Origin of the sequence: Acidovorax sp. SUPP950 (assembly GCF_030158935.1) — a bacterium.
Lineage (GTDB): Bacteria > Pseudomonadota > Gammaproteobacteria > Burkholderiales > Burkholderiaceae_C > Paracidovorax.
The window spans coordinates 1,012,455-1,069,882 of record NZ_BQXE01000001.1 but is presented as its reverse complement, the minus strand read 5'-3'; the positions used below and the strand labels follow the sequence as shown (position 1 = coordinate 1,069,882).

The window sequence follows — 57,428 nt, the reverse complement described above, 5'->3', positions numbered from 1 at the left end:
CGGCGGCCCGATGGCGAGGCGCTCTGGGCCGAGCCGCCCACACTCCACCTCGCCCCCGGCATCACCGGCCTGGTGGGCGACAACGGCGTGGGCAAGAGCGTGCTGCTCGCCATGGCGGCCGGCACGCTGGCGCCGGCCTCGGGCACGGTGGAGCGGCCGGGCCGCCTGCATGCGGTGGACCAGCACCGCGCGGGCGCCACCGTGGCGGCGCTGGCGGGCATCGACACCGTGCTGGGGGCGCTGGCCCGGCTGGAGGCCGGGCAGGGCGATGAAGCCGACCTGCTGCTCGCGGACGGGCAGTGGGACTGCGCGGCCCGCTGGCGGCGCGCGCTCGACGGCGTGGGGCTGGGCCACCTGTCCCCGGATCGCGAAGCGGCCTGCCTGAGCGGTGGCGAGCGGGCCCGCGTGGCGCTGGCGGGCGCTTTTCTTTCGGGTGCCGACGTGCTGCTGCTGGACGAGCCCACCAACCACCTCGATGCGCCCGCCCGGCGCTGGCTGCTGTCGGCCCTGGCGGACTGGCGGGGCGCGGTGCTGGTGGCCACGCACGACCGCGCGCTGCTGGAGGCGGTGGACCGCATCGCCGAGCTCACCCCGCAAGGCCTGCGCCACTACGGCGGTGCGTGGGATATCTATGCGGCGCAGCGCGATGCCGAGGCCCAGGCGGCCCAGGCCGCGCTGCACCATGCGCGCGCCGAACGCGATGCCGCGCAACGCGATTTGCGGCGGCAGCACGACGCGCAGATGCGGCGCGCCGCCCGGGGCCGCGCGGCAGGGCAAGACGCGAACCAGTCGCCCCTGCTGCTGGGCCTTCAAAAAAACCGTGCAGAGGCCTTCGCGGGCCGGGAGCATGTGCGCCGCGAAGAGGCGGGCGAGCGGCTGGATGCCGCCGTGCGCGAGGCCGCCGGCCGGGTGGCGCCCGCTGGGGCCCTGGCAATGCCGTTGCCGGACAGCGCCATTCCGCTGGCCAAGCCGGTGCTGCGGCTGGAGCGCGCCGTGCCACCCCTGCCGTGGTCGCCACGGCGCAGTAGCCCGCCCCCAGCGCTCGACGGGGTGTGGAGCGGGCCGGTGCGCATCGCCGTCACCGGCCCGAACGGCTGCGGCAAGACCACGCTGCTGCGCATGGTGGCGGGGCAGCTGCCGCCCGCCTCGGGCCGGGTGCAGTGCATGGTGCGCACGGCCTGGCTCGACCAGCACAGCGCGGCGCTGCTGCCGCCGGGGCTGAGCGTGCTGGAGCGGCTGGCGCAGACCGGCTCGCCTTTGCCGCCCTCCGCGCTGCGCACCCGGCTCGCGCAGCTGGGGCTGGACGCCGCCTGCGTGCAGCGGCCGGCGGGCACCTTGAGCGGCGGGGAGCGCATCAAGGCCGCGCTGGCCTGCGCGCTGTGGAGCGGCGATCCGGCGCAGATGCTGCTGCTGGACGAGCCCACGAACCACCTCGATGCGCGGGCCGTGGCGGCGCTGCAGTCCGCGCTGGCGTCGTTCACCGGCGCGCTGCTGGTGGTGTCGCACGACCGGCACTTTCTGCAGGCGATTGCGCCGCAGGTGGTGTGGGCGTGGGAGGAGGGCGGCTGGAATCTGGATGCGGCGCCGGCGGTCGCGCTGGCGTAACGCGGCCCACGGCCAAGAGCGGAGCGCGGCCTTCAGCGGCCGCAGAGAGGGCGCTGGGCGCAGGCCCCGGCACGGCGCCTGGGCCGGGCCTTGTGTCAGGACGCCAGGACCGCGTTCTTCCAGGCCGCGGCCGCCGCCGTGGCGTCGCCGCGCTGCTCGGCCAGTTCGGCCAGGTGGCGCCACGCGCTGCAGCGCAGGCTGGCATCGCCCAATTGCCCCGTGGACTGGGTGAACAGTTGCTGCGCCTTGCCCCACAGCTGGCGCCGCAGGCAGGCCATGGCGGCCAGGTACTGCAGGCGCGCATCGCGGGGGTTGGCCTGCTGGGCCGATTCGATGCGGGCGAGCCAGGCGGCGTCGAGCGCGTCCAGGTTGTTTTCCAGGGCGCGCACCAGCTTGAGCGCCTGGTGGTCGGGAATGGCGTGCGGCAGTTCCACCATGCGTTCCCACACGGGCAGCAGCCACTGGCGCACCTGGCCGGCGTCGCCGCCCAGGGTGCTCAGGCGCTGCGCCGCATGGATGGCCAGTTCGGGCATGGCGCGTTCAGCGGGCTCCAGCGACATCCAGACCTGTTGCAGCTGGGCCGGGTCATGCGCGCCGTTCAGCAGCTCCATGGCCAAGCCGCGCACGATGCTCTGCGCCGCGGCGGGCGAAAACGCCCGGTGCTTGCCCAGCAGCCGCGCGGTCTCCAGGGCTTCCTGCGTTTGATGGGCCAGGCGCGTGGCCTTCAGGCGCGCGCGCAGCGCCAGCGTGCGCCGGGCCGCGCCCTGGGGCAGGGCGGCCAGGCGTTCGAGCGCGGCGTTGGCATCGCGCTCGTCCAGCGACCAGCGGGCCGCGCGCAGGTGCGCGCCTTCGCGCAGCTCCAGTTCGGTGACCGGCGCGCGGTCGGGAATGTTGTTGAGCGCGTTCTGCAAATGCGCCTCGCGCGTGGCGCGGTCCTGCAGGGCGTGCGAGCTTTCGGCGGCCACCAGATGGGCCAGCGTGCGTAGCTGGCGGCCATGCGGCACGGCCTCGCCCGAGGCCTCCAGCGCGCTTTCCTGCGCGAGGGCGGCGGTCGCGGCCTTGCGCGAGCGGATGAAGCGCCCGGCCAGCAGCTGCGACAGCGCATCGAGCAGCGCCGCGTGCATGGAGCGCTCCTTTTGCTGGGCGCGCCAGCGCCGCGCCTGGCGGGGCAGCTCCAGCAGCGCGGCCAGGGCGCGCAGCGCCGCATACAGCGTGGCGAAGCCACCGACCAGCAGCAGCAGGACGAGGTTGAGCGACAGATCGACGCGGTAGGGCGGCCAGAACAGGGTCACCGTGCCCTGGTTGTTGCCCGCGAACAGCGCGGCCGCGACGGCCACGCCAAAAAGTGCCAGAAACCAGAGTGCGGCGCGCATGGGTGGGCGGTCTTCCGGCGGCTCAGCGGCCCGCCGCGGCCGTGGCCAGGGCGGACAGGGTTTCGTCCAGCGGCGGCAGCTCGGCCGTGCGGATGTGCGACTGGGCCTGCTGCAGCACCGTGGCGGCCATCTGCGTGCGGCGCGACGCGGGGTCGAAGTAGCGGTTGAGCGCGGCGCTGGCGGCGGCCAGGTCGGCGCGGGCCGAGTCGAGCTGGCGGGCCAGCACGCCCAGGCGGGCGTTCATGAGCTTGAGCTTCAGGTTCTCGCGCAGGAAGAATGCCTGGTCGGGCGACACCAAAATGGCCTCGGGCCGGTCGATGCGGCTCACGCGCAGCAGGCCGCGGGCCTCGTCGCGCACGACCTCCCACGCGCGCTGCAGCGCGGACTGCCACCAGGGGCTGGGTGCGGCGGGCGACGCGGCGGCGTCGCCCGCGGACACCTGGGCATTCATGCGGCGCGTGGCCGCGGCCTGGGCGACGGCGTTCTGCAGGGGCAGCTCGTCCACTTGCCGCACCAGATCGTCGAGCCGCGCGAGCAGGCCGGCGGTGTCGGTCACCTGGGCGGCGCCGATGCGCTCCAGGTCGCGGCCGATGGCGCGCGACAGGGGCGCGAGGCGAGGCTGGGCGGCGCGTTCGATGCGCTGGTTGGCGCTCTTGAGGGCGGCCACCAGCGGCTCCAGGCTGCCGGTCAACTGGGCCTGTTGCTGGGCCAGGCGGATGCCGGATTCGATGTCCACCACCAGGTTCTCGTCGCGCGAGCGCGACAGGCTCTGCATCAATTCTTCGAGCTGGGCGCGCTGCAGGGCCACTTCGCTCACGCGGGTTTCGTTCACGGTGAGCCGTGCGGCGGTTTCGCGCGAAACGTCCAGTGCCTGGTGGGCGAGGGTGCGGGCTTCGATGGCCTGGGTGCCGGAGTCGGCGGTCTGTCGCGCCAGCTGCTCCTGGATGGTGTTCAGGCGCTGCCACAGCAACACGCTGCCCAGCAGGCCGGCCGCGGCCACGAACCCCAGGGCCCAGAGCGCGTAGCGGTTGCCGCTGGCGCCTTTCGCGGGCGCTGCGGGCACGGCCGCACCGGAGGGCGGGGCGGCCAGCGGTGGGGCGGCGGGGGCGGAAGCGGGCTCAAAACTCATGGGTGCGATTCTATCGAGGCGACCACGTCGTCCAGGGCGGGCCGGCACTGGCGCACGGCCCCGAAGCCCAGGGCGTCGGCGGCCTGCGCGATGCGGGGGTGGGTGACCAGCGCACGGGCCTCGCGCCAGTCCTGGCCGGGCAGCGCGGCGGCGAGATGGGCGATGGCCTCGGAGCTGCTGAACAGCCAGAGCGAGCCGTCCGTGGCGGCCTGCGTGGCCAGGGCCTGCTGCGCGGGCGTGAGCTGCGGCGCGGCGCGCTCGTAGGCGGCGACGAACTCCACCTGCCCGCCGGCCGCGGCGATCTGCTGCGCCAGCCATTCGCGCCCGGTGCCGCCCTGGGCGGCGTCCGACGGGCCGTCGGCCTCGCCCTGCGCGCCGCGCACGATCAGGATGCGGTCGCCGGGCTGCACCTGCGGCTGCACGCGCTCCCACAGCGATTCGGAGTCGAACTGCCCGGCCGTGGCCGCGGGCTGGTCGATCCGCGCGGCGGGCATGCCGCTGTCCCGCAGCGCCTGGGCGGTGCCGGGGCCGGGGGACCATGCTCTTGTTTTTATAGCGGTATGCCCTAGTGGATCATGCGCTGGAGGCCGATTGGACTCGAAGAAATAGCGCACCGCATTGGCGCTCACGAACATCACCGCGCGGTAGTCGCCAAAGCCCTCGCGCGCCCGGCGCAGCGCGGCGACCGCGTCGGGGTGGCTGCAGCCGGCGATGGCGATCAGGGGCAGGGCCGTGGCCTCGATGCCGCGCGCGTGCAGGGCCACGACCCATTGCGCGGCATCGCGCTCGGGCCGCGTGACGATGGCGCGGCGGGCGGGGGGCGTGCGGGCGGCGAGGCTCAAGGGCGGCACCAGGGGCTGGCGGGCGTGAGGCTCAGCCCGCGGGCTGCGCGCCCTGCGCGCACAGCTGCGCCGCGGCGTCGCTGCCCAGCGCATCGGCCTGCGCCAGCGTCTGCACCGCACCGGAGACGGTGGCGCGCACCAGCGGCAGCACGCCGTGCGGGTCGCCCCAGGCGGCATCGAGCTGCAGCGTGCCGTCTGCCCGCCAGTGCGAGTGCGCGGCCAGCGGCATGGAGCAGCTGCCGCCCATGGCGCGGCTCACGGCGCGCTCGGCCGTCACGCCCAGCCAGCTGGGCAGGTGGGCCAGGGGCGCCAGCGCGGCGATCACGTCCTGCCGATGGCTGCGCACCTCCAGGCCCAGCGCGCCCTGGCCGGCGGCGGGCAGCATCTCGGCGGGCTCGAACGTGGCACGGATGCGGTCGTCCAGGCCCAGGCGCTTCAGGCCCGCGGCGGCGAGCACGATGGCGTCATACAGCCCCTCATCGAGCTTGCGCAGGCGGGTGTCGAGGTTGCCGCGCAGCGGCTCGATCTTCAGGTCGGGCCGCAGGGCCTGCAGCAGCACCTGGCGGCGCAGGCTGGAGGTGCCCACCACCGCGCCCTGGGGCAGGTCGGACAGGCGCGCGAAGCGGTTCGAGACGAAGGCATCGCGCGGGTCCTCGCGCTCCATCACGGCGGCCAGGTGAAAGCCGTCGGGCAGCTCCATCGGCACGTCTTTCAGCGAGTGCACGGCGATGTGCGCGCGGCCTTCCTCCAGCGCCACTTCCAGTTCCTTCACGAACAGGCCCTTGCCGCCCACCTTGCTGAGCGTGCGGTCCAGGATCTGGTCGCCCTTGGTGGTCATGCCGAGCAGCGTCACGGTGTGGCCGCGTGCCTGCAGCAGGGCGCGCACATGCTCGGCCTGCCACAGGGCCAGGCGGCTTTCGCGGGTGGCGATCACGAAGGGGAAATGGGTGGGGGTTTCGAAGGGGTTCATCGCGGTAGGAGGGCCGCCGGGCACGGGCGCAAGGCCGGGGGTGCGCGGGGCGGGTGCGCCGGGCGGCGCGGGCAGCGGGGATGCTAGCATGGGCCCGCAGCAGCCGCCGCCCTCTGTCCATGATGCGCCCGAGCGCGCAGGAGACCTTTTCCGCATGAACGCGACCCCCCGCAAGACCGACGCCGCGCCCGCACCGGCCGCCCCCCGCAGGACCGACAAGGACCTGCCGCTGATCCAGGACATCCGGCTGCTGGGCCGCATTCTGGGCGACGTGATCCGCGAGCAGGAAGGGGTCGCCGCCTACGACCTCGTGGAGCAGGTGCGCAAGCTGTCGGTGGCCTTTCGCCGCGATGCCGACCAGGAGGCCGACAAGGCGCTCAAGAAGCTGCTCAAGGGCCTGTCGGGCGACCAGACGGTCAGCGTGATCCGCGCGTTCACCTATTTCAGCCACCTGGCCAACCTGGCCGAGGACCGCCACCACATCCGCCGCCGCACCGTGCACGAGCGCGCGGGCAGCGCGCAGGAGGGCAGCATCGAGGTGGCGCTGGCGCGCATGCGCTGGGCGGGCATCGCGCCGCGCACCATCTCGCAGACGCTGGCCAGGAGCTACGTGGCGCCGGTGCTCACTGCCCACCCGACCGAGGTGCAGCGCAAGAGCATCCTGGATGCCGAGCGCGACATCGCCCAATTGCTGGCCGAGCGCGGCGACATCCAGGTGCGCGCGCAGCTGTACAACAGTGCCAAGGACGCGCTCACCCCGCGCGAGCTGGCGGCCAACGAGGCGCGGCTGCGCGCCCGCGTGGCCCAGCTGTGGCAGACGCGCCTGCTGCGCTACACCAAGCTCACCGTGGCCGACGAGATCGAGAACGCGCTGTCGTACTACGAATCGACCTTCCTGCGCGAGATCCCCAAGATCTATGCCGATCTGGAGCGCGAACTGGGCAACCAGCCCGTGGCGAGCTTCCTGCGCATGGGCCAGTGGATCGGCGGCGACCGCGACGGCAACCCCAACGTCAGCGCGGCCACGCTCTCGCTGGCGCTGGGCCGGCAGGCCGAGGTGGCGCTGCGCCACTACCTGACCGAGGTGCACTTTCTGGGCGGCGAGCTGTCGCTGTCGGCCCGGCTGGTGCAGGTCTCGCCCGACATGCAGGCCCTGGCCGAGCGCTCGCCCGACCACAGCGAGCACCGCCAGGACGAGCCGTACCGCCGCGCGCTCACCGGCATCTACGCCCGGCTGGCCGCCACGCTGCGCAACCTGACCGGCGGCGAGGCCGCGCGCCATGCCGTCGCGCCGCAGAACCCCTATCCCGATGCCGAGGCCTTCCTGGCCGACCTGCGCGTGATCGAGGCCTCGCTGCGCTCGCACCGCGGCGCGGCGCTGGCCGCCGAGCGCCTGCACCCGCTGGTGCGCGCGGTGGAGGTGTTCGGCTTTCACCTGGCCACCGTGGACCTGCGCCAAAGCTCCGACCAGCACGAGAAGGTGATCGCCGAGCTGCTGGCCACGGCGCGCGTGGAGCTCGATTACGCGGCCCTGCCCGAGGCCGACCGCCGCGCGCTGCTGCTGCGCCTGCTGGCCGATGCCCGGCCGCTGCGCGTGGTGGGCGCCACGTATTCCGAGCACACCACGGGCGAGATCGCCATCTTCGAGACGGCGCGGCAGATGCGCGAGCGCTTCGGCCCGCAGGCCATCCGCCACTACATCATCAGCCACACCGAAACCGTGAGCGACCTGCTCGAAGTGCTGCTGCTGCAAAAGGAAGTGGGGCTGATGCACGGCACGCTCGATGCCGTGCCGCCCGTGCCGGGCAGCGGCGCCCGCGCCGCCACCACCGACCTCATCGTGGTGCCGCTGTTCGAGACCATCGAAGACCTGCGCAACGCCGCGCCCATCATGCGCGAGCTGTACGCCGTGCCCGGCTTCGCCGCGATGGTGCAGGCCAGCGGCGCCGAGCAGGACATCATGCTGGGCTACAGCGACAGCAACAAGGACGGCGGCATCTTCACCAGCAGCTGGGAGCTGTACCGCGCCGAGATCGCACTGGTGGAGCTGTTCGACGAACTGGCGGCCAGCCACCGCATCCAGCTGCGCATGTTCCATGGCCGCGGCGGCACCGTGGGCCGCGGGGGCGGGCCGAGCTACCAGGCCATCCTGGCGCAGCCGCCCGGCACCGTGCGCGGGCAGATCCGCCTGACCGAGCAGGGCGAGGTCATCGCCTCCAAGTACGCCAATCCCGAGATCGGCCGGCGCAACCTGGAAACCCTGGTCGCCGCCACGCTGGAGGCCACGCTGCTGCAGCCCACCAAGCCGGCCACCAAGGACTTTCTGGAGGCGGCGGCGCAGCTGTCGGTGGCCAGCATGGGCGCCTACCGCGCGCTGGTGTACGACACCCCGGGCTTCACCGATTACTTCTTCAACTCCACGCCCATCCGCGAGATCGCCGAGCTGAACATCGGCTCTCGCCCGGCCTCGCGCAAGCCCAGCCAGCGCATCGAAGACCTGCGCGCCATTCCCTGGGGCTTCAGCTGGGGCCAGTGCCGGCTCACGCTGCCGGGCTGGTACGGCTTCGGCGCCGCGGTGGAAGCCTTTGTCAGGCAGCCCGGCCAGGACCCCAAGGCGCAGATGGCCCTGCTGCAGAAGATGTACCGCCAGTGGCCGTTCTTCGGCACGCTGCTGTCCAACATGGACATGGTGCTGGCCAAGAGCGACCTGGCCCTGGCCTCGCGCTACAGCGAACTGGTGGCCGACACGCGCCTGCGCAAGAAGGTCTTCGGCGCCATCGAGGCCGAGTGGCAGCGCACGGCCGATGCGCTCACCCGCATCACCGGCGACAAGCACCGCCTGACGCACAACACCGCCCTGGCCCGGTCGATCCGCCACCGCTTTCCGTACATCGACCCGCTGCACCACCTGCAGGTCGAACTGGTGCGCCGCTGGCGCGGCGGGCAGGGCGACGAGCGCGTGCAGACCGGCATCCACATCTCGATCAACGGCATCGCGGCGGGGCTGCGCAACACCGGCTGACGGCGGGGGATTGGGCGCGGCACGGGAGGGGCTGCGTGCCGTGGTATGGAATCTGCTTGGGTTCCGGCCATCCGGCGCGGGCCCGCGCCATGGTTTTTTCTTTCTCTCTCCAGGGTTGATGCGATCTTGAAAACGGCAATGGCAGGGTGGGCAAGGCGCCTGTGGGCGCAGGATGCGCTGGTGTACGGCGTGCGCGTGTTCATCGCGCTGAGCGGCGCCATGGCCGTGTGCTGGTGGCTGGACCGCGTGCCGCTGGTCACGCCGATCTTCCTGGGCATCATCGCCAGCGCGATCGCCGAGACCGACGACAACTGGCGCGGCCGGCTGCGGGCGCTGCTCGTCACGCTGGCCTGCTTCGCCACCGCTGCGTTCTCGGTCGAGGCCCTGATGCCGTGGCCCCTGTGGTTCGTGGCGGGCATGGCCGTCTCCACCTTCGGCTTCACCATGCTCGGCGCCGTGGGCGAGCGCTACCGCGCCATCGCGCTGGCCACCGTCATCCTGGCGCTCTACACTGCCATCAGCGTGGCGCCCGGCTCCCAGCGCGGGGGCGGCCCGGCCTTGGGCTTCAGCGTGCCCACCTGGCTGCTGGCCGGCGCCACCTGGTACGGCCTGCTGTCGCTGCTGTGGTGCGCGCTGTTCCCGCACCAGCCCGTGCGCCAGAACCTCGCCAAGCTCTACGGCGTGCTCGGCGCCTACCTGCGGCTCAAGGCCAGCCTGTTCGAGCCGGTGCGCGGCGTGGACGTGGAGCGCCGGCGCCTGGCGCTCGCCCAGACCAACGGCCGCGTGGTGTCCGCCCTCAACACCACCAAGGAAAGCATCTTCAGCCGCCTGGGCGCGCGCCGCGAGGCGCCGCCCCCCACCGGCCGGCTGCTGCGCCACCTGAACCTGTACTTCATCGCGCAGGACATCCACGAGCGCGCCAGCTCGTCGCACCACCACTACAACGACTGGGCCGACGTGCTGTTCCACAGCGACGTGCTCTACCGCTGCCAGCGCGTGCTGCAACTGCAGGGCGTGGACTGCACCCGCCTGGCCGAGGCCCTGCAGACGCACGAGCCCTTCGTGCGCGACCCCGCCGGCGAGCGCGCCATGGCCGACCTGCACGACTCCATCGCCCACCTGGAGAGCCAGCGCCAGAGCGCCTGGCAGCGGCCGCTGCGCAGCCTGCGCGCGCTGGCGCGCAACCTCGCCACGCTCTCCGGCCAGCTCGACGCCGCCACCCACCCCGATGGCGGCGAGCGCCTGGGCGACAGCAGTTTGCTGGACCGATCGCCCCGGTCGCTGGCCGATGCCTGGGGCCGCGTGCGCGCGCAGCTGCACCCGGGCACGCCGCTGTTTCGCCATGCCACGCGCCTGTCGCTGGCGCTCGCGGCCGGCTGCATCGCCATGCAGCTCATCGACCCCGTGCACGGCTACTGGATTCCGCTGGCCACGCTGTTCGTGTGCCAACCCACCTACGGCGCCACCGTCACGCGCGTGTCGCAGCGCGTTGCCGGCACCGCCATCGGCCTGGTGGTCGGCTGGGCGCTGCTCAAGCTCTTTCCCAGCCCGCCGCTGCAGGCGCTCTTCGCCGTGGCGGCGGGCGTGCTGTTCTTCGTCACCCGCACCACGCGCTACCTCACGGCCACCGCCGCCATCACGCTGCTGGTGCTCATGTGCTTCAACCAGGCCACCGGCGAGGCCCACGCGCTGATCCTGCCGCGCCTGCTCGACACCCTGATCGGCAGCGCCATCGCCACCGCCGCCATGATGGTCGTGCTGCCCGACTGGCAGGGCCGGCGCCTGGCCGCCGTGGCCGCGCAGGCCCTGCAGGCCAACGGGCAGTACCTGCGCGAGATCATGTCGCAGTACGCCACCGGCAAGGACGACGACCTCGATTACCGACTGGCTCGCCGCACCGCCCACAACGCCGACGCCGCCTTCTCCACCGCCCTGTCGCACATGCTGCGCGAGCCCCGTCACGTGCGCTCGCATTCGCAGGCCGGCATGCGCATGCTGGTGCTGTCGCACACCCTGCTCAACTACCTCTCGGCGCTGGGCGCGCACCGCGGCCAACTCGCCGAAGGCGTGGACGACCCACTAGTACAGGAGGGCGCCCGCTACGCCGTCGAGCGCCTCGAAGCCGTCGCCCGCGCCCTGCGCACCCGCGAGGCCCTGGAGGGTGACGCAGCCCACGGCGAAACGCTGGCCACCGCGCTGGAACAGGCCGCCGATGCCGCACCTGACACCTTGCGGCTGGTGCAGACGCAACTGGCCCTGGTGTGCCGGCAACTGGCCCTGCTGCAGGCCCTGGCCACGCAGCTGGCGGCGCGCGCTCCGGTGGCGCCGGCATAGAGGCACGGCGCGCCCCGCCTGACAAAACCGTGCCCCATGGGGTTCGAAACCGGTCACCGAAAGCCCTGGTGAAAGTGATTTGCTTTTGGGTTACGTAGCGTAACCAGAAAATCGGTTGGCATCGTGCCGAGCGCCTTCTTTGCTCCGAGAATCCGCAGTTCCAAAAAACAGGCGATCACGGACGAGGGAGGTTGCATGAAGGACATGGTCAAGATAGACCAGGAGCGGCTGCGTGCGCAGCTGGAGAAAAAGCTGCCGCCGAAGGTGCGGCTGTTTCAGCTCGACGATATTCCTGGCGTGATGCGCTCGCGCATGGGATGGCCGGTGGCGGCGGCATTGATGGAGCGGTGGTTTCGCGGGGCGGCTTTTGAGATGCCAGAACTGATGAAGCGTGGACGCGACCCCTTTGAGCTGTCCCAGTTGGGCTCCTTGCGCCTGGATGAGAGTAACGTCACCATGAATTGGGCTCTCGGCTTTGCACGGGTTCGCGCTGCGATGGTGAAGCTTCAGAAAGAATGGGCAACGCCGTCGGCATTGCTCTTGCTGAAAAAGCGCATCAATGACCAAACGGCAGGGGCCTCTCAGCCATCGAGGTTTGGCAACCTGGCGCAGCCTGCCAAAGTCATTGATGGCACGTGCCAAACCAACTATGTGCACTGTGGCCAACTCAGTGATCCGCTGGATGATTTCTATGGAGCCATGGGAGAAGCCACGCTCAAGATCGCGGTGTCAGGACTTGTCGCAAAGAATAGCTTCGGAAAAACCACTGTCGTTATCGATGAATTGGGTTTCTACCTTCGCGACAGCTATGACTTCAACGATGGTGAAACCCCTTTTCTTTCACAGCCTCTCGGCTTTTGGGGATTTCAAGGAGTGAGTCGTGTGAACGTAGGCCGAGGCATCCCCATCTCTGATCAATGGGTGAATCAAGAGGCGTCCAAGATCCATGGAGATGTTTACTTTGTGCAGAACGGAGATTTCCGCCGGTGGCGCATTCAACATGGCCGAGGTGCAGACTTCGTTGTGCTCTCAGACGTGCACCGTGTTCGCCTTCCGTTTCCCATCAAATTGGATTGGCAATGAAGCTGAATGATTTCAGGAAAGTCCCATGCATCGTCTGGTGCTTGGCATTGAATGCACTTGTTTTTCTGGCTTGGTACGCTGCGACGCCCACTTTTTTTGACAGTGAAAACAGCCCTCAGCGCGTCTATCGCCTTGAGTTTCACAAAGCGTCTCTTGTTCAGCGCATCATTCATCACGACTACAAGATGCCCTACGTGGTGCGTTTGTACCGCGTGAATTCCAGAACCCTCCTGGGTGAAAGTCAGGTCGTCGATCTTTGGATGAATGGAGAAATCCATTGGTGGTTGAGTCCGCCCAACAATGCGGTACAGGTCGGCAATGACGTGGCTTTCGAGAACATTCCTCCAGAATGCTCCGATCCATCGCCCCCTCCGGCCTGCGACGCAAAGCATTGATGAATGCTCTGCCCGCCCTGATGGATGGCCTCTTACCTCACCCTGGCCGCCGCGCCGTCAACGCCCAGACCCCCGCTGTCGCCAGCAGCGAGCCGCCCGCGACATGGAAGCGCCGCTGTGCCCGTGGCGATGCGAGCAGCTTGCGCGCGCTGCCAGCGAACACGGCATACAGCGTCGCATTGGTGGCGGCCAGCACCACGAAGGTGACGCCCAGTATTCCCATTTGCTGCGTCGCGCTGGCGGCGGGGCTGAGGAACTGGGGCAGGAAGGCCACGAAGAAAACGATGCCCTTCGGGTTCAACGCGGTCACCAGGTAGGTGTTCAGGAACAGGCGCCAGCGGGATGCCGGAGCGGCGGGTGCAGCGATTTCGGTGGCGGAGATTCCGGCACGCAGCAGGCGGATGCCCAGATACAGCAGGTACAGCCCGCCGACCTACTTCACCGCGGTGAACCAGAAGGCGGAGGTCTCCAGCAGCGCGCCCAGGCCCAGAAGCGACACCACCAGCGCGGTCGAATCGCCCAGCGCCACGGCCAGCACCAGCGGCACGTTCGCGCGGCGGCCGTGCGACATCGAGTAGCTGATCACGGTGAGGATGGTCGGGCCGGGGATGACCAGCATCACGGCCGAGGCCGCGACGAAGGCGAGCCAGAGTTCGATGGGCATGGTTTTTTGCTCCTGTGGGCTGGCGTGCGACACGCCTGCGGGGGAAGGCATCGATCGATGGGTCCGAGCGATGCGTGGATGTGCCGATGGCGCCATGCACACCGGCGCCCCCATCATGGAGATTCAGGCGGGCGGACGCAACCCCGGCGACAGGCGAATGGCCTGATCGAAAACGGGCCCGGCCCGGCTGCGGTGCTTGGGCCTTGGCCGGGCGCGTCAGGCCGTCCTTTCCTTCAATCCCCCAGCAGTTCCCCCACCGCCCGCAGATCCTCCACCCGGTCGCAGATCGCCTTCACGGCCATCATCACCGGAATGCCCAGCAGCAGGCCCCACAGCCCCCACAGCCAGCCCCACACCAGCACGCTGACGAACACGGCCACCGGGCTCATGCGGCTGGTCTTGCTGGTGAGCCAGGGGGTGAGCAGATTGCCCACCAGGGTGTGGATGACCAGCGATGCGCCGCCGATGGCCAGCGCCATGTCCACGGTGCCGAACTGCAGGAAGGCGACCAGCGCCGAGGCGCCCGTCACCACCACCGAGCCGATGTAGGGCGCGAGGTTGAGCACCCCGGCCACCACGCCCCAGACGGCGGGGTTTTCCAGCCCGAGCAGGGCGTACACCGCGCCGGTGGCCACGCCCACCAGCACGCTGGTGAGCAGTTGCACCAGCAGGTAGCGCTGGATCTGGCCGGTGATGTCGTCCAGCACCGCCATGGTCACCTTGCGCCGCTCCAGGCTGTGGCCGGCGATGCGCATGAGCTTGCGCCGGAACAGGTTGCCCGATGCGAGCGCGAAGAAGGTCAGGAAGATCACCACGGTGAGCTGGCCGGCGGCAGACGCCAGGCCCATGGTGCCGCTCCACACGTAGTCGCGGATGTTGAAGGGCGCGCGTTCGATCACCACGCGCTGCACGCCGCGGCGCGTCTGCGGCGGAATGCTTTCGGTGGCGGCCTGCTCGATCTGCGTGGCGGCCTTCTGCATGGTGTCCAGCGGGCTGGGCCCGCCCACGCGCTGGCGCATGGCATCGCGCACCTTGCGCGCGGCCACGGGCACCGAATCCACCAGCTCGGCCGCGCCGTCGCTGAGCGACCAGGCCGCGCCGCCCAGGCTGCCGACGATGCCCATCAGCAGCACCCCGGCCCCGAGCCAGCGCGGGATGTGCCAGCGGTGCAGGGCGGTGATTGCGGGGTGCAGCGCGGTGGTGAGCAGCACGCTCAGCATGAGGGGAATGAACACGGCGCTGGCCCAGTGCAGCAGTGCGACGGTGGCGAACAGGGCCAGCAGCGCGAGCGACATGTTGCGCACGTCGATCGGCATGTTCAGCATGAAGCCCGGCGCTCCAGGCAGGGCTGCGGCGGCAGCGGCCGCCGAGGGGCCGGTGGGCGACGGGGAAGGGGATGGTTCGGGGCGCGGTGATGCGGGCGAGGCCGGCAGCGCGGCGGGTGCGGAAGGGGCCGTGGAGGCGGGCGGCGTGGCCGATCCCTCCGGGGTCCCGGCGGCCAGGGGTTCGGGCGGCACATCGTCGCCGGGCTCGGGCGCGGCGGTGGGTGCGGATGCGGGGTTGGAGGGGGAGATGTCGGAGTGGTTGGGCGGGTCGCCGGCCGGAAGCTGCCCTGTCGTCGCGGAGGTGGGTGGAAGTTGGCGCGCCAGGGGCGGCGTGGGGGGCAGGGGGGCGGCGGGGCGGGACATGCGCGGATTTTGTCGCAACGCCGCTCGAACGCCGCGTAGGCGAGCACCGCAGCAGCGGGGCCGGCGCGTGCGGGAAACCCCGGGTGAAGAAGCCCCCAAGCCCCCTGGCAGCGGGGGAAAAGCCGCGCTGTTCGGCCGATGCCTTGCGCGGGTGGCCGCTAGCATTTGCGGTTATGGAATCTCTCGAAAAACGTGCACGCCCGGCCGCCCGGGCCCCGGCGCAGGGCCGCGAATCCGCTGGCGTGGGGCGTCTGGCACCTGCACGCCGGCTGGCGGGCGGGTGCCTGCTGTCCGCTGCCGCGCTGCTGGCCGGCTGCGCGGCGCCCGATCTGCCGCGCGACGAACTGCACGCGCCTTCCACGCAGAAAACCGCGCGCGCCGTGCAGCACTGGGACGTGCTGGCCCGCGACGTGGCGGAGCGCACGGCGGTGCGGCTGCGCGACTGGCCGCCGGGGGAGTACCCGATCTATCTGCTGCCCGCCCAGGGCGACGGCTTCGACGCGGGTTTTCGCTCGTTGCTGGTGACGCGCCTGGTGGACCGCGGCATCACCGTCTCGACCCAGCCGACCGGCGTGCGCATGGCGGTGTCCACGCAGGTGGTGCAGCACCAGGGCGGCGGTGTGTACGCGCCGCCGCGGGTGCGGCTGTCCGAGGGCGTGGCGGTGGTGCGCGATGCGTCGGGCGCCTACGTGCCGGCGCCGGACGTTCTGCTGGCCAGCGGCACGGCGCGCACCGAGATTTTGGTGACCACGTCCATCGAATCGGACGAGCGCGTGCTGGCGCGCACCAGCGACGTCTATTCCATCGACCAGGGCGACGTGGCGTTGTACCTGCCGCGCGTGCCGGCGGTGGCGGCCACGCCGGTCAAGACGTGGCGGGTGGTGCCATGAGGCGCCGCACCGTGCTGGCCGGCGCGCTGGCGGGCGCCGCGGCGGTGGCCCTGCCGGGCTGCGCGCGGTTCTACTACGGCAGCGCGGCCGCGGGCGGCGTGCAGACCGACCTGCTCGAATTCAATCAGAAGGCCGCGGACATGCTGCTGCAGGGCGCGCCGCTCGATCCGCGCCAGCCGGTGCTGGTCTCCACGCTGGTGCACCTGGACCGGCTGAACGAGTCGTCCCGGCTGGGCCGCCTGTGCTCCGAACAGATCGCCGGGCGGCTGGTGCAGCGCGGCGTGCGCGTGACCGAGCTGAAGCTGCGCGAGAACCTGGTCATGCGGCCCGGCGAGGGCGAACTGCTGCTCTCGCGCGAAGTGCGCGAGGTGAGCCGCGCCCAGGCGGCGCAGGCGGTGGTGGTGGGCACGTACGCGGCCACCCCGCAGACGGTGTACGTGAGCCTCAAGCTGGTGAGCCCCGAGGGCAACGCGGTCATGGCGGCCTACGACTATGCGCTGCCGGTGGACTCGGACATCCGCATCCTGCTGGCGATGCGCTGACGGGCCGGTGGGCGGATGGGGGCTGGGGGCGTTGGCGTGCCGACCGTCCCGCCGCGCCCACGAAAAAACCCGGCCAGGGCCGGGTTTTCGAATGGTTTGATTTGCTATTGATTTTGTAGCGATATGCCCTAGTGGAATATGCGCTGGAAGGCTTTTTGGCTCAAAGCCTGGTGGTGCAGGGGCTCAGTGCAGCATCAGCGCGCCGGCCGACTTGCTCTTGCCGGCACGGGCGGGCGGATTGCACAGGCCGCAGGTGTAGTTGCGGGCGTTTTCGTACAGCTCGGTGACGAACTGGCCGCTGCACTGCGAGCAGGCGGTGCGGGTCAGCATGCCGGCGTCCACGAACTTCACCAGGCGCCAGGCGCGGGTGAAGGACAGCAGGGGTTCGATCTCGGCGGTGGTGACCTGCTCGTTGTACAGGCGGTAGGCCTTGGTGAGCAGCTCCACCGAATCCAGGTCCACGCCCTTGGACAGGTATTCGTAGATGTTCAGGAACAGCGAGCTGTGGATGTTCTCCTGCCAGGTCAGGAACCAGTCGGTCGAGAAGGGCAGCTGGCCCTTGGACGGCGACTTGCCGGCGATCTCCTTGTACAGCCGGATCAGGCGCTCGTAGGACAGCGTGGTTTCCGACTCCAGCACCTGCATGCGGGCACCCATCTGGATCAGCATGGCGGCGCGTTCGATCTGCTTGGATTCGTTGAGGACGCTCTTGACGGGTGCGGACATGGCTGGCTTTCGAAGAAGGGTGGGCGGCGGCAGGCGGGCGAGGCGGTGAGGGCGGCGGGCGCTGCGCTCAGAGCACCTCGGACACGCGGCTGGCCATCAGGATGTTGGCGTGCAGCGTGTTGGTCGCTTCGTTGCCGACCTTCTTCGGGGTGTTGTGGTTGGTGAGCAAGCTCCACACCAGGTTGTCGTCCACCCGGAAGCTGCACAGCAGCGTGTTGCGGGAGGCCAGCTTGAGCACCTGTGCGGCCGACAGCGAGGCGAGGATGTCGGCGGCGTCTTCGTTCAGGCCCAGACGGAAAACAGCTTCCGCCTTGTCCTGGCGGATCAGGGTCTGTGCCAACATCAGGTAGGTGAGATTGGCTTCGCGGATTTCAGCGAGAAGTTGTTCGGAGGTCATGGTGAATCCTTTTCCTTTAACCGATCTGGCGGGGTTCATGCGGTTTGCATGGTTTCGCGATCCGTTGAAATGGATTGTGAATTCAGCCCAATCAAAAATTAAGTCGGGGTTTGGATGTGCAGCGTGTCTGGTCGGCGCACCGCCCGTGTAGGAAGTTGCCTTACAAAATCCGCAGCGGCTGTCCCACCCTGGAGAGGGGGCCGCCTGCTGCACGGCCGGCCCTCCCGCAGGGGTCAGCCGCGCTCCACGGGGCGGTCAGGAACACTGCACCATTCGCTCCAGCTGCCGGCAAACAGCGTGGTTTTTCCGAAACCGGCCAGTTCCATGGCCAGGACATTCGGGATGGCGCTCACCCCGCTGCCGCACTGGTGCACCACCGTGCCGGGCGCGCGGGCGCCGAGCAGGGCCTCGAACTCGGCGCGCAGTTGCGCGGCGGGCTTGAAGCGGCCATCCGGCCCGAGGTTTTCGCTGAAGGGGCGGTTCAGCGCGCCGGGAATGTGCCCGGCCACGGGGTCCAGCGGCTCGACCTCGCCGCGGTAGCGGGCGGGGGCGCGGGCGTCGATCACCGTCTGGCGGTCCTGCCCCAGGGCGGCCTGCACGTCCGCCGCGGTGGCCAACTGGCGCAGGGGCTCGCCCAGCTTGAAGTTGGACTGGAAATGCGCCGGCTCGTCGCCGCTGGCGAGGTCCCCGCCCGCCGCGGTCCAGGCCTGCAGGCCGCCGTCCAGCACCGCCACCGCATCGTGGCCGGCCCACTTGAGCATCCACCACAGGCGGCCGCAGTAGTTGGCGCCGTTGCGGTCGTACACCACGGCCTGCATGCCGTTGGTGAAGCCGATGCGCGAGAGCCAGGCTTCGAGCCGGTCGCGGTTGGGCAGGGGGTGGCGCCCGCCCGATGCGGGCTGGTCCGCCTCGGTGGCGACGATGGTGCCGCCCGCGCCGGGCGCGCCATGCTTGGCGCTCAGGTCGCGGTCCAGGTGCGCGTAGAGCGCGCCGGGAATGTGCGATTGGCGGTATTGCTGCTCGCCCAGCGAGGGCTGCGTCAGGTCGAACGTGCAGTCGAAGACCATCCGCGGCGCACCGCTGGCGATGAGGGATTGCAGTTCGGCGGCGGAGATGAGGGTGGTGTACGGCATGGGACTGAATCAATCGGTGGCGGACAGGCCCTTATTGTGGTCCGGCGCGGCGGGGGCGTGCGTCGGACAGGCCTGACGGGCGGTCGCGCCGGGGAAAGGCACCCGACTGCGGCAGCGCCGGATCGGCGGCCTCAGTGCTCTTCGGCCGGCGCACCGGGTGCCGCGCGCGCCCGCAGCACGGTGGCCACGATGCCGCTCACCACGATGAGCGCCATGCCGGCCCAGCCGATGGCGGGAATGTCGTCGCCAAACAGCAGCACGCTGTACAGCGCCGCGAACACGATGCCCGAATACTGCAGGTTGGCCACCACCAGCGTGCCGCGCGAGGTGCGCGCGGTGGCATAGGCCCGCGTCAGGCACAGCTGGCCGGCCGCCGCCAGCACGCCGATGGGCAGCAGCCACAGGCTGGGCCAGCCCGGCCATTCCGAAGTGCCCGTGAGCAGCAGGCCCGCGCCACCGGCCACCGCCGAGCCCACCGCGAAATAGAACACCGTGCGCGTCTCGGGCTCGCCCAGGCGCGACAGCGCCATCACCTGCATGTAGGCGAACGCGGCGGTGAGGCCCGACAGCAACCCGATCAGGCCGGCGAACATCTGGTGCTGGTCGAGGCTGGGGCGCAGCATCATCACCACGCCGGCAAAGCCCACCATCACGGTGAACACCAGCGTGCCCTGCAGCGGCGGACGCGAACTGCTGCTCGACGGCCGCCAGGCCAGCAGCGCGCCGCCGACGAGGAACGCCGCGATCCACACGCTGCTCATGTAGTTGAGCGTCATCGACGTGGCCAGCGGCAGGTGGGCGATGGAATAGAACCACGAGCCCAGCGAGACCACGCCGATCAGGCTGCGCCAGGCATGCATGCCCGGGTAGTGCGTGCCCAGCTTGACCCGCTGCGAGCGCGCCAGCGCCCACAGGATCGCCATGCCGATGATCCCGCGGTAGCACACCAGTTCGGCCGAGTTGAAGTAGGCCGACGCCACCTTGACGCACACGCCCATGCTGGCGAAGAGGAACGCGGCCAACACCATCCAGAGCGCTTGCATGGGAGTGAGGGGGTTTGGAGTAAAAGAGGCCGCATGCCCTAGTGGATCATGCGGTGGTAGCTATTGTTTTTATAGCAATCGGATCGGCGTCAGCGCCGGGGTACCGCATCGCCCATGGCGGCGCGATACCACTCGTGGAAGTGCTGCATGCCGTCTTCCATCGGACTCTGGTAGGGGCCGACCTCGTTGTCGCCGCGCTCGTAGAGGGCGCGGCGGCCGGCGTCCATGCGTTCGCCGATCTCGTCGTCCTCGATGCAGGTTTCCATGTAGGCGGCCTGCTGGGCCTCGACGAACTCGCGCTCGAAGGCGGTGATCTCCTCGGGGTAGTAGAACTCCACCATGTTCATCGTCTTCGTCGGGCTGACGGGGTGCAGCGTGGAGACGGTGAGCACATGCGGATACCACTCCACCATGATGTGCGGGTAGTAGGTGAGCCAGATCGCGCCGCGTTCGGGCAGCTTGCCTTCGCGGTACTGCAGCAGCACGTCGTGCCATTTGCGGTAGATGTCGGAGCCGGGCTTGCCGAAGGTGGAGGCCACGCCGACCGTCTGCACCGAGTAGTGCTTCTGGAACTCCCAGCTCAGGTCCTCGCAGGTGACGAAGTTGCCCAGGCCCGGGTGGAACGGGCCCACGTGGTAGTCCTCGAGGTAGACCTCGATGAAGGTCTTCCAGTTGTAGTTGCACTCGTGCATTTCCACGCGGTCGAGCGAGAAGCCGTCGAAGCTCAGTTCGGCGCGCGGCCCCATGCCGGCCAGGTCGGCGCCGATGTCGCGGCCGTTGTCCTCGAACAGGAGGCCGTTCCACTCGCGCAGTCCGTAGTTGTTGAGGTTCAGGCAGGGGTCCTGCGCGAAGTGCGGGGCGCCGAGCAGCTGGCCGCCGGGCGAATACGTCCAGCGGTGCAGCGGGCACACGATGTTGCCGCCCGCATGGCCCTTGCCGTGGCCCTGCAGGGTGCCGCGGCCCTTGAGCATCACCGCCTGGCGGTGGCGGCACACATTGGAGATCAGCTCGACGCCGCCCTGCGCGTTGCGCACGAGCGCACGGCCTTCGCCTTCCTGCGGCAGGGCGTAGTAGTCGCCCGCATCGGGCACGGAAAGCTGGTGCCCCACATAGCGGGGCCCGCGCTGGAAGATGGTCTCCAGCTCGCGCTGGAACAGCGCTTCGTCAAAGTAGCTTGAAACTGGTAGTTGGCTTGCGGCCTGCTGCAGTTGAAGACTTAAATCAGACATGGGTGACCTGACCTAAAGACTCCCCACAGGGAGGGTGCGTGAAGTGCACACGGAAAAAAAGAAACCGGCATGCAAGCCGGCCCGAAGGGAATGGGATTGTAGCCGGTGGGGTTATTTCCGCTCCCCCCGTATGTGTATTGGCCGGACATGCTTGAGCGCGCCGGGCAAGGCTTGCGCGCCGATGGTGTCGCCAAGGTGCCAGCCATTTTCCACGTGCCGCCCACCCGCCGCCGCCCGCCCGAAGGAGGGTGCGCCTAAAATCACCTGTTTTACCTGCGCGTTCGCCGCCTCCCGTTCCATGCCCAAGGCCTCCGCCGTTCCCCCGAAACTCCCCGAACCCGCCAGCTACGAAGCCGCGCTGGAAGAGCTGGAGCAACTCGTGGGACGCATCGAGTCGGGCCAGTTGCCCCTGGAACAGATGCTCGCGGGCTACCAGCGCGGCGCGCAGTTGCTGGCCTTTTGCCGCGGCCGGCTGGAAGCGGTGCAGGACCAGATCAAGGTATTGGACGAAGGAGCGCTGCAACCATGGACGCAGGAGTGACCCCCACCATGGCGGCAGTACCGACCCCCCTGGGCCCATCCACCGTGCTCACTGCGCTTCATGCCCCGTTCGACCTCGGCGGCTGGAGCCACGCGCAACTGGCGCGCGTGGAGGACGCCCTGTCGCGCTGGGTGTGCAGCGATGCGCCCGCGGGCCTGGGCGAGGCCATGCGCTACGCGGTGCTGGACGGCGGCAAGCGCCTGCGGCCCCTGCTGGTGCTGGCCGCCTCGGAGGCCGTCGGCGGCCTGGACGAAGCGGCCCTGCGCGCGGCTTGCTCGGTGGAACTGATCCACGCCTATTCCCTGGTGCACGACGACATGCCGTGCATGGACAACGACGTGCTGCGCCGCGGCAAGCCCACGGTGCACGTGCGCTTCGGCGAGGCGCGCGCGCTGCTGGCGGGCGATGCGCTGCAGGCGCTGGCCTTCGGCCTGCTCACGCCGGAGGGGCCGCAGGTGCCGCCCGCGATGCAGGCCACGCTGTGCCGCATGCTGGCCCAGGCCGCCGGCGCCGACGGCATGGCCGGCGGCCAGGCCATCGACCTGGCCAGCGTGGGCCGCGCTTTGAGCGAGGCCGAACTGCGCCAGATGCACCGGCTCAAGACCGGCGCGCTGCTGCAGGGCAGCGTGGTGATGGGTGCGGCCTGCGGACAGGCCGCGCCGGCCGCCCTGGCCGCGCTGTCGCAGTACGGCGCCGCGCTGGGGCTGGCCTTCCAGGTGGTGGATGACATCCTCGACGTGACGGCCGATTCGGCCACGCTGGGCAAGACCGCCGGCAAGGACGCCGCGAGCGACAAGCCCACCTACGTATCACTGCTCGGGCTCGAACGCGCCCAGGCGCACGCTGGCGAACTGCGGATCGAGGCGCACGCCGCGCTGGCCGCGAGCGGCCTGCCCGACACGCGCGCGCTGGCGGCGCTGGCCGACATGGTGGTGAACCGCTCGCACTGATGATGGCGGCGCGCTGCGTGCCCTGTGCCGCCATCCCCGCAGACCTCCCCGGTGGCCCCGGCGCACCGGCCCGCACAATGAACGGTCTGCAGCGCTTGCCTGCATGGCGCAAGCAGCTCCTCAAACAATAGCCTATGTCCACGAATTCCTTTCCCCTGCTGCAGACCATCAACGACCCGGCCGACCTGCGCCGCCTGTCGCGCGCCGAGTTGAAGGACCTGGCCACCGAGCTGCGCGCCTTCGTGCTCGACAGCGTCTCCAAGACCGGCGGGCACCTGAGTTCCAACCTGGGCACGGTGGAGCTGACCGTGGCGCTGCACACCGTGTTCGACACCCCGCGCGACCGCCTCGTGTGGGACGTGGGCCACCAGACCTATCCCCACAAGATCCTGACCGGCCGGCGCGACCGCATGGGCACGCTGCGCCAGTTCGGCGGGCTGTCGGGCTTTCCGCAGCGGGCCGAGAGCGAATACGACACCTTCGGCACGGCGCACTCCAGCACCAGCATCTCGGCCGCGCTTGGCATGGCGCTGGCCGCCAAGCAGCGGGGAGAGAACCGCCACGCCGTGGCCATCATCGGCGACGGCGCCATGACGGCGGGCATGGCTTTCGAGGCGCTGAACAACGCCGGCGTGGCCGATGCCAACCTGCTGGTCATCCTCAACGACAACGACATGAGCATCAGCCCGCCCGTGGGTGCGCTGAACCGCTACCTGGCGCAGCTCATGAGCGGCCATTTCTACGCCGCCGCCAAGAACGTGGGCAAGACCGTGCTCAAGCCCGTGCCCCCGCTGCTGGAGTTCGCCAAGCGGCTGGAGCAGCAGGCCAAGGGCATGGTGGTGCCGGCCACGCTGTTCGAGAAGTTCGGCTTCAACTACATCGGCCCCATCGACGGGCACGACCTCGACTCGCTCATTCCCACGCTGGAAAACATCAAGGGCCTGAAGGGCCCGCAGTTCCTGCACGTCGTTACCAAGAAGGGCCAGGGCTACAAGCTGGCCGAGGCCGATCCGGTGGCCTACCACGGCCCCGGCAAGTTCGACCCCCGCGTGGGCCTGACGCAGCCCGCCACGCCCCCGAAGCAGACCTTCACCCAGGTCTTCGGCCAATGGCTGTGCGACATGGCGGCCAAGGACGAGCGGCTGGTGGGCATCACGCCCGCCATGCGGGAGGGCTCGGGGCTGGTGGAGTTCGAAAAGCGCTTTCCCGGCCGCTACTACGACGTGGGCATTGCCGAGCAGCACGCGGTGACGTTCGCCGCCGGCATGGCCTGCGAGGGCGTCAAGCCCGTGGTGGCGATCTACTCGACCTTCCTGCAGCGCGCCTACGACCAGTTGATCCACGACGTGGCCCTGCAGAACCTTCCCGTGGTGTTCGCGCTCGACCGCGCGGGCCTGGTCGGCGCCGATGGCGCCACGCATGCCGGCGCCTACGACATTCCGTTCGTGCGCTGCATTCCCAACATGAGCATGGCCTGCCCCGCCGACGAGCGCGAGTGCCGCCAGTTGCTGACCACCGCCTTCGAGCAGGACCACCCCGTGGCCGTGCGCTACCCGCGCGGCAGCGGCGCGGGCGTGGTGCCCCTGGCCAGCCTGGAAGGGCTGCCGTTCGGCAAGGGCGAGGTGCGCCGCACGGGCGCGGCGCCGCAGGGCCAACGCATCGCCATCCTGGCCTTCGGCACGCTGCTGTACCCCGCGCTGCAGGCGGGCGAGGCGCTGGATGCCACGGTGGTCAACATGCGCTGGGCCAAGCCCATCGACACGGCCCTGCTGCTGGAAGTGGCCGCGAACCACGAGGCCCTGGTGACGCTGGAGGAGGGCACCACGCTGGGCGGCGCCGGCAGCGCCGTGTGCGAGGCCCTCAACGCCGCGGGCGTGGTGCGGCCGGTGCTGCAACTGGGCTTGCCCGATGCGTTCATCGAGCATGGCGACCCCGCCAGGCTGCTGGCGCTGCAGGGGCTGGATGCGGCGGGCATCGAGCAGGCCGTGCGCGCGCGGTTCCTGGCACCGTCCGCTGCGGCCTGAGACCGCCGGACCCGCTCCGAGACGGCCCGAGGTGGGTGGGCCTTCGCAAACGCGGCACGGGCACTGATGCCCTGGCCCCGAGGCGCCCGCTGTCGATCTCCGCGAAGGGCGCGCGCCCGATGCTTGCAGAACCCTGAATGGGCGAAACGGGTGGGTTCTTTCACGGGAAAACCCGCAAAACCCGCTGGGGGCATGTTCCTACAATCGTCCTCGGCCCACACAGTTTCTTGCCCTGGGCGCACGGTGCCCACCAGCGCCGGGTTCTGCCAACAATATCTCGGAGATCAATCCTCATGGATCGTCGTTCAATCATCAAGCACGCCGGCATCGTCGGCGTGCTGGCCGCGGGCGCGGCCCCTGCAGTGCATGCGCAGGCCAACATCCGCTGGCGCCTCGCTTCGAGCTTCCCCAAGTCGCTCGACACCATCTACGGAACGGCGGAGGTGTTCTCCAAGAAGGTCAGCGAAGCCACGGGCGGCAAGTTCCAGATCTCGGTGCATGCCGGCGGCGAGCTGATGCCCGCCTTCGGCGTGGTGGACGGCGTGCAGAGCGCCTCCGTCGAAATGGCCCACACGGCCCCCTACTATTTCTACGGCAAGGACCCGACGTTCTGCCTGGGCTGCGCCGTGCCGTTCGGTCTGAACGCACGCCAGATGAACGCATGGATGTACGAGGGCAACGGCCTGAAGCTCATGCGCGAGTTCTACGCCAAGTACAACATCATCAACCTGCCGGGCGGCAACACGGGCGCGCAGATGGGCGGCTGGTTCCGCAAGGAAATCAAGTCGGTCGCCGACCTGAAGGGCCTCAAGTTCCGCACCAACCCGTTCGCGGGCAAGGTGCTGGAGCCGTTCGGCGTGATCCCCCAGTCCATCCCCGGTGCCGACCTGTACCCCGCGCTGGAAAAGGGCACGATCGACGCGCTGGAGTGGGTGGGACCGTATGACGACCAGAAGCTGGGCTTCAACAAGGTCGCGCCGTTCTACTACTACCCCGGCTGGTGGGAAGGCGGCCCGCAGCTGGACTTCTACATCAACACCAAGGCCTGGGAAGGCCTGCCGGCCGAATACAAGGCCGTGGTGGAAGCTGCCGCCTCGCACGCCCACGTGACCATGCTCGCCAAGTACGACGCCCGCAACCCCGTGGCCATCAAGCAGTTGGTGGGCTCCGGCACCAAGCTGCGCCCCTTCACGCAGGACGTGATGAACGCGGCCTTCAAGTCGGCCCAGCAGATCTACTCGGACCTGAACAACAGCAACCCCGAGTGGAAGAAAATCTACCCCGACTACTCCAAGTTCCTGGCCGACCAGAACGCCTGGTTCCGCTTCACCGAAGGCACGTTCGACCGCTTCATGCAGCAGCAGAAGCTGTAACTGCGCAATCCTCCGAGCCGCCGTGTGAACGGCGGCTTTTTTTTGGGTGCCTGGCTGGTGCGCAAGCACCAACGCAGAGTGTCTGTCGCGTCCCTCGCGGGATGTGTGGGTTGAAACGGGAGCAGGGGCTCCAAGGTTCGAATCCTGGTACCGGTCGCGCCCCCCGTGGGCGCGTGGATCATGCGCCTTGCCGCACCACGGCCATGGCTGCGCACCGCAGGAGCGGCTGGTGGCATTTCGCCCGGCGCTTCAGCGAGCTGTCGGGGGCTGGTCTTCAGAACGGGCTTGTGGATTGCTGCCCTGCCGCACCACCGCCTCGCCGAAGGCCACCAACAAGGCCGGGTCGGCCGAATGCACCCAGGCGATGCTGCCGTTGCGCCGGCGCACGAGCATGCGGGGCGCGACGATGCCGCTCAGCCAGGGCCAGTGCACGATTTTGAAAGTGGCCACTTCGCGGATGTGCACCTTCTTGTCCCACAGCCACGATTGCAGCAGGGCGTCGCCCGTGAAGCGCGTGCGGCTGAACACCATCCACCAGCCCACCCAGGCGATCAGCACCCCGGCCAGGCAGAAGGTGGCCAGGCTGGTGAAGGACCACTGCGCGCCGCGCAGCGCGGGCACGGACCAGGCCGCGAACGCGCCAAGCGCCACGACGATGGCCACGGCCAGCCCGCGCACCGCGGGCGGGTAGGCGGCGCTTTCCAGCCAGGTGCCCCCGGCACCGCCCGGTGCGTCCGCTGCATCCGCAGGGGGCACGTTCGGGGAGTTGCCCGTCATTGCGGCGTGCTGGCCGCGCCTTCGGCGGGTGCGGCGTCCGGTGCTGGCTCGGGCACCGGCATGGCGGGCTCGGCACCGGGTTCGGCGGCCGGGGCGGCGCTGCCCGCTGCGGGCTTTTCACCGGTGCCGAACGGGTCATCCATGTTGATGGTGGGCTCGGCGGACGAGTCGGCCGGCATCTCGAGCTGCACCTTGTCCAGGTCGACCACCTGCTCCTTGTCCAGGAAGACGGTCACCGTCTGCGGGAAGAAGATCACGATCGCCACCAGGATCAGCTGCATGATCACCCAGGGGATGGAGCCCATGTAGATGTCGCTGGACTTGACCGGCCTGTCGATGCGTTTTTCCTTGAACAGCGTGTCCGAGATGCCGCGCAGGTAGAACAGTGCGAAGCCGAAGGGCGGGTGCATGAAGCTCGTCTGCATGTTCACGCACAGCAGCACGCCGAACCACACCAGGTCGATGCCCAGCTTGTGCGCCACGGGGCCCAGCAGCGGCAGGATGATGAAGGCGATCTCGAAGAAGTCGAGGAAGAACGCCAGGAAGAAGATGAAGATGTTCACCACGATCAGGAAGCCGATCTGGCCGCCTGGCAGGTCGCTCAGCAGGTGTTCGATCCAGATGGCGCCATCCACGCCCTGGAACACCAGCGAGAACACGCGCGAGCCGATCAGGATGAACACCACCATGGCCGTGAGCCGCATGGTGCCGTCCATCGCTTCCTTGATGAGCTGCCACGTGAGCCGCTTGTGGATGGCCGCCAGGATCAGCGAGCCCACCGCGCCCATGGCGCCGGCCTCGGTCGGCGTGGCGATGGCGTGGTCCATGAAGGGCAGGCCACCCATGGAGCCCAGCACCGCGAAGATCAGGATGGCCGAGGGAATGATGCCGCGCAGGCACTTGCCCCACAGGGCCCAGCCGTGCAGCGTGCGCGCCGTCTTGGGCAGGCCGGGCACGTACTCGGGGCGGAAGCGCCCGAGCAGGAAGGTGTAGATGGCGAAGATCAGCACCTGCAGGATGGCGGGGCCCCAGGCGCCCTTGTACATGTCGCCCACCGAGCGGCCGAGCTGGTCGGCCATGACGATCAGCACCAGCGAGGGCGGCACCAGCTGCGTGATGGTGCCCGAGGCCGCCAGCACGCCGGTGGAGTAGCGCATGTTGTAGCCGTAGCGCATCATCACCGGCAGCGAGATCATGGCCATGGCGATCACCTGGCCGGCGACGGTGCCGGTGATGGCCCCGAGGATGAAGCCCACGATGATGACCGAGTAGCCCAGCCCGCCGCGCACCGGGCCGAACAGCTGGCCCATGGAGTCGAGCATGTCCTCGGCCAGGCCGCATTTCTCGAGCACCGCGCCCATGAGCGTGAAGAACGGAATGGCCAGCAGCAGGTCGTTGGACAGGATGCCGAACATGTTGATCGGCAGGTTCGCCATGAAGTTGGCCGGGAACCAGCTCATCTCGATGGCGAAGAATCCGCTGAACAGGCCCAGGGCCGCGAGCGAAAACGCGACCGGGAACCCGATCAGCATGATCACGATCAGCCCCGCGAACATGATCGGGGCAAAGTTTTCCATGTGCATTCTGGTGTCGTCCTGAGAGAAGTCGGTGGGGCAGGGGCGGGCGGGTGCTTACTGCACCGGCTTCTCGTAGTGCGTGTTCATCTGGATGTCGCCGCGCAGGTAGGCCACGCGCTTGATGATCTCTGCCACGCCTTGCAGGAACATCGCGCCGAAGCCCAGGGGCATCAGCAACGCGGCGGGCCAGCGGATCAGGCCGCCGATGTTGCCGGACATCTCGCCCGATACCAGCATGTGCCAGAAGAACGGCGCCGTCAGCCAGGTGAGCAGGCCCATCACAGGCAGCAGAAAGACGATCAGGCCGAACAGGTCCACCAGCACGGGCTTCTTGCCGCGCAGCCGGCCGTAGATGATGTCCACGCGCACGTGCTCGTTGAGCTTGAGCACCAGCGGCGCGCCCAGCATCACGGTGGTGGCGAAGAGGTACCACTGGATCTCGAGCCAGGCGTTGGAACTCATGTCCAGGCCGTAGCGGATGATCGCGTTGGTGGCGGAAATCAGAGCGGCGGCGAGCACGGCCCATCCGGCCACCTTGCTGAGCTTGGTGGAAATCCAGTCCATGCCCATGGCCAATTTGAGGAGTCCTGACACGGTTTGTCTCCTGGAGAACTTGGGGAATTATTGAAATACGGCGGCCCGGCCGCTGCGCGTGGACGCAGGGCCGGCAGTGGCGCCGATCGTACTCCCGGGCTGCTGAAAAAAGCCTGACGCTGGGGGGTGGGGTTTTCCCGTGCGGCTTGGCCCTGTGCGCCGCGCCATGCAACGGCGGGGCGAAAAAACCCCGCGACACAGCGCGGGGTGGAGGCGCCCAGAGGGCGTGGAAGGGGCCGTCTCAGCAGCTTGGTGGGCAGCGCCGTTGACGCGGCCGGGCGGGTGTCATGGAATGCGCTGGTCGTCGCCCGCGGGGCCGTCGCCCGGGCCGCGCTTGCGCGGCCACCAGTGCTCGATGCACTCGGCCGCGCGGTCCTTGCCCCCTAAGCCGAAGGCCAGCGCCAGGGCGAACACCGCGCCGCCCAGCACGATGAGGAAGCTCTGGCGCACGATGTCGCCGCCGATGCGCAGGTGGTCGAGCGCGATCAGCACGACGAAGGCCACGATCGCGTACTGCGCCAGCTTGCCCAGCAGCACGGTTTCCTTCAGGCCGCTGCGCCGGCCCTGCGCGGCCACCATCTCGCCGACGAAGCGGCCGAAGTAGGCCCCCAGCGCGAGGATGATGAGCGCGATGAACAGGTTGGGCACGAACCACACCACGCGGCTGAGCAGCGCGGTCACATAGCTCAGGCCCAGGCCGTTGAAGGCGATGAGCAGCGAGGCGAGGATGACCAGCCAATAGACCAGGATGCCGAAGATGCTGGTGGTGTCGCCCTGCACGCCGCCTTGCTTCAGAAAGCCGTCGAGCCCGGCGCGCTGCGTGAGCACCTGGAAGTTGATCGCGCGCAGCCCGCGGGTCACGGCGAAGCGCGCCGCCTTGGCCACCAGCCAGCCGGCTGCGACGACGAGCAGGGCGATGAGAAGCCGCGGCAGGAATGCGCTGACCTGCAGCAGCATGGCGCGGGCCGGTTCCAGATGAATGCTGAAATTTTCCATGGAGGGTGCCCTCAATTGATCGGGTGAACGTGGACGGTCGTTGGCGGGCCGGGTGACCGGCGCCTACGGTGCCGCAGGGGCGGGCGAGGGCGAGGCCGCGGCGCCGATGAGCGCCAGCAGCCCCTGCAGCGGCACCTGCGCCCAATCGACGCGGTTGCCGAGTTCGTAGCGCAGCTCGTACAGCGCCTTCTCGATCTCGAACAGCGCCACGATGGCGCCGTCCGGCACGGGGGCCACCTCCAGGTGGGCCCCGGGGTGGGTGGCCGGGGCGCTGGCTTCCGCGGCGTAGGCCTCGAGAAACGCGGCGCGCGTCTCGCGTTCCCATTGCTGGGCCGCTTCGTCCAGGCGCAGCATCTCCTCGGTGGACTGGGTCATCCGCTTGAGCGCGGCCCAGCGGGCGTAGTTGAACGAGCGCAGCATGCCGGCCACGTCGCGCAGGGGCGAGCTCTTGGCGCGGCGCTGCTCGAAGGTGCGGCCGGGTTCGCCCTCGAAGTCGATGATGACGAAGTCGTTGTCGGTCACCAGCACCTGGCCCAGGTGGTAGTCGCCGTGGTAGCGCGTCTTGTGGCCCGAAGGGGTCACGCCGGTACCCTGGCCGATGCGGTCCATGAGGGTGGCGCGCCGGGCCAGCAGGGCCTGGGCATCGGTGCGCGCGGCGGGGGGCAGGTCGGCCATGCGCTGCTCCAGCAGCGCCAGCGTGTCGGCCGCCTCGGCCAGGGCCCGCTCATGGAAGGCCTGCACGTCTTGCGCGGTGACCGGCTCCGGATCGAACGCCGGGTTGCCGGTGCGCAGCGCGAGCGCCCGGTGCAGGCCGGCGGTGCGGCGGCCGAGGGTTCGCACCAGCGCGAGGAAGCCTCCATGCACGTCCGCCGTGGCGCCCGAGGCGATGCGCGTGTCTTCCAGAAACCGCTCCAGGTAGCCCAGGGTGTATTCCCAGCCGTCGCCCTGGTTGGACACGTAGGACTGCACCAGTGCCAGCGTCATGGTCGTGCCGTCGCCCGCGACGTACTCGACCGCGCCGCCCACCGGCACGCAATGCTCGAAGCGCGCGGCCTCGGTCAGGAAGCGGCCCACCTCCAGCTCGGGATTGACCCCGTTGCGCACGTGCCGGTAGCCCTTGAGGAACAGCTTTTCGCCCAGGGTGACCACGGTGTTGCTGCTCTGCGCGCCCGGGCGCCCCACGGTGAGGTCGTCCAGCCCCTGCGCCATCCCGGCGAAGGCCACGGTGCTGCGAAAACGCAGCGTGCCGCCGCGGTCGGTTCCCAGTTGTTCGTTGGCACCGATGGCCCGCACCACCGCGCGGCAGAAGGCCTCGTCGTGGAAGGCGTCGCCCATCACGCCCACGTTGGCCTGCTGGCGCACGCGCGCCACGCCGCCGGGCGAGAGCCGGCGCATGCGCTCTTCATCGCCTTCTTCCCATGCCAGGGCCAGAGGAACGAAGTACGAGGCAGGCGGCGTGGACGGAGCCTCGACATTCAGGATCGGCAGCATCCATTCATAGCCGCCCTCGGTCTTCCACACGGTGTGGTCCTGGATGCGTGCGCGCTCGATGGCCGTGCCCTTGCCGGCGTACCAGCGCTGCAGCTCGATGTAGCGCGGCAGCGTGTCGGATTCGAATTGCACGCGCATGCGTTCGGCCATGCCGATGCGCCAGGGCATCACGTTTTCGCGGAAGAAGCTGGTCCAGCCGTCGAACAGCACCAGCACCGGGCGCTCCTGCAGGTCGAGCCCGTCCTGGTGCCAGGACGGCACCTGCGCCTCGGTGGACAGGCGGAACCAGTAGAACCCGTAGGAGTGCAGCGTGAGCAGGTAGGGCAGGTCGCCGATGGGCGGGAAGGTGACGCGGCCCAGCATTTCCAGCGGGGCGCGCCCCTTGTAGGCCGACAGGTCCAGCTCCACCGGCTGGGCGGCGCGAGACAGGTTGAACACGGTCAGGATCACGTCGTCGCCGTGTTCGCTGATGTAGGCGAGGATCTTGCGGTTGCCCGGCTTCAGGAAGATGCGCCGGCCACGCCCGAAAGCCCGGCTGGTCTTGCGCACGGCCAGCATGCGGCGGGTCCAGTTGAGCAGCGAACTCTGGTCGCTGGCCTGGGCCTCGACGTTCAGCGCTTCGTAGCCGTACACGGCATCCATGATGGGCTGCAGGTACAGCCGCTGCGGGTCGGCGCGCGAGAAGCCGGCGTTGCGGTCGGGGTTCCACTGCATCGGCGTGCGCACGCCGTTGCGGTCGCCCACGAACACGTTGTCGCCCATGCCGATCTCGTCGCCGTAGTAGATGATGGGCGAGCCGGGCATGGACAGCAGCATGCCGTTCATGAGTTTCACGCGGTCGATGTCGTTTTCCATCAGCGGCGCCAGGCGGCGGCGGATGCCGAGGTTGATGCGTGCGCGCATGTCGGCGGCGTACATGGTGTACATGTAGTCGCGTTCCTTGCTGGTCACCATCTCCAGCGTCAACTCGTCGTGGTTGCGCAGGAAGATCGCCCACTGGCAGCCGTCGGGAATGTCGGGCGTCTGCTGCAGGATCTCGACGATGGGGTGGCGGTCTTCCTGGGCGATGGCCATGTACATGCGCGGCATCAGCGGGAAGTGGTAGGCCATGTGGCATTCGTCGCCATCGCCGAAATACTCGCGCACGTCCTCTGGCCACATGTTGGCCTCGGCCAGCAGGAAGCGGTTCTTGTATTCGGCGTCGATCGCGGCGCGCAGCCGCTTGATCACCGCGTGCGTCTCGGGCAGGTTCTCGTTGCTGGTGCCGTCGCGCTCGATCAGGTAGGGGATCGCGTCCAGCCGGAAGCCGTCCACGCCCATGTCGAGCCAGAAGCGCATGGTCTTGAGCACGGCCTCCATCACCAGCGGGTTGTCGAAGTTCAGGTCCGGCTGGTGGCTGAAGAACCGGTGCCAGTAATAGGCCTTGGCCACGGGGTCCCAGGCCCAGTTCGACGTCTCGGTGTCGGTGAAGATGATGCGCGTGCCCTGATAGATCTGGTCGGTGTCGCTCCACACGTAGAAGTCGCGCTCGGGCGAGCCGGGCGGCGCGGTGCGCGCGCGCTGGAACCAGGGGTGCTCGGCGGAGGTGTGGTTGATGACCAGCTCGGTGATCACGCGCAGGCCGCGCTGGTGGGCCGCGTCCAGCATCTCGCGGAAGTCGTCCAGCGTGCCGTACTGCGGGTGGACGTCTTCGTACTCGGAGATGTCGTAGCCGTCGTCGCGCAGCGGCGATGGGTAGAACGGCATCAGCCAGATCGTGTTGACCCCGAGGTCCTTCACGTAGTCGAGCTTGGCGGTCACGCCCTTGAAATCGCCCACCCCGTCGCCGTTGGTGTCGAAGAAGGCCTTGACGTTGAGCTGGTAGATGACCGCGTCCCGGTACCACTGGGGATCGTCGCTGGTGTCGATCTCCGTGTTCTCGGGGGTGACGGCCGGCTCCGGCTCGGGCAGTGGGTGGACCAAAGGTGCATTCATGGGCGGCTCTTCTTTTTATTCAAAATGGTCGAAGTCGTCGTGGCGGCCGACGCGCCGGCGCACGACGAACACGTGGGCGGGCGAGCGGTGCGGGTCCAGCAGCACGTAGTGCGCATCGCCCTGCCAGACGAATCGCTGCTGGCTCAGCAGGTCGTGCATCTGCCAGTCGGCGGGAGGGGGTGCGGGCTGCGAGGCCGGCATGTCGGACGTGGAGGGGGCGGTGGCCGCGATGTCCGCCGCCGACAGCCGCAGCCAGCCCGACTGCGGGTGGTGCGGGTCCAGGTTGACCACGGTGACCACGATGTTCCGTCCGTCAGCGGAGTGCTTCATGTAAGCCAGCAGCTGGTCGTTGTCCACATGCAGGAAGCGCAGCCTGTGGTCCGCATGCAGGGCCGGGTTCTCGCGCCGGATCTGGTTCACGCGGGTGATGAAGGCGCGCAGGTTGCCGGGGCGCTCCAGGTCCCAGTGGCGCAGCTGGTACTTTTCGGAGTCGAGGTATTCCTCGCTGCCCGGCCCGCGCGGCAGGTGCTCCAGCAGTTCATAGGCCGGGCCGTAGATGCCGTAGCTGGCGGCCAGCGTGGCGGCCAGCACCAGCCGTGCCATGAAGACGGCCGGCTCGCCGCCCTGCAGGTGCTCGTGCAGGATGTCCGGCGTGTTGGGCCAGGCATTGGGCCGGAAATACTCGCTACCCGGTCCGGTGGACAGCTCGGTGAAGTACTCCGTCAGCTCGTGCTTGGTGTTGCGCCACGTGAAGTAGGTGTATGACTGGGTGAAGCCCCGCTTGGCCAGCCCGTGCATCACCTTGGGCCGCGTGAAGGCTTCGGCCAGGAAGATCGTGTCCGGGTGGTCGCGCTGGATCTCGGCGATCACCCATTCCCAGAACGGAAAGGCCTTGGTGTGCGGGTTGTCCACCCGGAAGATGCGCACGCCCTCGCCGATCCAGTGCTCAAACACGCTTTTGAGTTCGCCCCACAGGCCGCGCCAGTCGTCGCATTCGAAGTTGAAGGGATAGATGTCCTGGTACTTCTTGGGCGGGTTCTCGGCGTACTGCACCGTGCCGTCGGGGCGCCAGCGGAACCAGTCGGGGTGTTCCTTCACATAGGGGTGGTCCGGCGCGCATTGGAAGGCAATGTCCAGCGCCACTTCCAGGCCCTGCTCCTTGGCGGCCACGACCAGCCGGCGAAAGTCCTGCACGGTGCCCAGTTCGGGCAGGATGGCCTTGTGCCCGCCTTCCCTCGCGCCGATGGCCCAGGGGCTGCCCACGTCGTCGGGCCCCGCGGCCAGGGCATTGTTCTTGCCCTTGCGCTGCTCCCGCCCGATGGGATGGATGGGTGGGAAATAAAGCACGTCGAAGCCCATGGCCGCGATATCGGCCAGGCGCGCCTCGACGTCGCGGAACGTGCCGTGCACGCCCGCGGTGGGGGAGGTGGAGCGGGGGAACAGCTCGTACCAGGTGCTGTAACGGGCCCGCTCGCGGTCGGCCCGCAGCGGCAGGGCGTCGGGGTAGCGCACCTCGAAGCGGCGGTCAGGGTGGCGGCGCATCGCTGCGGCGGCGGCTTCGTCCAGCGCCAGGGCCTTGAGCATGTCTGCGTCACCCTCGGCCTGGGCGCCGCGTTCCAGGGCCTGGGCCCAATCGGTCAGGTCGCTGCGGTCGCGGGCGGCGCTGGCACGCTGGGCGGCCGCCAGGGCTTCCGCCGCGCCCACGCGCGCGGCGACGCGGATGTCCTGCGGATCCACACGGCGTTCGAGTTCCCGGCGCCAGGATTCGAACGGGTCCACCCAGGCGGACACGGTGTAGCGGTACAGGCCCGGCTCGGGCGGGGTGAAGTCGGCCACCCATTCGTCGTTGCCGCTGGCCTCCATGGCCACTTCGGTGGCTTCTGCGGGGGCCGTGTTGGCGTTGCCATCCCGGTCGCGCCACCACTGCAGCGCCACGCGCAAGACGTCGTGCCCGTCGGTGAAACAGTGCGCGGTGATGCGGGTCGGTTCGCCGGCCACGCGCTTGGCGGCAAAGCGACCGCCGTCCACGCAGGGGAGCACGGCTTCGACCACGGCGCGCACGCGGCCGTCTGCGCCGCCGACCGGGGTCACCAGAGTGGACGGGCTCGCTGGCGACGCCGCAGAGGCATTGGCCGCAGGGCGGAAAGAAGAGGGCAGGGTGTCAGGCTTTGGCATGGCGCGCAGGCTCCTGTCGAAAGATGAGGGTGGAGAGCGGCGGCAGCGTGAGGCACAGCGATTGTTCCCACTGGTGCGACCGCACAGGCGCAGCCTCCACGCCGCCCAGGTTGCCCCAGCCGGCGCCGCCGAACTCGCGCGCGTCGCTGTTGAGCAACTCCTGCCAGTAGCCGGAGGACGGCACGCCCACCAGGTAGTTGGTGCGCGGCACGGGCGTGAGGTTGCAGACCACCAGCACCGGGCCGGCGCCATTTTCCCGCGCCGCCCGATGGCTGGGCTTGCGCAGGAAGGCGATCACGCTCTGCCCGGCGTCGTCGGCCTCCACCCATTGAAAACCCTCCGCCGAAAAGTCCACTTCATGCAGAGCGGGCTCGCTGCGATAGACGCGGTTGAGTTCGCGGATCAGGCGCTGCACGCCACCGTGCAACGGGCTGTCGCACACCCACCATTCGAGTTCGCCTTCATGTGTCCACTCGCGGCGCTGGCCGAACTCGCCGCCCATGAAGAGCAGCTTCTTGCCCGGGTGCGACCACATCAGGCCGAACAGCGTGCGCAGGTTGGCGAACTGCTGCCACTCGTCGCCGGGCATCTTGTTGATCAGCGAGCCCTTGCCGTACACCACTTCGTCGTGCGAGAGCGGCAGCACGAAGTTCTCGTTGAAGGCATACACCAGCGAGAACGTGAGCTTGTGGTGGTGGTATCGACGGTTGACCGGGTCTTCCTTCAGGTAGGCCAGCGTGTCGTGCATCCAGCCCATGTTCCACTTCATGCCGAAGCCCAGGCCGTTCATCTCCACGGGGCGCGAGACCATCGGCCAGGCGGTGGATTCCTCCGCGATGCTGACCGTGTCCGGGTGGTCGCGGTAGACCGCGCGGTTCAGCAGCCGCATGAACTCGATGGCCTCCAGGTTCTCGCGGCCGCCGTGGCGGTTGGGTATCCACTCGCCGTCCTTGCGGGCGTAGTCCAGGTAGAGCATGGACGCGACCGCATCCACGCGCAGCCCGTCCAGGTGGTACTTGTCGAGCCAGAACAGGCCGGAGGAGATGAGAAAGCTGCGCACCTCGTGCCGGCCGTAATTGAAGATGGCCGAGCTCCATTCGGGGTGGAAACCCTGGCGCGGGTCTGAATGCTCGTACAGGTGGGTGCCATCGAACTCCGCCAGCCCGTGGGCGTCCACCGGAAAGTGGGAGGGCACCCAGTCCAGCAGCACGCCGATGCCGCGCTGGTGCAGGTGGTCCACGAAGTACATGAAGTCCTGCGGGGTGCCGTAGCGCGAGGTGGGCGCGAAGTAGCCGGTGGTCTGGTAGCCCCAGGAGCCATAGAACGGGTGTTCGGTGATGGGCATCAGCTCCACGTGCGTGAAGCCCAGGGACGTCACGTAGTCCGCCAGTTCATGGGCCAGTTCGCGGTAGTTCATGAACTGGCCGTTTCGGCGGCGCCAGGAGCCGGGGTGCATCTCGTAGATGGACATCGGCGCATCCAGCGCGTTGCGCGGCCCGCGCGATGCCATCCAGTCGCTGTCGCCCCATTCGTAGTCGAGCGACCAGATACGCGATGCGGTGTTGGGCGGCAATTCGGCACACACGGCGAAGGGGTCGGCCTTTTCGAGCACGCGGCCCCCGTTGTGCGACACGATGCGGTATTTGTAGGCTTGGCCGTGCGCGGCGTGGGGGGAGGCTCCCTCCCAGATGCCGCTGCCATCGGACCGGGCGTGGAGCACATCCGCATCAGGGTTCCAGCCATTCCAGTCGCCGATGACCGAGACCGATGCGGCGTTGGGTGCCCAGACGGAAAAGTCCGCACCGCCGCCCTCGCTGCGCAGGTGGCAGCCCATGGCCTGGTAGAGGCGTGAATGCGTTCCTTCGCGAAGGAGATAGGCGTCGTGGGCGGTCAGCAGGGCGGTGTGGGGCAAAGGCACGGGCTTGGATCCTTGGGGGAGTGGGCGCTCCGCGGCGCAGGGCGCGCCAGCGCAACCGGTTCACAAAACCCATTGGGGCACGTCCCGCGGGGTCGTCGCTGCGCGGGAGTGGCGCTTGGGTTTGTAGGACAGCGCCTATTCGGGGGGCATTGGGAACGCATGGCCCGATAGTGCCTTTCCCCGGCGTGCAGCGGCCGTGCCGCCCCTGCACGGCAGGGGTCAAACGAGCAGCGCCACGCCCTTGATCTGCGCGAAAACCGGCAGGCCCGGGGCCAGCCCCAGGGTGCGTGCCGAGCGCTGGGTGACGCGGGCGAGCAGGGGCGTGCCCTGGGCATCGAGCGCCACCATGGCCAGCCCCGGGCCGTCCTCGCGCAGCGCCACCACACGCGCCGGCAGCACGTTCAGCACGCTGCTGTGCAGCGGCGCGGCCAGCGCCACCGTCACATCGCGCGCCTGCACCCGAAAGCGCACGGCCGTGCCCGGCGGGTGGGGATGGGCGGTGGCCACCAGCAGCGCGCCGCCCCCGGGCAGGCGAACGTCCATGAGTTGGTCTGCCGCGTCGTAACCGTCGACCCTGCCCTCGGCCACGGTCGCCGCCGTGTCGCCCTGGGCGAGCGTCAGGTCCAGCCGCGCCAGGAGGGCCGGCGCGGGGCCGCTCGCCAGCACCCGACCGCCGCCAAGCAGCACCAGGTGCTGCGCCAGCCGGGCCACTTCGTCCTGCGCATGGCTCACGTACAGCACGGGAATGTCCAGTTCGCGCTGCAGGCGCTCCAGGTAGGGCAGCACTTCGGCCTTGCGCTGCGCGTCCAGGGCGGCCAGGGGCTCGTCCATCAGGAGCACGCGGGGGCTGGCGGCCAGGGCCCGGGCCATCGCCACCCGCTGGCGCTCGCCCCCCGACAGGGTGCTTGGCTGGCGGGCCAGCAGGGGTTGCAGCCCGAGCAGTTCGACGGCCTGCTCCAGCGACACCTTCCTGCGCGCCGGGGGTGTGCGCCGCAGGCCGTATTCGAGGTTGCGGCGCACGTCCAGGTGCGCGAAAAGGCTCGATTCCTGGAACACATAGCCCAGCGCCCGCTGGTGCGTCGGGAGCCACAGGCGCTGCGCGTCGTCCTGCCACACCTGCCCATGAACCGCCACGCGGCCCTGGGCCCGCTCCAGGCCCGCCAGGGCCCGCAGGCAGGTCGTCTTGCCACAGCCCGAGGGACCGTAGAGCGCCGTGACGCCCCGGCCGGGAAGGGACAGGTCCAGGTCCAGCGCGAAGCCGCCCGGGCGCTGCAGCCGCAGGCGGGCCTCGATGGTGCCTTCGCCCGTGCAGGGCAACCGTCCCGCACCGGCCGTCATGCCGCGCCCCTGCCGGGCCGTGCGGGCTGCAGCCAGTGCAGCAACAGCAGCACCCCGAACGAGAACACCACCATGCTCCCCGCCAGCCAGTGGGCCCGCAGGTATTCCATGGCCTCCACGTGGTCGTAGATCTGCACCGACACCACGCGCGTCACGCCGGGAATGTTGCCGCCGAGCATGAGCACCACGCCGAACTCTCCCACCGTGTGCGCAAAGCTCAGCACCCCCGCCGTGAGAAAGCCCGACCGCGCAAGCGGCATCCCCACGGTGAAGAAGCGGTCCCACGGGCCCGCGCCCAGCGTGGCGGCGGCCTCCATCGGCCGCGCACCCACCGCCTCGAATGCGCGCTGCAGCGGCTGCACCGCGAACGGCAGCGAGTACACGACCGATCCCACCAGCAGACCGGCGAAGGTGAAGGGCAGGGTGGCCAGGCCCATCGACTGCATCGCGCGGCCCACCGGGCCGTTGGGCCCCAGGGTGAGCAGCAGGTAGAAACCGATCACCGTGGGGGGCAGCACCAGCGGCAGCGCCACCACCGCCGAGACCGGGCCGCGCCAGCGCGACGGCGTGTGCGCCAGCCACCAGGCCAGCGGCGTGCACAGCACCAGCAGCGTGAGCGTGGTGAGCGCGGCCAGCCGCAGCGTGAGGCCGATGGCGGCCAGGTCCTGCGCAGAAAAAGGCATCGGCAGCGGGTCGGTCCGGCGGCTTTGGCGGGTGCGGGCAGGGGCTCAGAGCCCGTAGCCGTAGGCCCGGATCACCTCGCGCGCCGCGTCGCTGCGCAGGAATTTCATCAGGGCAATGGCGGCGGGCTGGTCCTTGCCCGTGGCGAGCAGGACGGCATCCTGCCGGATGGGGTCGTGCAGCGCCTCCGGCACCTGCCAGGCCGAGCCCTTGGCGATCTTGCCGCCTTCCATGACCTGCGACAGCGCCACGAAACCCAGCTGCGCATTGCCCGTGGCCACGAACTGGTAGGTCTGCGCGATGTTCTCGCCCGTCACGAAGCGCGGCTGCAGGCGCTCGCCTAAGCCGAGCTTTTCCAGCGTCTGCACGGCCGCCAGGCCATAGGGCGCGAGCTTGGGGTTGGCGACGGCCAGATAGGTGAAATCGCCCGCCTTGAGCACCTGGCCCTGGTCGTCCACGTAGCCCTCACGCGGGCTCCACAGCACCAGCCGTCCCACGGCATAGGTGAAGCGTGATCCCTGCACGGCCTGGCCCTCCTGCTCCAGCCGCGCGGGCGTGGTGTCGTCGGCGGACAGCAGCACCTGGAACGGTGCGCCGTTCTTGATCTGCGCATAGAACTTGCCGGTGGCCCCGAACGACAGCACGGCCTTGTGGCCGGTGGCCTGCTCGAACGCCGCGGCGATCTTCTGCATTGGCGCCGTGAAATTGGCCGCGACGGCGACGGGCACCTCTCCGGCATGGGCCGAAGCCAGGCCCGCCAGGGCCATGCCGGCAGCGGCCAGCAGTCGGGAGGGGGCGGAGGCAAATAGCATGGCGCTATTCCTTGGATGAATAGCGGTCGAGTATAGCGACGGGTTTCCCGGGCAGCCCTGGACAGCGCGGCATGATGCGCCCATGACAAAGCGGCTTTCCCTCTCCGATGCGCTGGGCCAGGGCATGGCGGACCGGCGCATCGACATCCTGCGCCAGATCGGCGTGGGCGGATCGATCTCGCAGGCCGCGTGGGCCGTGGGCGTGAGCTACAAGGCGGCCTGGCAGGCGGTGGACGCGCTCACCAACCTGGCGGGCGTGCCTCTGGTGGCGCGCGCCGTGGGCGGCACCGGCGGTGGCGGCGCGCAGCTGACACCGGCGGGGCTCGAATTGCTGAACGCGGCCGATGCGCTGGAGGAGGCCCGCCGCGAAGTGCTCGGTCGGCTGGCGCACGGCCCGGGCGGCGGGCCGGCACTGGCCCGGCTGGCGTTGCGCACCAGCCTGCGCAACCAGTGGCCCTGCACCGTGCGGGCGCTGGAGCCGATGGGGCCCTTGGTGCGCGTGCACCTGCAGGGCGAGGCGGCGCCCGGCCTGGCGCTGCGCGCGCGCATCACGCGCGAGAGCGCCGAGCTGCTGGCACTGCGTCCGGGCCTGCCCGTGCTCGCGCTGTGCAAGGCCGCGGCCGTGCGCGTTCAGGCCGGTTTGCCGGCATCGGCTGCCGACAACGCCTGGCCGGCCAGGGCATCGCGCGTGTCGCGCGGGCCGGCGGGCGACGAGGTTTCGGCCACGCTGGACGCCGGGGTGCACATGGTGGGGTTCGCGCCCCCGTCGAGCGGCCTGCGGGCCCGTGCTCGTGTGGCGATGGCGGTGGACGAGTCGGCCGTGGTGCTGGCCGTCACGGGGTGACCGGATTTCGACTGGGCCCGGGTCACGGAGCGGTCTTGTCCAGGCTGCGCCGAAGCGCCTCGATGTCCTTCGGCTGCAATGGCATGAACTCACGCACCGTGGGGGCTTCTGGTGGGGGGTGGGCGAGTTCGTTTTCGCAGCGATCCAGGTTGCCCCGGATGGCCGCCCGCGTTGCTGCCGAAAGGGTGTAGCGCTCTCGCTCCACGGCCCGGAAGTACTCGGCCAGGGTGAGGTGGGCGCATTGGGTGAGCAAGGGGATCTGTGCGCTGGCTTGATCCAGGCTGAACGCGCTGCAGGGGGGCGGGGAAAGATACAACTGGAACAGCCGCAAATGGGCATCGGGACTGGTGCGGACCACGCGCTGCATGACGGACTCCACCGTGTGTGCCTCGAAGCCGGGAACCTTGTCGCAGTAGGCGTCCATGCTGCGACGCAACTCCAGGCCGATGCGCGCGCCGTGCATGGCTTTCAGATGCCACTCGTAGGCTTGGTCGAAGGGCGGAATGCCTGCCAGGTAATTGCCGTAAGCCCACTGCGCCGGGTTGTCGCCGCTTTCGGCGCGGCGTTGCAACTCCATCAGGCAAAAGCCGTGATACGAGTATTCATCCTGCTGGTCGCAGGTGACGGCGCTATCGATCCACCACCACGCGGTCCAGGCGCCGACCAGCAAGGAAAGGACCAGAGCGATTCGGGTGCCTGCCCCCCATTTTTTCCAACGGCGAATCATCGGCGCTTCCCCATTTTCTGCATCAAGGCCCCTTTCAGCAGATCGCCGGTATCGCGCGGAGAGGTCGGGGCCGTTGCAATGGGTTGTCCATCGGGCCCCCAGGTTCGCCATACGCCTGGACGCAACAGGTCGGGCATGGGGAGCATCGCCAATACGCCCGGGAGCTTCTCGAAGGCCCCTTGCCCCACCGCAGAACCGCCCAGCGGGTAATTCCAGGTGGTTGTCGTGGGCGCCGTGACATGCGTTCGCAACACTTGGGCCAATTCACTTGCGATGCCATCGGACGTGGCTCCCGCATTGCATGCGTCGATCAAAACCGGCTCTCCGTGCCAGAGGCCGCTGCGCCGGATCGTGTCGGCCACTTCCATGCCATGGATCATTCCCTGAATGCTTTTTGCTGTGGCATGGGCAAATACATACACATAACCCGCAACACCCTTTTCCCTGAGTCCGGATTGATAGAGCACCTTATCCCCGGGCTGGATCAGGATGATCTTCTTCCTGATCGGGTCGATGGTCGCGATTTTTCGGACCCTCTTTTGCGAAGCATCGAGGCCTTCGAAGACCTGTTTGATCATTCCCTTTCCTGGTCCATATTGCATTCGCCCGTTGACCACGGGTTCTGCGGGCTCGCTCCGCAGCCATTGTGTCCATGCCATTGAAATTCGATTCGTGATGCCGTGACATGGCGAATCGCACGGGTCTTTGAATGCCACGCTCACGATTCACCTCCCTTTTTTTCTGCCCGTCTTCGCAGGCCGCGGGATGATAGCGGCATGCGCAATGGGGATGACGGTCGGGGATCGCTGGCCCGCGCTCACGGCTTCATCGGGTGCTCACTCGCCTCCGAAGCGCGGTCGGAACTCCTCGCAGAACGCCGCGTTACCGCTGATCGAGAGCGTCACCGTATGCCGCGGTGCTGCGGGCTTGCCGGCGGTGGAAACGAGGCGCCGGGTGGCCTCGTCGAAAACCAGGGACTGCACGGCGGAGACCTCCCGCACGGCCTGCAGGTCGTAGTCCCAGGCGGCGCCGTCCTCGATGGCGCCGTTCTGGTTCGGGAAAGTGGAGTGGGCCCAGCCCAGCACCTGTGCGATCTCCGCGTGCAGGGCCGGCAGGTGCTCTTCGGTCACGCTGGCCATGGCATCCCAGGTGCCGGTGCCTTCGTCGTCCTCGCTGTAGTCGAATTCCAGGTAGCGCAGGGTCATGGGTTTCAGGTTTGTGGAAGGAAGGCGCCGGGGGCGGCCCGGCAGGGGGCATTTTCGGGCAGGTTTGGCCGCGCTTTGCCACAGAATGTGCAGCGCCCACGCATGTGGGCGGCTCCCTCGACCACCCTTCGCTCCTGTGAACCCCGCCATGCCCGACTCGACGACACCCTCTGCCACCTTGCTGTGCGACGGCCTGCGCTTTGCCCACGCGCAGAGCCCGGCCGTATTCGACGGCTTCACCGCCCATGCCGCGCCGGGCGCGACGCTGGTGCGGGGCGACGAGGGCTCGGGCAAGACCACGCTGCTGCGCCTGCTGGCCGGGGAACTGCAACCCCAGGGCGGCACCGTCTGGCGGAACGGGCAGCCGTGCAGCGACCGGGCCGCGAAGGAGTCGGGCGCGGTGTTCTGGGCCGACCCGCGCGCGACGGCGCTCGATGGCACCAGCCCGGCGGCATGGTTCGGTGCGCTGGCCGGCCGCCATCCGGCATGGGACGCTTCGGCGCTACAAGCGCACGTGGCGGGGTTCGGGCTGGAAAGCCACCTGCCCAAGGCCATGGACCAGCTGTCCACCGGCACGCGGCGCAAGGCGCTGCTGTCGGCCGCTTTCGCGTGCGGGGCGCCGCTGGTGCTGGTGGACGAGCCGGTGGCCGGCCTGGACCGTCCCTCGGTGCAGTACCTGCAGCAGGTGCTGGCGCAGAGGGCGGCGCAGGCCGGGCCGGGCATCGTGCTGGTGGCGCACTACGATGCGCTCGCGGGCGTGCCGTGGAACGCGGTCATCGATTTGCCCTGAGGGTCCCGGCAACGCCGTGCGCCACCCGCCGCCGCGCGGGCTCGCAGCCGGGGCCTTCCCCGCCTACACTGCGATCCTTCTGCGCTGTTGCCTTTTTGTTTCTTTCCCTTCCGTTGCCATTCAGGAGCCTGGTATGGACGCCCTTCTTTTCGCACCCGTGGCCGTGGCGATCGCGCTCACGCCCGGCCCCAACAATTTCTGCGGCCTGAACAACGGCATCCGGGCCGGTGTGGGCACGGCGCTGGTGGCCACCATCGGGCGTGCGGCGGCGTTCGCCATCTTCTTGACGGTGTCCGCCGTGGGTCTGGGCGCGATGCTGCTGGCCTCCGAGGCGGCCTTCACGGTCGTGAAATGGGTGGGGGCGTGCTACCTGTTCTGGCTGGGCTGGAAGGCGTGGCGCAGCCGGGAGTTCGGCGGGCTGGAACTGGTGGAGGGCAGCGAGGCCACGCCCTCGGCGGCCGCGGTGCCGATGCGCTCGCTGATCCTGCAGGAGTTCCTGCTGGGCATCACCAATCCCAAGGCGATCATCCTGTTCGCCGCGGTGTTTCCCCAGTTCATCGACCCCGCCCAGCCCGCGGCGCACCAGTTCCTGGTGCTGGGCTCGGTGTACCTGATGGCCGAGTTCGTCTCCACCGCCGTGTACGCCACGGGCGGGCGGCAGATCCGCCGGGTGATCCGCTCGCAGCGCGGCGTGGTGCGGCTGAACAAGGCGACGGGCGGATTCTTCATGGGCGCCGGCGGGCTGCTGCTCGCGGCCAACCGCTGACCTTTGGATTCGGCGGGCCGGCGGCGCTTGCTGCTGGGCAGCATCGCCTCGGCTTTCGCGCGCTACATCGCCTTGAACCGGTGGGCGTAGAGCCGGCTCACCGCCAGGGTTTCAGGCCGCTCGCGCATGCGCAGGTGCAGCCGTCCTGATTCGTCGCGCACGGCTGAGGCGATGGCGCTGGCGCGCACCAGGGTGCCGCGGTGCACCTGCCAGAAGGTGTTCGCGTCGAGCTGGGCAGCCAGTTCCTTGAGGGGCGTGCGGATCAGGTACTCCTGCGTGGCGGTCAGCACGCGCACGTACTTGTCGGCCGCCTCGAACACCACGACGTCCGCCACCGGCACCAGGTGGATCTGCGCGCCGCTGCTGGCCTGGATGACGGTGAGCGGGGCGGGGTGCGCCGCCGCACCGGCCATGCCCGGCGCAGCGGCCCCGGGCAGCGCCACCAGTGCGCGCAGGCGGGCCAGCGTGGCCTCGAAGTCCAGCGCGGCGGGCGCGGCCTGCCGTGCGAGGGTGGCCTGCAGCTTCTGGACGGCCTTGCGCAGCCGCTCGGGCTGCACGGGCTTGAGCAGGTAGTCCACGGCCTGGGCCTCGAAGGCCTGCACGGCGTACTGGTCGTAGGCGGTCACGAACACCAGCGCGGGAAAGGGCGTGTCGGCCGGCCAGGCGTCGGCCAGCTCGGCGGCCGCCTCCAGGCCGCTCTGGCCCGGCATGCGGATGTCGAACAGCAGCACGTCGGGCCGCAGGTCCAGCGCCTGCTGCACGGCCGCGAGCCCGTCGCCCACGGTGGCGGCGATCTGAAGGTCCGGCCAGGCCCGGGCCAGCTCCTGGCGCAGGGCGGCGGCCAGCAGCGGTTCGTCTTCGGCGATCAGGGCGCGGGGCGCGCGGTAGGGCGGCAGGTTCATGGCAGCGGGGGATTAAAGGGAAATACGGCCCTGGCGCATGTTCCACTAGGGCGTTGTGCTATCAAATTAATAGTGCCTTGCTCGCCGTACAGCGTGTGCAGCCGCTCGCGCACCTGCTGCAGCCCGAAGCTCTGGCGCGCCGGGCCGGGTGGCCCGGGCGGTGCGGTGCCGCCCGCGGCCAGCCCGGCGCCCGAATCCTGCACCAGCAGTTCCAGCAGGCCGTCGGGCAATGGCCGGGCGGCGATGTGGATGCTGCCGCCTTCCACCTTCGGCTCCAGGCCGTGGCGGATGGCGTTTTCCACCAGCGGCTGCAGCAGCAGCGGCGGCACGGGCACGCGGGCGAGCGCTTCGGGCAGGTCGAGCGTGTAGGCCAGGCGCGGGCCCATGCGCACCGACATCAGTTCCAGGTAGTCGCGCAGCCGGGCGAATTCGTCGGCCAGCGGGTGCAGCGTGGCCCGCGAGGCGCCGAGCGTGGCGCGCAGGTAGTCGATCAGGTGGTCCAGCATGGCCTGGGCGCGGGGCGGGTCGGCGGCGATCAGCACGCGCAGGTTGGACAGGGTGTTGAACATCATGTGCGGCTCCAGCTGCGCCTCCAGCAGTTTGAGGCGCGCCTCGGCGGCGTCGCGTTCGACCTCGGCGATCTTGCCTTCCAGAAAGCGCGATTTGCCCTGGGCGTAGAAGAAGAACGACAGCGCCAGGCACGCCAGCACCGTCGTCACCATGGCCGAACTGGGGCCGCCTGCCGACGCCAGGGTCAGGCCGGGGTGCATGCTCTCGCGGTAGGCATCGCCCAGGGCCGAGCCGAACTGAAAGCCGATGGAGCCGCCCACCGCGACCAGCGCCCAGCCGCGCCAGCCCAGGGGCCACGGGATGGGGCTATGGCGTGAGAGCCACAGGCGGCCGATGTCGATCAGCAGCCAGCTCGGCAGGCCGATGGCCAGGGAGTACACGAGCTGCACGTCCCACGGTCCCCGGCCGTAGGCGAGCTGGATGCCGGCGATGGCGGCGCAGAACGCGGCGATCACCAGCCCGTGGCGAATGGATTGGCGAAGGCTGAAGTGCTGCATGGCGGCGCTGGAGAAAGGAAAAGCTTCTGGTGGGCCGATTGTGGGGGCACTCCTGGCGGCGGCCGTGCGCCCGGTCAGCGCCGCTGCAGGGCCTGGCGCAGGGCGGCGCGCTCGCGCTCCAGCAGGCGGGCGTGCAGCGGCCCGCCCGGCAGCGCCAGCCACACCGCCGCGCCATGGATCGCCAGGCCCAGGCCCCAGCCCAGCGCGGGAAACACCGCCCAGTGGCGCCCCTGGTAGGCGGCGAGGGCGGCCAGCGCCAGGTTGACGCACAGGTACACGCAGGCGTGCAGCAGCCAGCCCATCTTGGCACCGGCCCGCTTGCGGGCCAGGCGGTCCAGGTCGTCCTGGGGGGCGAGATCGTCGGGGGTGTGGAAAGCGGGCATGGCAGCTCCTTGGGGATCGGGGTGGTCGGGGAAGGAATGGCCGCACTGTGCGCCCGGCCGCCCGGTCCGGCCAGCGCCATGCGACGAACCGCCCGCCGCGCGGCGCGAACCGCTGCGCCGGGCGACAGATTTACCTTTCTTCGCACAGCAGCCAGACAATCGGTACGCGGAGCCCCTACGATTCGGCGTGCCCCCCGTGCTGCCCCGCCGGCCGCCCGGGACGGGCTTTTTCCGCGACACGCCACGCCAGCCATTTCCATGAATCCACACCCACACGACGCGCCCGTTCCCAACCCGCCGCCTTCCGCCCACCGGCCGCCCTCGCGGCGGTCGCGCTGGCTCGGCACGCTGCTGATGCTGGCCGTGGTGGCCCTGCTGGGCGGCGGCGCCTGGTATCTGGTGCAGCGCAGCACCGCCCCGGCGGGAGCGATGCGGGGCGCGGGCGGTCCCGGGGGGGCGGGCGCGCCGGCAGGCCCTGGCGGTCCCGGGGGGCCGGGCGGGCCCGGTTTCGGCGGCGGCGGGCGGGCCATGGTCACGGTGGGCGAGGCCACTGCACGGCAGGCGTCGCTGCCGGTGGTCATCGACGCGCTAGGGACGGTCACGCCGGTCACCACGGTCACCCTGCGCCCGCAGGTGTCGGGCGTGCTCACCCAGGTGCTGTTCACCGAAGGGCAGATGGTCAAGAAGGGCCAGGTGCTGGCGCAGATCGACCCGCGCCCCTACGAGCAGGCCCTGATGCAGGCGCAGGGCACGCGCCAGCGCGATGAGGCGCAGCTCGACAATGCCCGCATCACCCTGGAGCGATACCGCACGCTGCTGTCGCAGGACTCGATCGCGCGCCAGGATGTGGACACCCAGGCCGCGCTGGTCAAGCAGCTGCAGGGCACGGTGATGACCGACCTCGCCCAGGAGAAGACCGCGCGCCTGAACCTCGACTACACCCGCGTCACCTCGCCCGCCACGGGCCGCATCGGCCTGCGCACGGTGGACGCCGGCAACTACGTGAGTGCCGGCGAGGCCACGGGCATCGCCACCATCACGCAGATGACGCCGATCGATGTGCAGTTCTCGGTGCCCCAGGACCGTGTGACCGACGTGCAGGCGTCGCAGCAGGGCGCGCAGCCGCTGGCCGTGACGGCGTTCGACCGCACCCGCACCACCGAGGTGGGCAAGGGGCAGTTTTCCACGCTGGACAATCTGGTGGACACCACCACGGGCACGGTCAAGGCCAAGGCCCGGTTCGAGAACGCCAACGGTGCGCTGTTTCCCAACCAGTTCGTGAACGTGCAGCTCCTGCTGCGCGAGGTGCCGGCCGTGGTGGTGCCGGTGACGGCGGTGCGCACGGGCGCCAATGGCGACTTCGTCTATGTCATCAACGAAGACCGCACGGTGTCGCTGCGCAAGGTCAAGCGTGGCCAGGCGACGGTGGGGCTGATGGCCGTCACCGAGGGCCTGAAGGCCGGCGAGCGCGTGGTGACCGAAGGCGGCGACCGTTTGAAGGACGGTGCCACCGTGCAGCTGCAGGGCGCGCGCGGCCCGGCCTCCGCAGCCAGCGGCGCCGCCGGTGCCCAGCCGCGCCGCGCACGGGCCTCGGGCCCGCGCGGGGAGGGCGAGGCCCGGGGCTTCGGCCCCCGTGGGGAGGGCCGTGGACCGGAGGGCGAGCGCCGCCAGCGCCCGCCGCAGGAGGGCGCCCAGCCCGGGGCCTCCGCCCCGCAGACCCCTTGACGACCGCCCGGCCCCACTTATGAGTCCGTCGCGTCCGTTCATCGAAAGACCCGTCGCCACTGCGCTGCTGATGGTGGCCATCGTGCTGGCCGGCCTGGTCGGCTTCAAGCTGCTGCCCCTGTCGGCGCTGCCGGAGGTGGACTACCCCACCATCCAGGTGCAGACCCTCTACCCCGGGGCCAGCCCCGAGGTCATGAGCCGCACCGTGAGTGCGCCGCTGGAGCGCCAGTTCGGGCAGATGCCGGGGCTGGCGCGCATGTCGTCCACCAGCGCCTCGGGCGTGTCCATCGTCACGCTGCAGTTCGGCCTGGGGCTGGCGCTCGACGTGGCCGAGCAGGAGGTGCAGGCCGCCATCAACGCCGGATCGTCGCTGCTGCCCACCGACCTGCCTGCGCCGCCGGTGTATGCCAAGGTGAACCCGGCCGATGCGCCGGTGCTCACGCTGGCCGTCAGCTCCGACACACTGCCGCTCACCGAAGTGCAGAACCTCGTGAACACGCGCCTGGCGCAGAAGATGAGCCAGGTGCCCGGCGTGGGCCTGGTCAGCCTGGCCGGCGGGCAGCGGCCGGCCGTGCGCATCCAGGCCGACACCAAGGCGCTGGCCTCGTACGGCATCGGGCTCGACACCTTGCGCACGGCCATCACCTCGGCCAACGCCAACAGCGCCAAGGGCAGCTTCGACGGGCCGCAGCGCTCCTACAGCATCAACGCCAACGACCAGCTGGTGACGGTGGCCGACTACAAGAACCTCATCGTCACCTGGAAGAACGGCGCGCCCGTGCGCATGACCGACGTGGCCCGCGTGGTGGACAGCGCCGAGAACAACCGCCTGGGCGCCTGGGCCAACGAGACCCCCGCCATCATCCTGAACGTGCAGCGCCAGCCGGGCGCCAACGTGATCGCCACGGTGGACAACATCAAGAAGCAGCTGCCCGAGCTGCAGGCCGGGCTGCCCGCCTCGCTGAAGGTGGAGGTGCTGTCGGACCGCACCACCGGCATCCGCGCATCGGTGCACCACGTGGAGATGGAACTGGTGCTGGCCGTGCTGATGGTGGTGCTGGTGATCTTCTTTTTCCTGCACAGCCTTCGCGCCACGGTGATCGCCAGCCTGGCGGTGCCGATCTCGCTCATCGGCACCTGCGGCGTGATGTACCTGCTGGGCTACAGCCTGAACAACCTGAGCCTGATGGCGCTCACCATCGCCACCGGGTTCGTGGTGGACGATGCCATCGTAATGATCGAGAACATCGCCCGCTACATCGAGGAGGGCGAGCCGCCGTTCCAGGCCGCGCTCAAGGGCGCCACGCAGATCGGCTTCACCATCATCTCGCTCACGGTGTCGCTGATCGCGGTGCTGATTCCGCTGCTGTTCATGAGCGATGTGGTGGGGCGGCTGTTCCGCGAGTTCGCGGTGACCCTGGCGCTCACCATCCTGATCTCGGCCGTGGTGTCGCTCACGCTCGTGCCCATGATGTCGGCGCGCTGGCTGAAACCCGAGCCGCCGCACGGCGAGCGGCGTGGCTTCGGCGGCGCGGTGCAGCGCGGCTTCGACCGCGTGATCGCGCGCTACGACATCTGGCTGCAGTGGGTGCTGCGCCGCCAGGGCGCCACGCTGGTGGTGGCGCTGCTCACGATGGCGCTCACGGCGCTGCTGTACGTGGTGATTCCCAAGGGGCTCTTTCCCACGCAGGACACGGGCCAGCTGCAGGCGCGCGTGGAGGCCTCGCAGGACGTGTCGTACGCCCGCATGAGCGAGCTGCAGCAGGCCGCGGCCCGCGCCATCCTGGCCGATCCGGACGTGCAGTCGCTCAGCTCCTTCATCGGGGTGGACGCGGCCAACAACACCATGCTGAACGCCGGGCGCATGCTGATCAACCTGAAGGCCGACCGAGGCGGGCAGGAGGCCGTCATGCAGCGACTGCGCGACCGCGTGCGCGCCGTGGCCGGCGTGACGCTGTACCTGCAGCCCACGCAGGACCTGACCATCGACGCCGAGACCGGGCCCACCGAGTACCGCCTGTCAATCGGCGGGGTGGATTCGGCGCAGGTCAACGAATGGACGAACCAACTGGTGGAGCGCCTGCGCACGGTGCCCCAGGTGCGCAACGCCACGTCGGATGCGGGCGCGCAGGGCCTGTCGGCCTACGTGGACATCGACCGCAACACGGCCTCGCGCCTGTCGGTCACGGCCAGTTCGGTGGACGACACGCTCTACAGCGCGTTCGGCCAACGCATCGTCTCCACCATCTTCACCGAGACCAACCAGTACCGCGTGATCCTGGAGGCGCAGCAGGAGCATCTGGACAGCCCCGAGGCGCTGGGCACCCTGCAGTTGCGCACGGGCGGCGGCACGCCCACGCCGCTGTCCGCCGTGGCCACCATCCGCGAGCAGCTCGCACCGCTGCAGGTCACCCGCGTGGCGCAGTACCCGGCCGCCACGCTGGGCTTCGACCGGGCTGAAGGTGTGTCGCTGGGCAACGCGGTCGATGCCATCCGCGCGGCGGCGCAGGAGATCGGCGTGCCGGCGGGGCTGTCGATGCAGTTCCTCGGGGCAGCGGGCGCCTACGAAAAATCGCTGTCCAGCCAGCTGTGGCTCATCCTCGCGGCCATGGTGTGCGTGTACATCGTGCTGGGCGTGCTGTATGAGAGCTACATCCACCCGCTGACCATCCTGTCCACGCTGCCCTCGGCCGGCGTGGGGGCCTTGCTGATGCTCATGGTGACGGGCAACGACCTGGGGGTGATCGGCATCATCGGCATCATCCTGCTGATCGGCATCGTCAAGAAGAACGCGATCATGATGATCGACTTCGCCATCGACGCCGAGCGCCAGCAGGGCATGGCTCCGCAAGAGGCCATCCACCAGGCGGCGCTGCTGCGCTTTCGCCCGATCCTGATGACCACGCTGGCCGCGCTGTTCGCCGCGTTGCCGCTCATGCTGGGCTGGGGCGAGGGGGCCGAGCTGCGCCGGCCGCTGGGGCTATCCATCTTCGGCGGCCTGGTGCTGAGCCAGATGCTCACGCTGTTCACCACGCCGGTGATCTACCTGGCCTTCGACCGGCTGGGCCGCCGCTGGACGGGCCGGGGCACGGCCGCCGCGCCCGTGCAGTCCGGCGCGGCGCCCTCCGGGCCCACGCCATGAACCTGTCGCGCCCCTTCGTCGAGCGCCCTGTCGCCACCGTGCTGCTGACCATCGGCATGGCGCTGGCGGGCATCGCCGCGTTCTTCGTGCTGCCGGTGGCCCCGCTGCCTCAGGTGGACTACCCGGCCATCTCGGTGTCGGCCAGCCTCGCGGGCGCCAGCCCCGAGACCATGGCCACCAGCGTGGCCACGCCGCTGGAGCGCCGGCTGGGCGTGATCGCGGGGGTGAACGAGATGACCTCCAGCAGCTCGACCGGCTCGGCCCGCGTGAGCCTGCAGTTCGATCTGAGCCGCAACATCGACAGCGCCGCGCGCGAGGTGCAGGCGGCCATCAACGCATCGCGCGTGGACCTGCCGGCCACGCTGCGCAGCAACCCCACCTACCGCAAGCGCAATCCGGCGGATGCGCCCGTCATCATCCTCACGCTGACCTCCAAGACCCGCACGCCGGGCGAGATCTACGACGCGGTCTCCAACGTGGTGAGCCAGCGCATCTCGCAGGTGGCGGGCGTGGGCGAGGTCGAGATCGGCGGCGGCTCGCTGCCCGCGGTGCGCGTGGAGCTGCTGCCGTTCGCGCTCAACCGCTACGGCATCAGCACCGAGGACGTGCGTGCGGCCATCCAGGCTTCCAACGCCAACCGGCCCAAGGGCGCCATCGAAGGCGATGGCAAGCGCCTGCAGATCTACACGCCTTCGCCCTCGCGCAAGGCGTCCGACTACGCCTCGCTGGTGATCGCCTGGCGCAACAACGCCGCCGTGCGGCTGGGCGACGTGGCGCGCGTGGTCGATGGCGTGGAGAACACGCGCACGCTGGGTCTGTTCAACGGCGACCCGGCCATCATCGTGCTCATCACGCGCCAGCCGGGCGCCAACATCATCGACACGGTGGACGGCGTGCGCGCGCTGCTGCCCGACCTGCAGGCGCAGCTGCCGCAGGACATCCAGGTGTCGGTGGCGTCGGACAGCACCAATTCCATCCGCTCGTCGCTGCGCGAGATCGAGTTCACGCTCATGGTCTCCATCGCGCTGGTGGTGCTGGTGGTGGGCCTGTTCCTGCGCAAGGTGCGCGCCACGGTCATTCCGGCGGTGGCCACGGTGGTGTCGCTGCTGGGCACCTTCGGCATCATGTATTTTCTGGGCTTCAGCCTGAACAACCTGAGCCTGATGGCCCTCACGGTGGCCACCGGCTTCGTGGTGGACGACGCCATCGTGGTGCTGGAGAACACCAGCCGCCACATCGAGGCCGGCATGGACCGCATGGCCGCGGCGCTGCTGGGCGCGCGCGAGGTGGGTTTCACGGTGCTGTCGATCAGCCTGTCGCTGGTGGCGGTGTTCATCCCGCTGCTGTTCATGGACGGGCAGGTGGGGCGCCTTTTCCGCGAATTCGCGGTCACGCTGTCGGTGGCGGTGGCGATCTCGCTGGTGATCTCGCTCACCACCACGCCGATGATGTGCGCGTGGCTGCTGCGCTCGGAAGACCCCGCCCAGGCCAAGCCCCCCGGCCGCTTCGCGCGCTGGGCCGAGCGGGGCTACGACGGCATGCTGCGCGGCTACGCCCACAGCCTGGACTGGGCGCTGGCGAGCAAGGCGCTGGTCATGCTGGTGCTGCTGGCGGTGATCGGGCTCAACGTGTACCTGTTCACCAAGATTCCCAAGGGCTACTTTCCGCAGCAGGACAACGGCCAGCTCAACGGCGGCTTGCGGGCCGACCAGAGCATCTCCTCCGACGCCCTGGCGCGCAAGCTGCGCCAGGCGGTGGGCATCATCCGCAACGATCCGGCGGTGGACACGGTGGTGGGCTTTTCCGGTGGCGGGCGGGCGGGCGGGGGCTTTCTGTTCGTAAACCTGAAGCCCGTGGGCGAACGCGCCGACAGCAGCAACGCCGTGATCGGGCGCCTGCGGCCGCAGCTGGCGCAGATCACCGGCCTGCAGGTGTTCCTGAGCCCGGTGCAGGACCTGCGCATGGGCGGGCGCTCCAGCAATTCGACCTACCAGTACACCCTCAAGAGCGACAACCTGGCCGACATGCGGCTGTGGGCCACGCGCCTGGCCGAGCGCCTGAAGCAGGAAGAGCTGCTGACCGACGTGGACACCGACCAGGCCGACAACGGCGTGGAGACCTATGTGGAGGTGGACCGGGCCAGCGCCTCGCGCCTGGGCGTGAGCGCCTCGGCCATCGACAGCGCGCTCTACAACGCCTTCGGCCAGCGCTCTGTGGCGACCATCTACGGCGAGCTGAACCAGTACTCCGTCATCATGGAGTGGGCGCCGGAATACACCAAGGGCCCGCCGGCGCTGGCCGACATCTTCGTGGCGTCCAACCCGACCGGGGCCACCGGCACGGCCGCCAATCCGGGCCAGCGCGGCGCCTCTACGGGGCAGGTGCTGAGCAACACCGCATCGACCATGGTTCCGTTGAGCGCCATCGCCAAGGTGGTGGAGCGGGCCTCGCCCACCTCCATCAACCACCAGGACGGCGAACTGGCCACGACGATCTCGTTCAACCTGGACGGGAACACCTCGCTGAGCCAGGCGCGGCAGGTCATCGAGCAGGCAGAGGCCGACATCGCCATGCCCACCAACGTGCGCGGCAGCTTCCAGGGCACGGCCCTCGGGTTCCAGCAATCGCAGTCGCAGCAGTTCTTCCTGATCCTGGCGGCCATCGTGGTGATCTACATTGTGCTGGGCGTGCTGTACGAAAGCCTGATCCACCCCATCACCGTGCTGACCACCTTGCCCTCGGCCGGCGTGGGGGCGGTGCTGGCGCTGCTGCTGTTCAACATGCAGTTCACCATCATCGCGCTCATCGGCGTGTTCTTGCTGATCGGCATCGTGAAGAAGAACGCCATCCTCATCATCGACTTCGCGCTGGAGGCCGAGCGTGCCCGGGGCCTGTCGGCGCTGGAGGCGGTGCGCGAGGCCTGCATGCTGCGCTTTCGTCCCATCCTGATGACCACGCTGGCGGCCGCGCTGGGCGCCTTGCCGCTGGCCATCGGCTTCGGGCAGGGCTCCGAGTTGCGCCAGCCGCTGGGCGTGGCCATCATCGGCGGCCTGATCGCCAGCCAGCTGCTGACCTTGCTCACCACCCCGGTGGTCTACGTGCTGCTGGACAAGCTGCGCCGCCGCTCCGCCAACGAACACCAACTGAGCCGCGCGGCCCCGCCTGCGGGTGCCGCTGCGTCTCCACTGCAACAACCATGACATCCGCTTTTCCCTCCCTTGCCTGGGCACCCCGCGCCGTGCGCGTGGCCTGCCTGGGCGCGCTGCTGCCCCTGGCCGCCTGCTCCGTGGCGCCCGTGTACCAGCGCCCCGAACTGCCCCTGCCCACCGCCTTCAAGGAAGCGGGGGCGGTGTGGCAGCCCGCCGCGCCCGCCGATGCGATCGACCGCGGCGACTGGTGGACGCTGTTCCAGGACGACGACCTGAACCGCCTCGCCTCGCAGGTGCAACTGTCCAACCAGAACATCGCGGCCGCCGTGGCGGCCTACGCCCAGGCGCAGGCGCTGGTGCGCGAGCAGCGCGCCGGCCTGTTGCCCTCGGTCAGCCTGTCGGGCAGCGGCTCGCGCGCGGGCGGCGAGGGCTCCACCCGCCGCGGTACCACCACCCAGGCGGCACTGGGTGCGGACTGGGCACCCGATCTGTGGGGGCGCCTGGGCGGTGCAGTGGACAACGCCAGCGCCAATGCCCAGGCCAGCGAAGCCGATCTGGCTTCCGCCCGGCTGTCCGCCGTGGGCTCGCTGGTGTCGGCCTATTTCCAGCTGCGCGAAGCCGATGCCGAAATCGACCTGCTGCAGGCCACCGTGCAGGGCTACGAGCGCAGCCTGCAGATCGCCCAGAACCGCTACGCCGCTGGCGTGGTGGCCAACTCCGACGTGCTGCAGGCCCGCACCCAACTGGCCAACGCGCGCGCGGATCTCGCCACCATGCAGCAAAACCGCGCCCGCTACGAACACGCCATCGCCGTGCTGACGGGGGTGGCACCGGCCTCGTTCACGCTGCCACCCGCGCCCTGGAACATGCGGGCCCCCGAGGTGCCCGCAGGCATTCCGTCGACCCTGCTGCAGCGCCGTCCCGACATTGCCGCGGCCGAACGTGCGGTGGCCGCGGCCAATGCGCAGATCGGCGTGCAGCGCTCGGCCTATTACCCCAGCCTGAGCCTCACGGCCTCGCTGGGCCGCAGCGGCACCAGCGTGGGCGATCTGTTCAGCGCCTCCGGCGCGCTGTGGTCGCTGGGGCTGTCGGTGGCGCAGACGGTGTTCGACGGCGGCGCCATCGCCGCCCGGGTGGAAGGGGCCGAGGCCGCCCGCGACGCCCGCGCGGCCACCTACCGCCAGACGGTGCTGACCGCCTTCCAGGCCGTGGAGGACCAGCTCACCGTGCTGCGCACGCTGCAGGCGCAGGAGCCTTTGCGCCAGGAAGCCGTGTCGGCCGCCAACCTCACCGAGCAGCAACTGCTGAACCGCTACCGCGAGGGCCAGGTGAGCTACACCGAGGTGGTGACGGCCCAGGTCACCGCGCTGTCGGCACGGCGCGCGCTGCTGCAGCTGCAGGTGAACCGGCAGCTGGCGGCCGCCACGCTGGTGCAGGCGCTGGGTGGGGGATGGCAGGCGCGGTGGGAAGGCGGGGCAGGGGCGCAGTGAGCGTCTGGTGAAGCGGTTGGAAACCAGCGGTGGCCAGGAGGGTGCTACCGTGCCCCCGGTGCACCCCCGGTCCTGGCGCAGGCAATGACGCGATGCCCGCATCGGCGTATTCAGTCGGCGCAATGAAATCAGCGTAATACTTGCTTCATGGATTGGTGTTAAACCGATTCACCCCAGCTGCCGTCCCTTTTCGCCCCAGACAATGACGCTCACCGAACTCAAGTACATCGTCGCCCTTGCGCAGGAAAAGCGTTTCAGCCGCGCAGCCCACCTTTGCAATGTCTCCCAGCCCTCGCTGTCGATGGCCATCAAGAAGCTGGAAGAGGAACTGGAACTCAAGCTGTTCGAGCGCACGGCGGGACAGGTGTCGGTCACGCCGGTGGGTGAGGAGATCGTCTACGAGGCCCGGCGGATCCTCGAGCATGCGGCCGCCATCCAGAAAATCGCCCAGCGCGGCAAGGACCCGCTGGCCGGCACGATCAAGATCGGCGTGTCCTATACCGTCGGTCCGTATCTGCTGCCCGAGCTGGTGCACCACTCCAAAGCCCGCACGCCGCAGATGGAGCTCATTCTCAAGGGCAGCTTCACGGAGCGGCTGATCGAAATGCTGGGCACGGGGGAGATCGATTGCGCCATCATGGCCGAGCCCTTTCGCTCCACCGGGCTGGCCAAGGCGGCCCTGTACGACGAACCCCTGATCGCGGCGGTGCCTGCCTCGCACATCCTGGCCCGGCGTGAAAGCGTCTCCACGACCGAACTGCAGGGCGAGACGCTGCTGCTGCTGGAAGCGGACGAGAGTTTGCGGGAACACCTGGAAGCACTGAGCCCGGAGGCCGCGCCGGCCCTGGGCGATGCGGAAGGGGTGAGCCACACCTTCGAAGGCTACTCGCTGGAAACCATCAAGCACATGGTCTCGCGCGGCATGGGCATTACCCTCGTGCCGCGCCTGTCG

The 57,428-nt window shown here is 69.5% G+C and carries 45 protein-coding genes and 1 pseudogene (2 of these 46 cut by a window edge); 19 read left to right on the top strand and 27 right to left on the bottom strand.

From position 1 onward, the window contains the following. Window positions 1-1,605, top strand: the 3' portion of a protein-coding gene (locus AVME950_RS05025; RefSeq protein WP_284428971.1) for an ABC-F family ATP-binding cassette domain-containing protein. The gene continues 150 nt to the left of window position 1, outside the view; only the last 1,605 of its 1,755 coding nucleotides appear in the window; the start codon falls outside the window, past its left edge; it ends in the stop codon at window positions 1,603-1,605. A 95-nt stretch (window positions 1,606-1,700) separates the two neighbouring features. Here the strand turns inward: AVME950_RS05025 and AVME950_RS05020 are convergent, their stop codons facing one another. From AVME950_RS05020 to hemC, 4 genes are read right to left on the bottom strand one after another with little or no spacing between them, the layout of a single operon-like run. Further along, a complete protein-coding gene (locus tag AVME950_RS05020) occupies window positions 1,701-2,978 on the bottom strand; it encodes a heme biosynthesis protein HemY (RefSeq protein WP_272564402.1) in 1,278 nt (425 codons plus the stop codon). 22 nt (window positions 2,979-3,000) lie between these two features. Next, window positions 3,001-4,107 carry a uroporphyrinogen-III C-methyltransferase gene (locus tag AVME950_RS05015; protein WP_284428970.1) on the bottom strand — a complete coding sequence of 369 codons (1,107 nt, stop codon included), beginning with the start codon at window positions 4,105-4,107 and terminating at the stop codon, window positions 3,001-3,003. Then, the gene (locus tag AVME950_RS05010; protein WP_284408494.1) at window positions 4,104-4,949 is read right to left on the bottom strand and encodes a uroporphyrinogen-III synthase; all 846 of its coding nucleotides are present in this window, start codon (window positions 4,947-4,949) and stop codon (window positions 4,104-4,106) included. The genes AVME950_RS05015 and AVME950_RS05010 overlap by 4 nt, the downstream gene beginning before the upstream one ends. Window positions 4,950-4,980: 31 nt before the next feature. After that, window positions 4,981-5,919, bottom strand: coding sequence for a hydroxymethylbilane synthase (gene hemC, locus AVME950_RS05005; protein WP_284429575.1), 939 nt, complete (start codon window positions 5,917-5,919; stop codon window positions 4,981-4,983). A gap of 154 nt (window positions 5,920-6,073) precedes the next feature. Here hemC and ppc point away from each other — a divergent pair, with 154 nt between their 5' ends. The 4 genes from ppc (at window position 6,074) to AVME950_RS04985 (ending at window position 12,753) form a co-directional block, all read left to right on the top strand. Next, complete coding sequence (ppc, locus tag AVME950_RS05000; RefSeq protein WP_284428969.1) at window positions 6,074-8,941, top strand: phosphoenolpyruvate carboxylase; 2,868 nt, start codon at window positions 6,074-6,076, stop codon at window positions 8,939-8,941. A gap of 138 nt (window positions 8,942-9,079) precedes the next feature. After that, the gene (yccS, locus tag AVME950_RS04995; protein ID WP_284428968.1) at window positions 9,080-11,275 is read left to right on the top strand and encodes a YccS family putative transporter; all 2,196 of its coding nucleotides are present in this window, start codon (window positions 9,080-9,082) and stop codon (window positions 11,273-11,275) included. A gap of 195 nt (window positions 11,276-11,470) precedes the next feature. Beyond that, window positions 11,471-12,358: a DUF6402 family protein gene (locus tag AVME950_RS04990; protein WP_284428967.1), complete on the top strand. Its 888-nt coding sequence runs from the start codon at window positions 11,471-11,473 to the stop codon at window positions 12,356-12,358. Continuing rightward, a complete protein-coding gene (locus AVME950_RS04985) occupies window positions 12,355-12,753 on the top strand; it encodes a hypothetical protein (RefSeq protein WP_272564397.1) in 399 nt (132 codons plus the stop codon). Before AVME950_RS04990 ends, AVME950_RS04985 begins: the two co-directional genes overlap by 4 nt. Window positions 12,754-12,790: 37 nt before the next feature. Here AVME950_RS04985 and AVME950_RS04980 read toward each other — a convergent pair. Both AVME950_RS04980 and AVME950_RS04975 read right to left on the bottom strand, forming a co-directional pair. Continuing rightward, window positions 12,791-13,417 (bottom strand): annotated as a pseudogene (locus tag AVME950_RS04980) (LysE family translocator). Window positions 13,418-13,650: 233 nt separating this feature from the next. Further along, on the bottom strand, window positions 13,651-15,105 hold the full coding sequence (locus tag AVME950_RS04975) for an AI-2E family transporter (protein ID WP_284428966.1): 1,455 nt from the start codon (window positions 15,103-15,105) through the stop codon (window positions 13,651-13,653). Between the two features lie 173 nt (window positions 15,106-15,278). Between AVME950_RS04975 and AVME950_RS04970 the strand changes: the two genes are divergently transcribed. Beyond that, entirely contained in the window at window positions 15,279-15,995 is a 717-nt protein-coding gene (locus AVME950_RS04970; RefSeq protein ID WP_284428965.1) for a hypothetical protein, read from the top strand. Then, window positions 15,992-16,537 carry a FlgO family outer membrane protein gene (locus AVME950_RS04965; protein ID WP_284405918.1) on the top strand — a complete coding sequence of 182 codons (546 nt, stop codon included), beginning with the start codon at window positions 15,992-15,994 and terminating at the stop codon, window positions 16,535-16,537. The genes AVME950_RS04970 and AVME950_RS04965 overlap by 4 nt, the downstream gene beginning before the upstream one ends. A 183-nt stretch (window positions 16,538-16,720) precedes the next feature. Here AVME950_RS04965 and flhC read toward each other — a convergent pair whose 3' ends face one another. The 5 genes from flhC to AVME950_RS04940 all read right to left on the bottom strand — a co-directional run bounded on the left by flhC (window position 16,721) and on the right by AVME950_RS04940 (window position 21,065). Then, on the bottom strand, window positions 16,721-17,263 hold the full coding sequence (gene flhC, locus AVME950_RS04960) for a flagellar transcriptional regulator FlhC (protein ID WP_272564393.1): 543 nt from the start codon (window positions 17,261-17,263) through the stop codon (window positions 16,721-16,723). A gap of 67 nt (window positions 17,264-17,330) precedes the next feature. Beyond that, on the bottom strand, window positions 17,331-17,660 hold the full coding sequence (flhD, locus tag AVME950_RS04955; protein WP_092740590.1) for a flagellar transcriptional regulator FlhD: 330 nt from the start codon (window positions 17,658-17,660) through the stop codon (window positions 17,331-17,333). Window positions 17,661-17,893: 233 nt separating this feature from the next. Further along, on the bottom strand, window positions 17,894-18,793 hold the full coding sequence (locus AVME950_RS04950; RefSeq protein WP_284428964.1) for a sulfurtransferase: 900 nt from the start codon (window positions 18,791-18,793) through the stop codon (window positions 17,894-17,896). Between the two features lie 131 nt (window positions 18,794-18,924). After that, entirely contained in the window at window positions 18,925-19,836 is a 912-nt protein-coding gene (locus AVME950_RS04945) for a DMT family transporter (RefSeq protein ID WP_284428963.1), read from the bottom strand. Window positions 19,837-19,925: 89 nt separating this feature from the next. Beyond that, a complete protein-coding gene (locus AVME950_RS04940) occupies window positions 19,926-21,065 on the bottom strand; it encodes an aromatic ring-hydroxylating oxygenase subunit alpha (RefSeq protein ID WP_284428962.1) in 1,140 nt (379 codons plus the stop codon). 298 nt (window positions 21,066-21,363) lie between these two features. Between AVME950_RS04940 and xseB the strand changes: the two genes are divergently transcribed. The 4 genes from xseB (at window position 21,364) to AVME950_RS04920 (ending at window position 25,953) form a co-directional block, all read left to right on the top strand. Beyond that, window positions 21,364-21,606 (top strand): exodeoxyribonuclease VII small subunit, encoded by a 243-nt coding sequence (xseB, locus tag AVME950_RS04935; protein WP_284428961.1) that lies wholly within the window; start codon window positions 21,364-21,366, stop codon window positions 21,604-21,606. A gap of 8 nt (window positions 21,607-21,614) precedes the next feature. After that, window positions 21,615-22,556 carry a polyprenyl synthetase family protein gene (locus tag AVME950_RS04930; protein ID WP_284429574.1) on the top strand — a complete coding sequence of 314 codons (942 nt, stop codon included), beginning with the start codon at window positions 21,615-21,617 and terminating at the stop codon, window positions 22,554-22,556. 134 nt (window positions 22,557-22,690) lie between these two features. After that, window positions 22,691-24,580, top strand: coding sequence for a 1-deoxy-D-xylulose-5-phosphate synthase (gene dxs, locus AVME950_RS04925; protein ID WP_284428960.1), 1,890 nt, complete (start codon window positions 22,691-22,693; stop codon window positions 24,578-24,580). A 293-nt stretch (window positions 24,581-24,873) separates the two neighbouring features. Beyond that, window positions 24,874-25,953 (top strand): TRAP transporter substrate-binding protein, encoded by a 1,080-nt coding sequence (locus tag AVME950_RS04920; protein WP_272548513.1) that lies wholly within the window; start codon window positions 24,874-24,876, stop codon window positions 25,951-25,953. 249 nt (window positions 25,954-26,202) lie between these two features. Here AVME950_RS04920 and AVME950_RS04915 read toward each other — a convergent pair whose 3' ends face one another. The 10 genes from AVME950_RS04915 to modA form a co-directional block, all read right to left on the bottom strand. Continuing rightward, complete coding sequence (locus tag AVME950_RS04915) at window positions 26,203-26,730, bottom strand: hypothetical protein (protein WP_284428959.1); 528 nt, start codon at window positions 26,728-26,730, stop codon at window positions 26,203-26,205. Beyond that, complete coding sequence (locus AVME950_RS04910; protein ID WP_284428958.1) at window positions 26,727-28,313, bottom strand: TRAP transporter large permease; 1,587 nt, start codon at window positions 28,311-28,313, stop codon at window positions 26,727-26,729. Before AVME950_RS04910 ends, AVME950_RS04915 begins: the two co-directional genes overlap by 4 nt. 48 nt (window positions 28,314-28,361) lie before the next feature. Beyond that, window positions 28,362-28,901: a TRAP transporter small permease subunit gene (locus tag AVME950_RS04905; RefSeq protein WP_272564385.1), complete on the bottom strand. Its 540-nt coding sequence runs from the start codon at window positions 28,899-28,901 to the stop codon at window positions 28,362-28,364. 285 nt (window positions 28,902-29,186) lie between these two features. Next, window positions 29,187-29,897, bottom strand: coding sequence for a mechanosensitive ion channel family protein (locus tag AVME950_RS04900; protein ID WP_284405925.1), 711 nt, complete (start codon window positions 29,895-29,897; stop codon window positions 29,187-29,189). A 63-nt stretch (window positions 29,898-29,960) separates the two neighbouring features. Next, complete coding sequence (gene treS / locus AVME950_RS04895) at window positions 29,961-33,362, bottom strand: maltose alpha-D-glucosyltransferase (RefSeq protein WP_284428957.1); 3,402 nt, start codon at window positions 33,360-33,362, stop codon at window positions 29,961-29,963. A 15-nt stretch (window positions 33,363-33,377) separates the two neighbouring features. Further along, window positions 33,378-35,537, bottom strand: a complete 2,160-nt coding sequence (locus AVME950_RS04890; RefSeq protein WP_284428956.1) for an alpha-1,4-glucan--maltose-1-phosphate maltosyltransferase — start codon at window positions 35,535-35,537, stop codon at window positions 33,378-33,380. After that, window positions 35,524-37,449 (bottom strand): 1,4-alpha-glucan branching protein GlgB, encoded by a 1,926-nt coding sequence (gene glgB / locus AVME950_RS04885; protein WP_284429573.1) that lies wholly within the window; start codon window positions 37,447-37,449, stop codon window positions 35,524-35,526. Before glgB ends, AVME950_RS04890 begins: the two co-directional genes overlap by 14 nt. 225 nt (window positions 37,450-37,674) lie before the next feature. Beyond that, on the bottom strand, window positions 37,675-38,793 hold the full coding sequence (gene modC, locus AVME950_RS04880) for a molybdenum ABC transporter ATP-binding protein (protein WP_284428955.1): 1,119 nt from the start codon (window positions 38,791-38,793) through the stop codon (window positions 37,675-37,677). Then, window positions 38,790-39,476 carry a molybdate ABC transporter permease subunit gene (gene modB, locus AVME950_RS04875; protein ID WP_284428954.1) on the bottom strand — a complete coding sequence of 229 codons (687 nt, stop codon included), beginning with the start codon at window positions 39,474-39,476 and terminating at the stop codon, window positions 38,790-38,792. Before modB ends, modC begins: the two co-directional genes overlap by 4 nt. A 45-nt stretch (window positions 39,477-39,521) precedes the next feature. Further along, complete coding sequence (gene modA, locus AVME950_RS04870; RefSeq protein ID WP_284428953.1) at window positions 39,522-40,286, bottom strand: molybdate ABC transporter substrate-binding protein; 765 nt, start codon at window positions 40,284-40,286, stop codon at window positions 39,522-39,524. An 82-nt stretch (window positions 40,287-40,368) separates the two neighbouring features. On the opposite strand from modA, the gene AVME950_RS04865 reads away from it, so the two are divergent. Then, window positions 40,369-41,130: a TOBE domain-containing protein gene (locus tag AVME950_RS04865; protein WP_284428952.1), complete on the top strand. Its 762-nt coding sequence runs from the start codon at window positions 40,369-40,371 to the stop codon at window positions 41,128-41,130. Between the two features lie 22 nt (window positions 41,131-41,152). Here AVME950_RS04865 and AVME950_RS04860 read toward each other — a convergent pair whose 3' ends face one another. The 3 genes from AVME950_RS04860 to AVME950_RS04850 form a co-directional block, all read right to left on the bottom strand. Continuing rightward, window positions 41,153-41,800 (bottom strand): hypothetical protein, encoded by a 648-nt coding sequence (locus tag AVME950_RS04860; protein WP_284428951.1) that lies wholly within the window; start codon window positions 41,798-41,800, stop codon window positions 41,153-41,155. Between the two features lie 53 nt (window positions 41,801-41,853). After that, window positions 41,854-42,435, bottom strand: a complete 582-nt coding sequence (locus tag AVME950_RS04855) for a DUF8616 domain-containing protein (RefSeq protein WP_284394816.1) — start codon at window positions 42,433-42,435, stop codon at window positions 41,854-41,856. 258 nt (window positions 42,436-42,693) lie between these two features. Next, on the bottom strand, window positions 42,694-43,062 hold the full coding sequence (locus tag AVME950_RS04850) for a hypothetical protein (protein WP_284428950.1): 369 nt from the start codon (window positions 43,060-43,062) through the stop codon (window positions 42,694-42,696). Between the two features lie 136 nt (window positions 43,063-43,198). Between AVME950_RS04850 and AVME950_RS04845 the strand changes: the two genes are divergently transcribed. Both AVME950_RS04845 and AVME950_RS04840 read left to right on the top strand, forming a co-directional pair. Further along, window positions 43,199-43,852, top strand: coding sequence for an ABC transporter ATP-binding protein (locus AVME950_RS04845; RefSeq protein ID WP_284428949.1), 654 nt, complete (start codon window positions 43,199-43,201; stop codon window positions 43,850-43,852). 133 nt (window positions 43,853-43,985) lie between these two features. Further along, window positions 43,986-44,618 (top strand): LysE family translocator, encoded by a 633-nt coding sequence (locus tag AVME950_RS04840; RefSeq protein ID WP_284428948.1) that lies wholly within the window; start codon window positions 43,986-43,988, stop codon window positions 44,616-44,618. A gap of 62 nt (window positions 44,619-44,680) precedes the next feature. On the opposite strand, the gene AVME950_RS04835 is transcribed toward AVME950_RS04840, so the two are convergent. The 3 genes from AVME950_RS04835 to AVME950_RS04825 all read right to left on the bottom strand — a co-directional run bounded on the left by AVME950_RS04835 (window position 44,681) and on the right by AVME950_RS04825 (window position 46,970). Beyond that, window positions 44,681-45,520: a LytR/AlgR family response regulator transcription factor gene (locus AVME950_RS04835; protein WP_284428947.1), complete on the bottom strand. Its 840-nt coding sequence runs from the start codon at window positions 45,518-45,520 to the stop codon at window positions 44,681-44,683. Then, complete coding sequence (locus AVME950_RS04830; protein ID WP_284428946.1) at window positions 45,517-46,587, bottom strand: sensor histidine kinase; 1,071 nt, start codon at window positions 46,585-46,587, stop codon at window positions 45,517-45,519. Before AVME950_RS04830 ends, AVME950_RS04835 begins: the two co-directional genes overlap by 4 nt. Before the next feature lie 74 nt (window positions 46,588-46,661). Next, window positions 46,662-46,970, bottom strand: a complete 309-nt coding sequence (locus AVME950_RS04825; protein WP_284428945.1) for a 2TM domain-containing protein — start codon at window positions 46,968-46,970, stop codon at window positions 46,662-46,664. Window positions 46,971-47,228: 258 nt separating this feature from the next. On the opposite strand from AVME950_RS04825, the gene AVME950_RS04820 reads away from it, so the two are divergent. The 5 genes from AVME950_RS04820 to AVME950_RS04800 form a co-directional block, all read left to right on the top strand. Next, entirely contained in the window at window positions 47,229-48,695 is a 1,467-nt protein-coding gene (locus tag AVME950_RS04820; protein WP_284428944.1) for an efflux RND transporter periplasmic adaptor subunit, read from the top strand. A 19-nt stretch (window positions 48,696-48,714) separates the two neighbouring features. Continuing rightward, complete coding sequence (locus AVME950_RS04815; RefSeq protein WP_284428943.1) at window positions 48,715-51,837, top strand: efflux RND transporter permease subunit; 3,123 nt, start codon at window positions 48,715-48,717, stop codon at window positions 51,835-51,837. After that, a complete protein-coding gene (locus AVME950_RS04810; RefSeq protein WP_284428942.1) occupies window positions 51,834-55,037 on the top strand; it encodes an efflux RND transporter permease subunit in 3,204 nt (1,067 codons plus the stop codon). Before AVME950_RS04815 ends, AVME950_RS04810 begins: the two co-directional genes overlap by 4 nt. Then, window positions 55,034-56,476, top strand: coding sequence for an efflux transporter outer membrane subunit (locus AVME950_RS04805; protein WP_284428941.1), 1,443 nt, complete (start codon window positions 55,034-55,036; stop codon window positions 56,474-56,476). Before AVME950_RS04810 ends, AVME950_RS04805 begins: the two co-directional genes overlap by 4 nt. A 202-nt stretch (window positions 56,477-56,678) precedes the next feature. Then, window positions 56,679-57,428: the 5' portion of a hydrogen peroxide-inducible genes activator gene (locus AVME950_RS04800; RefSeq protein ID WP_284428940.1), read on the top strand. Its footprint extends 252 nt past the window's final position; only the first 750 of its 1,002 coding nucleotides appear in the window; the start codon lies at window positions 56,679-56,681; the stop codon falls past the right edge of the window.

Coding starts and splice junctions, on each gene's coding strand:
- AVME950_RS05020 (WP_272564402.1), bottom strand. CDS start 2,978: ATGCGCGCCGCACTCTGGTTTCTGGCACTTTTTGGCGTGGCCGTCGCG.
- AVME950_RS05015 (WP_284428970.1), bottom strand. CDS start 4,107: ATGAGTTTTGAGCCCGCTTCCGCCCCCGCCGCCCCACCGCTGGCCGCC.
- hemC (WP_284429575.1), bottom strand. CDS start 5,919: ATGAACCCCTTCGAAACCCCCACCCATTTCCCCTTCGTGATCGCCACC.
- ppc (WP_284428969.1), top strand. CDS start 6,074: ATGAACGCGACCCCCCGCAAGACCGACGCCGCGCCCGCACCGGCCGCC.
- yccS (WP_284428968.1), top strand. CDS start 9,080: ATGGCAGGGTGGGCAAGGCGCCTGTGGGCGCAGGATGCGCTGGTGTAC.
- AVME950_RS04990 (WP_284428967.1), top strand. CDS start 11,471: ATGAAGGACATGGTCAAGATAGACCAGGAGCGGCTGCGTGCGCAGCTG.
- AVME950_RS04985 (WP_272564397.1), top strand. CDS start 12,355: ATGAAGCTGAATGATTTCAGGAAAGTCCCATGCATCGTCTGGTGCTTG.
- AVME950_RS04975 (WP_284428966.1), bottom strand. CDS start 15,105: ATGTCCCGCCCCGCCGCCCCCCTGCCCCCCACGCCGCCCCTGGCGCGC.
- AVME950_RS04970 (WP_284428965.1), top strand. CDS start 15,279: ATGGAATCTCTCGAAAAACGTGCACGCCCGGCCGCCCGGGCCCCGGCG.
- AVME950_RS04965 (WP_284405918.1), top strand. CDS start 15,992: ATGAGGCGCCGCACCGTGCTGGCCGGCGCGCTGGCGGGCGCCGCGGCG.
- flhC (WP_272564393.1), bottom strand. CDS start 17,263: ATGTCCGCACCCGTCAAGAGCGTCCTCAACGAATCCAAGCAGATCGAA.
- flhD (WP_092740590.1), bottom strand. CDS start 17,660: ATGACCTCCGAACAACTTCTCGCTGAAATCCGCGAAGCCAATCTCACC.
- AVME950_RS04950 (WP_284428964.1), bottom strand. CDS start 18,793: ATGCCGTACACCACCCTCATCTCCGCCGCCGAACTGCAATCCCTCATC.
- AVME950_RS04945 (WP_284428963.1), bottom strand. CDS start 19,836: ATGCAAGCGCTCTGGATGGTGTTGGCCGCGTTCCTCTTCGCCAGCATG.
- AVME950_RS04940 (WP_284428962.1), bottom strand. CDS start 21,065: ATGTCTGATTTAAGTCTTCAACTGCAGCAGGCCGCAAGCCAACTACCA.
- xseB (WP_284428961.1), top strand. CDS start 21,364: ATGCCCAAGGCCTCCGCCGTTCCCCCGAAACTCCCCGAACCCGCCAGC.
- AVME950_RS04930 (WP_284429574.1), top strand. CDS start 21,615: ATGGCGGCAGTACCGACCCCCCTGGGCCCATCCACCGTGCTCACTGCG.
- dxs (WP_284428960.1), top strand. CDS start 22,691: ATGTCCACGAATTCCTTTCCCCTGCTGCAGACCATCAACGACCCGGCC.
- AVME950_RS04920 (WP_272548513.1), top strand. CDS start 24,874: ATGGATCGTCGTTCAATCATCAAGCACGCCGGCATCGTCGGCGTGCTG.
- AVME950_RS04915 (WP_284428959.1), bottom strand. CDS start 26,730: ATGACGGGCAACTCCCCGAACGTGCCCCCTGCGGATGCAGCGGACGCA.
- AVME950_RS04910 (WP_284428958.1), bottom strand. CDS start 28,313: ATGCACATGGAAAACTTTGCCCCGATCATGTTCGCGGGGCTGATCGTG.
- AVME950_RS04900 (WP_284405925.1), bottom strand. CDS start 29,897: ATGGAAAATTTCAGCATTCATCTGGAACCGGCCCGCGCCATGCTGCTG.
- treS (WP_284428957.1), bottom strand. CDS start 33,362: ATGAATGCACCTTTGGTCCACCCACTGCCCGAGCCGGAGCCGGCCGTC.
- AVME950_RS04890 (WP_284428956.1), bottom strand. CDS start 35,537: ATGCCAAAGCCTGACACCCTGCCCTCTTCTTTCCGCCCTGCGGCCAAT.
- modC (WP_284428955.1), bottom strand. CDS start 38,793: ATGACGGCCGGTGCGGGACGGTTGCCCTGCACGGGCGAAGGCACCATC.
- modB (WP_284428954.1), bottom strand. CDS start 39,476: ATGCCTTTTTCTGCGCAGGACCTGGCCGCCATCGGCCTCACGCTGCGG.
- modA (WP_284428953.1), bottom strand. CDS start 40,286: ATGCTATTTGCCTCCGCCCCCTCCCGACTGCTGGCCGCTGCCGGCATG.
- AVME950_RS04865 (WP_284428952.1), top strand. CDS start 40,369: ATGACAAAGCGGCTTTCCCTCTCCGATGCGCTGGGCCAGGGCATGGCG.
- AVME950_RS04855 (WP_284394816.1), bottom strand. CDS start 42,435: ATGATCAAACAGGTCTTCGAAGGCCTCGATGCTTCGCAAAAGAGGGTC.
- AVME950_RS04850 (WP_284428950.1), bottom strand. CDS start 43,062: ATGACCCTGCGCTACCTGGAATTCGACTACAGCGAGGACGACGAAGGC.
- AVME950_RS04840 (WP_284428948.1), top strand. CDS start 43,986: ATGGACGCCCTTCTTTTCGCACCCGTGGCCGTGGCGATCGCGCTCACG.
- AVME950_RS04835 (WP_284428947.1), bottom strand. CDS start 45,520: ATGAACCTGCCGCCCTACCGCGCGCCCCGCGCCCTGATCGCCGAAGAC.
- AVME950_RS04830 (WP_284428946.1), bottom strand. CDS start 46,587: ATGCAGCACTTCAGCCTTCGCCAATCCATTCGCCACGGGCTGGTGATC.
- AVME950_RS04825 (WP_284428945.1), bottom strand. CDS start 46,970: ATGCCCGCTTTCCACACCCCCGACGATCTCGCCCCCCAGGACGACCTG.
- AVME950_RS04820 (WP_284428944.1), top strand. CDS start 47,229: ATGAATCCACACCCACACGACGCGCCCGTTCCCAACCCGCCGCCTTCC.
- AVME950_RS04815 (WP_284428943.1), top strand. CDS start 48,715: ATGAGTCCGTCGCGTCCGTTCATCGAAAGACCCGTCGCCACTGCGCTG.
- AVME950_RS04810 (WP_284428942.1), top strand. CDS start 51,834: ATGAACCTGTCGCGCCCCTTCGTCGAGCGCCCTGTCGCCACCGTGCTG.
- AVME950_RS04805 (WP_284428941.1), top strand. CDS start 55,034: ATGACATCCGCTTTTCCCTCCCTTGCCTGGGCACCCCGCGCCGTGCGC.